This window comes from Aeromonas sp. S19(2024) (assembly GCF_041402625.1).
Taxonomy (GTDB): domain Bacteria; phylum Pseudomonadota; class Gammaproteobacteria; order Enterobacterales; family Aeromonadaceae; genus Aeromonas; species Aeromonas caviae.
The window spans coordinates 1-56,199 of sequence record NZ_JBGLQU010000010.1 but is presented as its reverse complement, the minus strand read 5'-3'; the positions used below and the strand labels follow the sequence as shown (position 1 = coordinate 56,199).

Genomic DNA, 56,199 nt, shown 5'->3' with positions numbered 1-56,199 from the left:
AGCAGCAGGGACTGGAGCGGGACCTCGGCGCCCTCGATGCCCTCATCGAGGAGATGCTGACCTATGCCAGGCTCGATCGCCCCGAACTGCCGCTGCAATGCAGCGATCTGGAGCTCGGCAGCTGGGCCGGCAGCCGCCTTGCCGACTGGCAGGCCCTGCGACCGGACAAGCGGCTCGACTTCGTGCGCCCGGCCATGGCTCTGCCCTGGCGCGGCGACACCCGATTGCTGGACCGGGCGCTGGAAAACCTCATCGGCAACGCCTTGCGCCATGCCACCAGCCAGGCAAGCCTCTGCATAGCGCGACAGGGGGACGACTATCTGCTGGAGGTGGCCGACGATGGCCCCGGCATCGATCCCGCGCTGGCCCCGCAAATCTTCGAGCCCTTCGTGCGCCTGGATCAGAGCCGGGACAGACGCACCGGCGGCGCCGGGCTGGGGTTGGCCATCGTGCGCAGCATCGCCCACCACCACGGCGGCGAGGTGCAACTGCTGCCAAGCAGCAGCGGTGCCCGTTTCTGCCTGACCCTGCCCGTACATTTGGATACAAACCGTCACCAGTCGCTCACTGAACCGCAGGTCGAACAGCCCTAGGATGAAGTCATGGAGAAACGCTCCATGTCATCAAACCGAACGAGGAACTGGAATATGAACAAGCTGATCCCCCTGACTCTGGCCGCTGTCTTCGCCCTGACCTCCGGCTTCACCATGGCCGCCACCCCGACCAAGGCCGCCGCTCCCCACGCCACCCAGACCAAGGTCGTGAAAAAGCATCACAAGGCTGCCCACGCCAAGGCGCCGGCCGTCAAGGTTGCCCCCAAGACCAAGTAAGCTGCCCGCTTCCGCCATGAAAAAGGGGCCCCCGACAGGGGCCCCTTCTGTTTTTTGCGTACTTGCCGTGACTCAACCCAGCATGTAATCCCCTGGCAGTTCGATGCGGGCCACCCCGGAGGCAACCGCCGCCAGCGCCACGGCACGGGCAACCCGCGGCAGCAGGCGGGCGTCCATGGGCTTGGGAATGACGTAATCCTTGCCGAAGGCGAGTTCACTCACGCCAGCGGCGGTCAGCACCTCGGCGGGCACCGGCTCCTTGGCCAGAGCCCGGATAGCCTCCACTGCCGCGATCTTCATGGCATCGTTGATGCGGCTGGCACGGGCGTCGAGGGCGCCGCGGAAGATGAAGGGGAAGCAGAGCACGTTGTTGATCTGGTTCGGGTAGTCCGAGCGGCCGGTACCCATGATGAGATCCCCGCGCACTGCGTGAGCCAGGGCAGGCTTGATCTCGGGGTCCGGATTGGAGCAGGCGAAGATCACCGGGTTGGGGGCCATCAGGGCCACCGCCTCGGCGGGCAGTACGTCCGGGCCGGAGACGCCGACGAAGACGTCAGCCCCCTCGATCACCTCCATCAGGGTGCGCAGGGGGGTGTCGTTGGCGAAACGCTGCTTGTACTGGTTGAGATCGGTGCGGCCGCTGTGGATCACACCCTGGCGGTCCAGCATGAAGATGTTGTGCGGCGCAGCCCCGCACTTGATCAGCAGATCCATGCAGGCGGTGGCGGCGGCGCCGGCGCCCATGCAGACGATGCGGCTGGTGCCAATCTCCTTGCCCTGCACTTCCAGCGCGTTGAGCAGCCCGGCTGCGGTGACGATGGCGGTACCGTGCTGGTCATCGTGGAACACCGGGATGTCGCAGCGGGCGATCAGCGCCTCTTCAATCTCGAAGCACTCGGGGGCCTTGATGTCTTCCAGGTTGATGCCGCCGAAGGTGTCGGCGATGGCGGCCACCGTATCGATGAACTGGGTGCTGGTCTCGTGCTTCACCTCGATGTCGATGGCGTCGATGCCGGCAAAGCGCTTGAACAGCAGGGCCTTGCCCTCCATCACCGGCTTGGAGGCCAGCGGGCCCAGATTGCCCAGCCCCAGAATGGCGGTGCCGTTGGAGATGACGGCCACCAGGTTGCCCTTGCCGGTGTAGCGGTAGGCATCGGCCGGATTGGCGGCGATCTCGCGTACCGGTTCGGCAACGCCCGGGCTGTAGGCCAGCGCCAGATCGCGAGCGGTCTCGGCGGGCTTGGTGAGGGCGATGGCGATTTTGCCCGGAACGGGTTGGGCGTGGTAGTCGAGTGCCTGTTGGCGGAGATCGTGCTGCTGATCGGACATGGGGGACCCCGATACGGAAATGAATGAGTGATGCGTTGGCTCGCCAGCGGGCGAGGGCTGAGGATCATAAAGAAATCCCCCGCCCTTTCACAGCATAAAATATCGCTGGATAGCAATGACACGCTAGTCAGTAGCATGTCATGCCACCCATAATTACCCAATTAGTTATAGATTCGATTTCAATCCATGACTGGAATGCCGGCTTTTGCCTCTGCCTGCCGGGCGATGGCCTCCGTCATCCCCTGGAAGATGAAGAGGTGAAACGGCAGCATGGCAAGCCAGTAGGCCAGCCCCCAGGCCCCCTGCGGATGCCAGTGGGCCGTCACCCGCAGCCGGGTCAGGCCGGACTCCAGGGGCTGGATGTTGAACTCCAGCCGACCGACGCCGGGGGCCTTCATGTTGAACAACAGATCCAGCCTGCGTCCTTCATCCACCCCGAGGATCTGCCAGGAGTCCAGCATGTCCCCCTTCACGAAGCGATCCGGGTTGGTGCGCCCCCGGGTCCGGGCCGGGCCGCCGATCAGATGATCCATCCATTCGCGCACCACCCACAGCTCGTTCATGTAGAAGTAGCGCTGCTCACCCCCCAGTTGCTGCAACACCTGCCACACCACCTCGGGGGCGGCGAGGCAATCCGCCTCCCCGCTGGCGGTGCGGTCGTAGAAGCCATATTCGGGATGGCGCCAGCGCAGACCAAGGGGCGTCTCCTCCCCGTGCTGCTCGGCACCGAGCCTCTGCTCCAGCGCCAGGCTCTCCGCCAGCGCCTCATCGAAGCTGAGTAGATGCTGGGGCAGCAGGGCGCGCAAGGGGCCGTCATCCGCCGGGATGTCGTGCTTGAGCCCCCCCACCAGCGCCTTGGCGATGGGCTGGGGAACCGAGGTGGCGAACTGCAGCCACCAGGCGGAGAGCCGGGGGCTCAAAAAGGGGATCGGAATGATGGGGCAGCGTTTGCCGATGTGGGCGGCGAACTTCTGGAGCTGCTGCTGGTAGCTGAGCAGCTCGGGGCCGGCCGCATTGAAGATCTGGCCATCCACCCCGTCGGCTTCCACCAGCCCGCCCAGATAGTGCAAGAGGTTGGAGAGGGCGATGGGGGGCGTGCGGGAACGCACCCACTTGGGCGTCACCATCATGGGCAGGTTGTACACCAGATCCCGCATCACCTCGAACGCCGCCGAGCCGGGGCCTATGATGATGCCGGCACGCAGCTCTACCGTGGGCACCCCTGCGCTGCGAAACAGCTCGCCACAGTAGCGCCGGGAGTTGAGGTGGCGACTGTTGCAGGGCTCGGGCTGGATGGCGCCGAGATAGACGATGCGGCGCACCCCGGCGGCACGGGCGGCGGCGGCGAAATTCTTCACTCCCTGCTGCTCCAGCCGGTGAAAACCGGCCCCCGCCCCCATGGCGTGTACCAGATAGAAGACGGTGTCGACCCCCGCCAGCGCAGGGGGCAGGGTGGCAGGCTTGAGGCTGTCGGCGAGGCGAAACGCCACCCCCTCCGGCAGACGGCAGGGACGACGGGCCCCGGCGATGACCCTGTACCCCAGACCCTGCAGATGAGGCACCAAGTAGGATCCTATGTACCCGGCAGCTCCCATCACCAGACATGTGCGCATCGGCTCTTCTCCCTTGGTTGAGCCAACACCATAGGGCAAAGCGGGGAATTACAGAATGGCGGCCAATAAAAAAGGCACCCGATGGGCGCCTTTTTCAGAATTCTTCAGAAGCAAGATTACTTCTTGGAGGTCAAACCACCGAAACGCTTGTTGAACTTGTCTACGCGGCCGCCGCTAGAAACTTCTTTCTGCTTGCCGGTGTAGAACGGGTGGCACTCGGAGCACACGTCCAGGTTCAGATCTTTACCGATGGTAGAGAAGGTGTTGATGACGTTACCGCAAGAGCACTTGGCGGTGATGGCTACGTAGTCAGGATGGATACCAGCTTTCATGGACAACCTCAATTATCAGGCCGTGTCGCCATCCGATCTCTTGTCGGACACCACACGATTGTTGAACACAGTTTCAAAGGCTGCGAATAATATAGGAAACGCCTGAGATCAGGCAAGTGGCTTCGCAGAAAAAATAGGCAACCCCTGGTGAATTCTTCCCAAACGCTGGATCTGGTTCGTGTGGCTGTGCCGGTGCCGTTACGCCGTCATTTCGACTATCTCTCTCCCCTGCCCTTGCCTGCCCCCGGTTGCCGGGTCGAGATCCCGTTCGGCCCGCAGACCCTGGTTGGTCTGGTGGTGGATCACCCGACCGAGAGCCAGGTCCCCCGCAACAAATTAAAACCCTTGAAGAGGGTGCTCGACAGCTCCCCCGTGCTGGGGCCCGACATTCTGGCGCTGATGGCCTGGAGCGCCGGTTACTACCAGCACCCGCTGGGGGAGGTACTGCCCCACGCCCTGCCTGTGCTGGTGCGCAAGGGGGAGCCCGCCGCCTATCGGGAGCTGGAGTTCTGGTTTGCCACCGATGCGGGCATGGCCATCGACCTCAACGAGCTCAAGCGGGCGGCCAAGCAGCAGCAGGCCCTCGCCTTGCTGCGCAAGGGGCCGCAGACCCCCTCCGCCCTCAAACAGGAGGAGATCCAGAGCGCAGCCCTCACCGCGCTGGAGAAGAAGGGACTGCTGGAGAAGCGCTCGCTGGAGCCGAGCCATGATGGCGACTGGGCCACCCGCTTCGAGCCGGGTGAGGGGCTGCGCCTCAACGGCGAGCAGGCGCTGGCGGTGGCCGCCGTCACCAGCCAGAGCAACAAGTTCGGTGCCTTCCTGCTGGACGGCATCACGGGCTCCGGCAAGACCGAGGTTTACCTCAGCATCCTCGAGCCCCTGCTCAAGGCGGGCAAGCAGGCGCTGGTGATGGTGCCGGAAATCGGCCTCACCCCCCAGACCATCAACCGCTTTCGCCGCCGCTTCAACGTGCCCGTGGTGGCGATGAACTCCGCCATGAACGACAGGGAGCGGCTCGATGCCTGGCTCGCCTGCCGCGACGGTGGTGCCGCCATTCTGATCGGCACCCGATCCGCGGTGTTCACGCCGTTCAAGGACCTCGGCATCATTATCATCGACGAGGAGCACGACGGCTCCTTCAAGCAACAGGACGGCTTTCGCTACCACGCGCGGGATCTGGCGGTGATGCGGGCCCATCGCGCCGGCATTCCCATCCTGCTTGGATCTGCCACCCCGTCGCTGGAGACATTGCACAACGCCCGCAGCGGCAAGTATCACCACCTCACGCTCACTCGCCGCGCTGGCAACGCCCAGACCGCTCGCCAGGTGATCCTGGATATCAAGAACGTGCGGCTGCAGGCGGGGCTCTCCCCCCAGCTGGAACAGCTGATGGCCGAGCACCTGGCGGCGGGCAACCAGGTAATGCTGTTTCTCAACCGCCGGGGCTATGCCCCGGCTCTTATCTGCCACCAGTGCGGCTGGAGTGCCGCCTGCGAGCGCTGTGACGCCTGGTACACCTGGCACCAGGCCGGGCGGCGGCTGCACTGCCACCACTGCGACAGCGTGCGCCCGCTGCCCCACCACTGTCCCGAGTGTGGCAGCAACGAGCTGATCGGCTCCGGGGTCGGCACCGAGCAGCTGGAGCAGCTGCTCGGCACCGTGTTCCCGCAATATCCGGTGGTGCGCATCGACCGGGACAACACCCGCCGCAAGGGGGAGCTGGAGACGCACCTCGGCGACATCAAGGCGGGCAAGTACAAGATCCTGATCGGCACCCAGATGCTGGCCAAGGGCCACCACTTCCCGGACGTGACGCTAGTGGGCCTGCTGGACGTGGATGGCGCCCTGTTCAGCGCCGATTTTCGCGCCGCCGAGAAGCTGGCCCAGCTCTACACCCAGGTGGCGGGCCGTGCCGGTCGCGCCAGCAAGCCCGGGTTGGTGGTGCTGCAGAGCCACCATCCCGAGCATGCCCTGCTGCAGGATCTGACCCAGAACGGTTACGGCCACTTCGCCGACACGGCGCTGAAAGAGCGCCGCCTGCTGGGGCTGCCACCGTTCAGCCATCAGGGGCTGTTCCGGGCCGAGGCCAACGGCCGCGACGAGGTACAGCTGTTCCTCAGTCGTCTCGCCGATACCCTGCGCAGCGCCCGCTATCCCCAGGTGCAGGTGCTGGGGCCCATCAGCGGCTTCATGGAGCGCAAGGCGGGCAAGTTTCGCATGCAGCTGCTGGTGCAGGGGCCCAGCCGGGCACCGCTGGCCCAGTTGCTCGACTGGGCAGTGAAGGAGCTGGAGGGGTGGCCCGAGGCCAAGCGGGTGCGCTGGAGTCTGGATATCGACCCCACGGAACTGAACTAGCGCGGCTCTGCCAGCACGGCCTCCGCCAACACCCTGGCCTGTTCCAGAGCCAGGGGCTGCTGATAGCTGTGGGCCATCACCACGGCCCCTTCCAGCAGCAGGCATAATCCGGTGGCCTGCACCTCGGTGCATTCGAGGGCCTCCCTGACCCAGTTAAGCAACGCCCGCTTGTGGGCCACCACCAGCTTGCGTACCGGGTGGCGAGGATCGGAGAACTCGGCGCTCGCGTTGATGAAGTTGCAGCCGTAGAAGTCGCTGCGGCCAAACCAGTCCGCAAAGCCATCGAGCAGCGCCAGCAACCTGGCCTCCCGCCCCGATACCCCATCCATCCTGGCATCGAGCAGGGCAAAGAACTCCGCATCCCGCGCCATCAGCACGGCTTCGATCAAGGCATCCTTGGTGGGGAAGTGGCGATAGAGGGTACGTTTGGTACTGCCCGCCTCGGCCCAGATGCGATCGATGCCGGTGGCGTGAAAGCCGTGACGATTGAACAGCCGATAGGCTGTCGTCATCAGCTGTTGCCGTTTTTCGCTCATGGTGACTTTCCTCTTGAAGTACACCGATCTGTCTACCTAATGTCGCAGGCTGGATCAAGTGATCCGGCACAGACAAGGAGACAGGAGATGGAAACAAGACGATGGCGAAGTGCCTGGCTGGCAGGGCTCGGTGCCTGCCTGGCCATAATGTTGCTCGGCTGGCTGGACATGAGCTGGCAGTCGACCCTGTTGATGGCACCGTTCGGGGCAAGCTGTGTGCTGCTCTTCTCCCTGCCGGACAGTCCGCTGGCCCGTCCGCAGAACGTGCTGGGAGGCCACCTGTTATCGGCCACCGTGGGGTTGGTGGTGCAATTGCTCCCGCTACCGATTGAACTCAAGCTGGCGCTGGGTGTGGGCCTGTCCATTGCACTCATGCAGGGACTGGGGCTGATCCACCCCCCTGCCGGAGCCAATCCACTGTTGATCCTGCTCACCACCCAGTCCTGGCCTTTCCTCTGGCAAACAGTGCTGCCCGGCGCCTTGCTGCTGATCATGGTGAGTCATTGCGCCAGGCGGCTGCAAACGTCACGACTCACACCCACATAAACAACGAGGGGGCCAAGGCCCCCTCGTTGTTTAATAGCAAGGCAAAGATGGCTTATTCGGCGACCTGGGAGACCCCGGTCAGGCGTACCTCGACCCGGCGATCCGGGGCCAGACAGGCGATCATCTGCGCCTTGGCGCCATCCGGGCAGCTGCCCCCGGTCACGGGCGAAGACTCTCCCCGCCCTTCGGCACGCACCTTGTCGGCAAACAATCCCTTGGCGATGAGATAATCCGCCACCGTGCGGGCACGCTGTTCGGAGAGGGACTGGTTGTAGGCCTCCGAGCCGATGCGGTCGGTATGACCGATCACCGTCGCCACCCCGTCTTTCGGATTGGCCGCCAGGATCTGGGCAAACAGGTTGTCGAGGGCCTGGCTGGCGGCCGGCTTCAGGGTCGCCTTGTTGAACTCGAACAGCACATCGGAATCCAGGCTGAACTGCTTCTCCACCAGCACGGGGGCCGGGGCGGGCGCAGGTTCGGGCGCAGGCGTTGGTGCCACCGGCTCGTCGCCGATCTGGCCGAAGCGATAGAGCATGCCGACCGACAGCAGGCCGTTGTCCATCTCGATGCCTGACTCGTCGAGGGAAGTCTTGCCCAGGGGTGTGGTGTACTGGTATTCGAGGCGGGCGGCCCAATCCTTGTCGATGGCGTATTCGACCCCCAGCGCCCCGACAAAGGCGGCACCATGATATTTGTTGCCCTCATGGGATTCGGAGAGGCTGCTGGTGCCATCGCTGGCCCTGACGTTGAGTGAGCTCTCGGTCCAGGCATAGGCCCCCCCGAGACGGCCGTAGATATCCAGTGCCGAGGTTGCAGGCAGGATGATCTTCATGGTGGCCTGCACCATCTGGGCCTTGGCCTCGCCATCGAGTGCGAAATCAACCCCGTTGCCCGAGTAGTGCTTGTCCACCTGATACTTGCCGAGCCAGTCATAGCCGAGCTCAACCGCCACGTTTCTGTTCACCTGATAACCGGCAAACAGCCCCAGACCGAGATCATCGCTGTTCTCGTTCACCTTGGTCGCATCGAACAGCTCTTCGACCTGAGCGTTGTAATCCACCCCGTAATAATTTGACCAGCCGGCCTTGCCGCCGACATACCAGGTGTTGTCCTGGGCGGCAGCCTGCACCGTCCCTGTTGCCATCAAAGCGCCGATCAGGACGGCGAGCATAGATCTGTTCATGGATGAGCCCCTGCAATGAATTGTTATGACGCGGCTGCGTCTCTCTTCCCTGACGGGGCCCTGAACCCATGCCCCGCATTCAGATTATCCCATCTGCAACCAGCCTCAAACGACCAGGGACTCAGGAGTGTGATATTGGCGACATTATCAGCCACCATGCCCCCAATCATGGGGGCCGGCGCGTTGCCCATAAAAAAACGAAGAGCCGGGCTCTTCGTTTTTCATCTGGCAAGGGGATGGCCCCCGCTCACTGACTGCCCTGGCTCGCCAGGAACAGCCGGTAGGCGGGGTCGTCGCTCACCTCTTTCCAGCCGTAGCCAATCTCGTGCAGGTAGTCGTGGAAAGCGGCCACGTCCTCGTCCGGCAGCTCGAAGGCGCAGAGCACCCGTCCGTAGTCGGCGCCGTGGTTGCGGTAGTGGAACAGGCTGATGTTCCAGCGACAGCCCAGGGTCTCGAGAAAGCGCATCAGGGCCCCCGGCTGCTCCGGGAACTTGAAGCTGTAGAGGCGTTCACCGAGGGGCCGGGCCGGGCGGCCGCCAATCATGTAACGCACGTGGTTCTTGGCCAGCTCGCTCTCGGTCATGTTGACCACCGGGTAGCCATTGCCGCCGAGCTGATCGATGATCTGGCCCAGCTCCTCGTCACCGCCGGTGAGGCGCACCGAAACGAACAGCGACGCCTGCTCGGCATCGGCGTAGCGGTAGTTGAACTCGGTCACCATGCGGGGCCCCAGCTGACGGCAGAAGTCGAGGAAGGCCCCCTTGCGCTCGGGGATGGTCACCGCCAGCATGCCCTCGCGCTTCTCACCGATCTCGCAGCGCTCGGAGACGTAGCGCAGGCTGTGGAAGTTGACGTTGGCGCCGGACAGAATGGCCGCCATCCGACCACCCTTGACCTGCTCGCGCTCGCTGTAGGCCTTGAGACCGGCCAGCGACAAGGCTCCGGACGGCTCGGCGATGGCGCGGCAGTCATCGAAGATGTCTTTCAGCGCGGCGCAAATCTGATCGTTGGAGACGGTCACCACCTCGTCCAGATACTGGTTGCACAGGCGGAAGGTCTCCTCACCGATGCGCTTGACCGCCACCCCGTCGGCAAACAGGGAGACTCGCTCCAGATTGACCGGCTCGCCGGCCGCCAGCGCCGCCTTGAGGCAGGCGGACCCCTCCGCCTCCACCCCGATCACCTTCACATCCGGCAGCAGCTGCTTGATGTAGACCGCCACCCCGGCGGCCAGGCCGCCGCCCCCCACCGGCACGAAGACGTGGGTGAGGTGGGTATCCTGCTCCAGCAGCTCCTTGCCGATGGTGCCCTGGCCGGCGATCACCTCAACGTCGTCGAACGGCGGGATCAGGGTGTAGCCCTCCAACTCGGCGAGTCGGCGGCTCTCGCCGTAGGCCTCATCAAAGCTGTTGCCAAACAGCATGACGTTGCCGCCCTGACGGCGCACCGCGTCGATCTTGATGTCCGGCGTGGTCTTGGGCATCACGATGATCGCCTTGATGCCGAGCTTGGCGGCCGACAGGGCGACCCCCTGGGCGTGGTTGCCGGCAGAGGCGGCGATGACGCCGCGCTCCTTCTGCTCCTGGGTCAGGGTGGCAATCTTGTGGTAGGCGCCGCGCAGCTTGAAGGAGTGAACCGGTTGCAGATCCTCCCGCTTCAGGCTGACGTGATTGCCGAGCCGCTCGGAGAGTTTCTTCAGGGTTTGCAAGGGGGTGACCCTCGCCGCCTCGTAGACGGGGGAGAGCAGTACCTTGCGTAGATAATCCGCCGCAGAGACCATGGTTTATACCCCCGTCTCGTGGCGAAGGGCGCGCAATGCGCCCATATCATGACAGTTCATTCTCTCACTCCCCCAGCAGGGTGCGATCGCGCACCGCGCCCTTGTCGGCGCTGGTGGCGAACATGGCGTAGGCGCGCAGGGCAAAGGAGACCTCGCGCTGACGATCGACCGGCTTCCAGCCACGGGCAGAGACGGCGGCGCGGCGAGTGGCCAGCACGCTGTCGGCCACCTCCAGCACCATGCTGCGGGCCGGGATGTCGATGTTGATGATGTCGCCATCCTCCACCAGACCGATAGTGCCACCAGAGGCCGCCTCCGGGGAGACATGGCCGATGGAGAGACCCGAGGTACCGCCGGAGAAGCGACCGTCGGTGATGAGGGCACACGCCTTGCCCAATCCCATGGATTTCAGATAGGTGGTGGGATAGAGCATCTCCTGCATGCCGGGGCCCCCTTTCGGGCCCTCGTAGCGGATCACCACCACTTCACCGGCTTTCACCGTGCCGTCCAGAATGCCGCTCACCGCGCTCTCCTGGCTCTCGAATACCCGGGCCGGGCCGCGGAAGGTGAGGTTCTCCTCATCCACCCCGGCGGTCTTGACGATGGCCCCGTTGAGGGCGAGGTTGCCAGCGAGGACCGCCAGGCCACCTTCCTGGCTGTATGCGTGATCGAAGGAGCGGATGCACCCCTCGGCGCGGTCCAGATCCAGCTCGGGCCAGCGGCAATCCTGACTGAACGCCTTGGTGGTACGGATGCCGGCAGGGCCTGCACGGTAGAAGTCGTGAACCCCCTTGTCATTGCTGCGGCTGACGTCATATTCGGCCAGCAGCTCCACCAAGGAGGTGCCCAGCACGTTGCGGGTATCCCCGTGCACCAGGCCCGCTTTTTCCAGCTGACCCAGGATGGCGACCACGCCGCCGGCGCGGTGCACGTCTTCCATGTGGTACTTCTGGGTGGAAGGCGCCACCTTGCACAGCTGGGGCACCTTGCGGGACATGCGGTCGATGTCGGCCATGGTGAAGTCGACACCCGCCTCCTGGGCTGCCGCCAGCAGGTGCAGCACGGTGTTGGTGGAGCCGCCCATGGCGATGTCGAGCGCCATGGCGTTCTCGAACGCCGCCTTGGTGGCGATGTTGCGCGGCAGTGCCGAGGCATCGTCCTGCTCATACCAGCGCTTGGCCAGAGTGACGATGCGCTGGCCCGCCAGCTTGAACAGCTGCTCGCGATCGGCGTGGGTTGCCAGCAGGGAGCCGTTGCCCGGCTGGGAGAGACCCAGTGCCTCGGTCAAGCAGTTCATGGAGTTGGCGGTGAACATGCCGGAGCAGGAGCCGCAGGTGGGGCAGGCGCTGCGCTCGATCTGATCGCTCTGTGCATCGGAGACCTTGGGGTCAGCGCCCTGGATCATGGCGTCCACCAGATCCAGCTTGATGATCTGGTCGGAGAGCTTGGTCTTGCCCGCTTCCATGGGGCCGCCGGAGACGAAGATCACCGGGATGTTGATGCGCAGGGCAGCCATCAGCATCCCCGGGGTGATCTTGTCGCAGTTGGAGATGCAGACCATGGCGTCGGCACAGTGGGCGTTGACCATGTACTCCACCGAGTCGGCGATGAGTTCGCGGGACGGCAGGGAATAGAGCATGCCACCGTGGCCCATGGCGATGCCGTCATCCACGGCGATGGTGTTGAACTCCTTCGCGACCCCGCCAGCCGCCTCGATTTCGCGGGCGACCAGCTGGCCCAGATCCTTGAGGTGGACGTGGCCCGGCACGAACTGGGTGAAAGAGTTGACCACGGCGATGATGGGCTTGCCGAAATCCTGATCGGTCATGCCGGTGGCACGCCAGAGGGCGCGGGCCCCGGCCATGTTACGTCCGTGGGTGGTGGTGGCGGATCTCAACTTCGGCATTGTCTCTACTCCCTGAATGCCCCTGGGGCGCATTGTCTTTCAACATGAATGTGTGATTCGCGGATCGGGAATCGATCCTGGTGAAGGCACCTCGGGGAGCCTTCACCGGAAGCGACTCGGGGAGGCGTGACGCCTCCCCGCTCTCATCAGTCGTTGACCGGCGTCAGCCAGCCCCACTTGTCTTCGGTCTTGCCGTTGAACAGGCCGAAGAAGGCGTTCTGCAACTGCTCAGTCACCGGGCCACGGCAACCGGCGCCCACCTTCATCCGATCCACCGAGCGCACCGGGGTCACCTCGGCCGCCGTGCCGGTCATGAAGATTTCGTCTGCGACGTACAGCGCCTCACGGGGCAGCGCCTGCTCGCGCACCTCGTAACCCAAGTCGCGCGCCAGCGTCATGATGGTGTCGCGGGTGATGCCGGGCAGGATGGCGGCAGTGGCGGGCGGGGTGAACAGCACGCCGTTCTTCACCAGAAACAGGTTCTCCCCCGCCCCTTCGCTCAGGTAGCCGTTCACGTCCAGCGCCAGCCCCTCGGCGAAGCCGTTGCGCTTGGCCTCGCGGCTGATGAGCTGGGAGGAGAGATAGTTGCCCCCCGCCTTGGCACCGGTCGGGATGGTGTTGGGAGCGAGCCGGTTCCAGGAGGTGACGCACACATCCACCCCGTTTTTCAGCCCCTCTTCTCCGAGGTAGGCGCCCCAGGGCAGGGCCGCGACCATGAGGTCGGCCTTGGCATCCAGCGGCGGATGCAGCCCCAGCCCCACGTTGCCGACAAAGGCCAGCGGGCGCAGGTAGCCGCTCTTCAGGCCGTTCTCGCGCACCACGGTGCGGCAGGCTTCATTCACTTCGGTCTCGCTGTAGGGGACGTCCATCCAGTAGATCTTGGCGGAGTCGAACAGGCGGCGGGTGTGCTCCTGCAGGCGGAAGATGCAGGTCCCCTTGGGAGTGTCATAGGCCCGCACCCCCTCGAACACCGAGGATCCGTAGTGCAGGGCATGGCTCATGACATGCACCTGGGCATCCTGCCAGGGGACCAGCTTGCCGTTGAACCAGATGTATTGGGGGTGGGCGGCGGATTGGGAAGGCTGTGACATTGGCTTGGCTCCTTAAGCTCTGATCCGGGGTTGCTGTTCCAGTGCATCGACCCGGGAGACATCCACCAGCTTCACCAGCTGGCTCCACAACTGCTGGATGGGACGTACCGATTCGACAGTAACCGTGATCCGCAGCTGTTGGCAATCCTGCTCCATGTTGAGGGCGCAGAGATTGAAACCGCGGTGACGGACCACCCGCAGCACCCGTTCCATCACTTCGGGTCTGGGTTGGGCATGGATTTCCAGGGTGCTGGTATTGAGCTGGTTCATGGGCGTTGCTCCATCATCTTGTGGTTGGCGACTCCTGGCGGAACCAGGGGCCAGACATTTTCTTCCTCTGAAATAGCCACATGCAGCAGATAGGCACTCTCGCTCGCCAGCAGGCGATCCAGTGCCGGGGCTATCTCTTCCTTGCATGTGACGGTCTCGCCTGGGATGCCGAAGGCGGCGGCCAGAGCGACGAAATCGGGGTTGTCGGACAGATTGGTCTCGCTGTAACGGCCGTCGAAGAACAGCTCCTGCCATTGGCGCACCATGCCGAGGCGCTGGTTGTCCAGCAGCACCATCTTCACCTTGAGCCGGGCACGGCGGATGGTGCCGAGCTCCTGCACGTTCATCATGAAGGAGCCGTCACCGCTCACCAGCACCACCTCGTCATCGGGGCGCGACATCTTGGCGCCGATGGCGGCGGGCAGGCCGAAGCCCATGGTGCCTAGGCCGGCACTGGACAGGTGGTTGCGCGGGCTGGTGAAACGCATGTGCTGGGCCACCCACATCTGGTGCTGACCCACGTCGCAGGCCACCACGCTGGTGTCAGGCAGCTGGCTTGAAAGCTCTTTGAGCAGGGCCGGGGCGTAGATGGCCTGACCCGGATGGTCGTAGCGAAAGGCGTATTCCCGAGCCATGGTGGCGCAGTGCTCGCGCCAGGGGTCGAGGGTCAGCGTCATCGCCAGGGCGGGCAGCACACGCTTGAGATCCGTGGTGATGCCCACATCGGCGGCGCGACGCTTGCCGAACTCGGCGGCGTCCACATCCAGATGGATCACCTTCGCCTCGGGGGCAAACTCTTCCAGCTTGCCGGTCACCCGATCATCGAAACGGGCGCCCACCACCACCAGCAGATCGCACTGCTGTACCGCCAGGTTGGCGGCCTTGGTACCGTGCATGCCGAGCATGCCCAGATAAACGGGGCTGTCGGGGTCGAGGGCACCTATCCCCTTGAGGGTGGTGACCGCCGGCATCCCCGTGGTGGCGGCAAAGTCGCGCAGCTGCTGCTCGGCATTGGCCATGCCCACCCCGCCGCCGACGTAGAGTACCGGACGCTCAGCACCGGCCAGCAGGGTACGGGCGACCGTCAGTTCGGCCGGATTCAGGGGTTCGGGTTCCTCCACTGCAAACAGCGGGCTTTGAGAGGGAACGGCGGCCAGTTGCACATCCTTGGGCAGGTCGATGAGCACGGGGCCCGGACGCCCTTCGGTGGCGATGGCGAAGGCTTCGGCAATGACCCGTCCCAGATCCGCCGGGTCCGTCACCATGAAGGAGTGCTTGGTGCAGGAAAGGGACATGCCGAGCACGTCCACTTCCTGAAAGGCATCGGTACCGACGGCGGCGCAGGGCACCTGGCCGCTGATGGCCACCAGCGGTACCGAATCGAGCAGTGCCTCCGCGAGGCCGGTGACCAGGTTGGTGGCGCCGGGGCCAGAGGTAGCGATGCAGACCCCCACCTGACCGGAAGCGCGGGCATAACCCACCGCAGCCATGGCGGCACCCTGCTCGTGGCGGCAGAGCTGATGGGCCAGGCCACCGTCATACAGGGCGTCATAGACCGGCATGATGGCCCCGCCCGGGTAACCAAACACCTGGGTCACACCCTGTTTTTTGAGAGCCTGTACCAAAAACTGCGCGCCGTTCATGTGGAAAATCCTGTCCTTTGGTCGAAAAAAAACCCCCGGGCCGTGAGGCTCGGGGGTCGCTTGTTTCGTTCTGTCCGGTGGTGGGTCTATCCCTTGTTCCGTGCAGCCAAACGAGCCCCGAGCGGTGAGATAATAATCACCACTAGGACCACAATAATGCTGACGAAACGGGAGGCCATGTTCATAGTTACAACCGGAAATCCTGTGAAATGGGAGCGGAGCTTGCCGCGAATGGCTATTAGAACTAGCACGGTGATTTTTATTGGGCAAGCACTTTTTACCTGACAAGACTCTGATTTTAACTGCTCTGAAACCTGACGACTGGAACAAAAAACTAATAAAAAACGGTTAACCAGCATATACATCAAACCAAGGACGGTATTTATGTCATTAGCTGTTGTTTATAGCCGTGCCAGCCTGGGGATAGCGGCGCCGCAAGTCACGGTGGAGGTGCACCTCTCCAACGGCCTGCCCGCCTTCAACATGGTGGGGTTGCCGGAAACCTCGGTGAAAGAGTCGCGGGATCGGGTGCGCAGCGCCCTGCTCAACGGCAATTTCGAATTTCCGGCCAAGCACATCACGGTCAACCTGGCCCCTGCGGATCTGCCCAAAGAGGGGGGCCGCTTCGACCTGGCCATCGCTATCGGCATTCTCGCCGCATCCAAGCAGATACCCGCAAAATACCTGCTCGATCACGAATTTTTAGGGGAATTGGCCCTGACGGGCGAGATCCGCCCCGTGCTTGGGGTGCTCCCCTCGGTGCTCGCCTGCCGCGACGCAGGGCGCACCCTGCTGGTCCCACGGGAGAACGGTCCGGAGGCTTCCCTCATACAGGATGCCGAGGTGCGCACCGCCCACCAGCTGCTGGCGGTCACCGCCTGGCTGGCGGGCCAGTACGAACTGCCGCTGCCGGAACCCCAGAGCGCGGAGACCCTGCCCGACGTGCCGGATCTGCAGGACGTGATCGGTCAGTCCCAGGCGAAGCGGGCGCTGGAGATCGCCGCCGCCGGCAGCCACAACCTGCTGTTCATCGGCCCCCCCGGCACCGGCAAGAGCATGTTGGCCAGCCGTCTGCCCGGCATTCTGCCGCCGCTCAGCGAACAGGAGGCGCAGCAGACCGCCGCCATCCACTCCATCGGCGGCCTCACCCCCCGCGCCGGCCACTGGCACCACAGGCCGTATCGCACGCCCCATCACAGCGCCTCGGCGGTGGCGCTGGTGGGCGGGGGTACCCATCCCAGGCCTGGCGAAATTTCCCTCGCCCACAACGGGGTACTGTTTCTGGATGAACTGCCGGAGTTCGAGCGCAAGGTGCTCGACTCCCTTCGCGAGCCGCTGGAAACCGGGCACATTACCATCAGTCGCGCCGCCCGCCAGGTGGATTTTCCCGCCCGCTTCCAGCTGGTGGGAGCCATGAATCCCAGCCCCTGCGGCCATTATGGCGACGGCCAGACCCGCTCCAGCCCGGATCAGATCCTGCGCTATCTGGGCAAGCTCTCCGGCCCCTTTCTCGATCGGTTCGATCTGACGGTAGAGGTCCCGCTCTTGCCCAGGGGGAGCCTGACCGGCAAGGCGGAGCGGGGGGAATCGAGCCAGCAGATACGCGAACGGGTGCTGGGGGCGCGAGAGCGCATGCTGAGTCGCAGCGGAAAACTCAACAACCTGCTGGATAGTCGTGAAATCGAAGATGTTTGCAGATTATCGCCACAGGATGCCGAGTTTCTGGAAGGTGCCATCCAGAAGCTGGGGCTCAGCATCCGGGCCTGGCACCGCATCCTGCGGGTATCGCGCACCATCGCCGATCTGGCGGGGCACGCCACCATCGAGAGAGCGCATCTGATCGAAGCCCTGGGCTATCGTGCCATGGACAGGCTGTTGTCGCGGCTGCGCGGGGGCCAGTGAGCGGGGGAACGGCAGCAGCCACCACCCGACCCGGAAAGGGCGCCACCATGGTCTAGTCGTGGGCCGGCTGATATTATGGCAACAGATCTGACCACTTGGTTGCCATCCACCGATACGAAGACGGATTCCACCATGCCCAACAAGCTGATAGAGCGACTGCGCGGCAGCCTCTCGACCCTGCTCTATTTCATCAACACCCTGTTCTGGTTTGTCCCCGTCCTGCTGCTTGGCCTCATCAAGCTGCTGCTGCCCTTCCAGGGGGGGCGACGTCTCTGCAACACCCTCCTGGACGGCTGTGCCACCCACTGGATAGGTTTTAACAATCTGATCCAGAAAACCATCATCAACACCCCTTTCGATGTGGTCGGAGTGGACAAAGGGCGCCGGAATGAGTGGTATATGGTGATTGCCAACCACCAATCCTGGGTCGACATACTGGTACTGCAGCGGATTTTTAATCAAAAAATCCCCTTCCTGAAGTTTTTCCTCAAGAAAGAACTGATTTGGGTACCTTTTCTCGGTCTGGCCTGGTGGGCGCTGGATTTCCCCTTCATGCGGCGTTATTCCCGAAAATTTCTGGAAAAGCACCCGCATCTGAGGGGAAAAGACATAGAAACCACGCGCAAGGCGTGTGCCCGTTTCCGCCATATGCCGGTGAGTGTGATGAACTTCGTGGAAGGGACCCGCTTCACCGTCGGCAAGCACGACAGGCAAGGGGCCCCCTATCGTCATCTGCTGCACCCGAGAGCAGGGGGCATCGCCTTCACCCTGGCGGCCATGGGGGAGCAACTGCACAAGCTGGTGGATGTGACCATCGCCTATCCCGGCGGCGTCCCCAGCTACTGGGACTTCATGTGCGGTCGGGTCAAGGAGATCAAGGTTCGGGTCCGCTTTCTGCCGATCGAACGCAATCTGGTGGGGGATTACTTCAATGACCCCGAGTTCCAACAAGAGTTTCAACAGTGGTTGAACGGGATCTGGCACGAGAAGGACCAGACCCTGGATAAGCTGCTGGCGGACAAGACGCAGTAAGACACTCATGCCAAACCTGCTCCCGGGCCCCCTGGTGCTGTTCATCAGCGCCGGCCTGACCATACTGTTTACCGCCCTGTGCGCCAGCCTGATCCTGCTGGTTTCTCTGGCCAAACTGCTGCTGCCCGTGCCGGCCTTTGGTCGCGCCTGCAGCCGGCTCAACAACCGCTTCATGGGCCTGTGGCTCGGTTGCAACGCCCTGGTGATCCGCCTCACTACCCGCATCGACTGGCAGATTGAGGACAACACCCGGCTGCGCAAGGATGGCTGGTATCTCATCATAAGCAACCACATGAGCTGGACCGATATCGTGGTGCTCGGCCACCTGTTTCGCAATCGGCTGCCGGTGCCCAAGTTCTTCATGAAGCACGAGCTCATTTACATCCCGCTGCTGGGGCTCGCCTGCTGGGGGCTGGACATGCCCTTTATGCGCCGCTATTCGAGAGAGTTTCTGTTAAGAAATCCGCATCTGCGGGGCAAGGACATCGAAACCACCCGCAACGCCTGCGAGAAGTTTCGCCACATCCCCACCACTGTCATCAATTTCGTGGAGGGGACCCGCTTCACCGATCAGAAGCGCGAGGCCACCCGCTCCCGCTATCGCCATCTCATGCCCCCCAAGGCGGCAGGGCTGGCCTTCACCCTGGCGGCCATGGGAGAGCAGTTCGACAGCCTGATCAACGTCACCATCAGCTACCCGGACAACCCCGACACCCCCTTCAAGGATTTCCTGATGGGGAAGATGAAGCGCATCCGGGTGCGGATCGAGGAGCTGCCGGTGGACGAGCAACTGGTGGGGGACTACTTCAACGACAAGCAGTTCAAACGCGGTTTCCAGGAGTGGCTGAATGCACGCTGGAAGGAAAAAGACGAGGTGCTGGCGCAGTGGCAGGCGGCCGATGCGGCGGCTCAGACCGATCCGCAGGCAGCCAAGGCGAGCGCCGAGGCCAGCTCGGGCAGCTGATCCTCGCTGAACACCGCGATGCCGTGGCGGCGCAGCAAAGCCGTGGTCTTGCCCTCTCCCGCCAGTGAAACCCCTTCGAAGCGGCCATTGTAGATGCGGCCGCTGCCGCAGGAGGGGCTCCCCTCCTTCAGAAGGGCGAAGCGAATGTCCTGCTGCTGACAGAGGGCCAGCGCAAGGGCGGCGCCCCGATCGAACTCCTCCGTCACATCCAGCCCGCTTTCGGTAACCACCCGCTCCCCCTGGCGCTCGGCAGGGGGGCGTGGCGTCGGCAGGCCACCCGCCACCTCGGGGCAGAAGGCCAGTGCCCGCCCCTCGGCTCCCAGCGCCTGCAGCCAGTCGCTGACAATCCCCTTGCTCTGGCCGTCGTAACGCACTGGCTGCCCCAGCAGACAGGCGCTAACTAAAACCTTCCCTCTCATACTTCTGCTCTATGAATTTTATTGAACCCAACCCATCCGGAATTTTTTGCTGTTTCAATAATGAAATCCATGTCTATCAAATCACCATCGGACAATAATTCTTCACTCATTTCTACAGAACAATAAAAGCACTGTTCATTGTCTGCCCACCCAACAGTCGCTAGTGTGTAGACTTGCATATCTTCATGCAAACGGAGCCCAACAAATGGAACGAAGGGCAAGCTAAGCTCTTTGGCGCCAGCACAAAAACAGGTTTTATCCACATCTCGCACAATTAGCGAAAGTTTCACTTTGTAATTCATAGCAACAACGATCTCTCTTTTACGCTTCTGCACCGTGCATCACCTGATCGAACATGACGCAACAGGGGGTCTCCAGCCGATAGAGGATGGCGGGACGTTGCTTGCCGGTGCGCTTGCGCCCTGTGTCCACCAGGATGTCGGCACGGTGGAGCCGCTTGCGAAAGGCGGCCGTGTTCATGGGGGTCTGCAGGACGATCTCGAACGCCCGTTGCACCTCGGAGAGGGTGAATTCTGCCCCCAGCAGATGCAGCGGCAGGGTGCTGTAACGGCTCTTGATGCGCAGCCGCTCCAGCCCCATGGCGACCAGCTTGCCGTGATCGAAGGCGAGTTGCAGGCCGGGCAGATCGTCCAGAGGATGCCAGCGACCGCGCACCGCCCCCCCATCGGGATCCGCCAGACAGAGATAGACGAGGGTGGTGGACCAGCCGCGGGGATCCCGCTCCAGGTTGCCGAGGGTACAGACCTGCTCGCTGTAGCAGTGCTCTAGCCCCCACTCTGCCAGCAGGCGATGGCGAGCCGCGTCCAGATCCCGATCCCGGGTCTCGTCGATGCGCAGGGCCGGCAACTGCCAGCAGTGGGCAAAGGGGGGGCGATCCCGGGTCTCGAGAAGCAGCTCGAGCCGCTCCTCGCGCAACCGCAGCACCACCATATCCAGACTCATTCTCGGCATCCTGGTCGACCTGCTCGCCTTCTAATAATGTTTGGTAGATAATATCACAAGAATATTATGTGAAGGAGCCATCCATGGGAATCATCGCCAGCCTGGATATTGATGCGCAGAAGGGATTCACCCCCCTCTGCCCGAACGAGCTGCCCGTCGCTGGCGGGGATACCATAGTAGCGGCGCTCAATGCCCAGGCTGCCCTCGCCACCCTGCGAACTGGCAGCAAGGATGCCCACCCCGCGAACGCCCCCTGGGTGGTGACCGAACCCGGCGCCATGTTGCAACCCCTTGCACTGGCGAATGCCGATCTCACCTGGCCGGCCCACTGCGTGCCCGGCACACCTGGGTTCGAGCTGCTCGACGGCCTGCCCGCCCCCATCGACTACGACTTCTTCGTCTGGAAGGGGGTCGAGCCGGACCTGCATCCCTATGGCGCCTGCTATCACGACCTGGCAGAGCGGCGCAGCACCGGGCTCATCGAGTTTCTGCAAGCCCGCGGCGTCACTACCGTGCTGGTCGGCGGTCTCGCCACCGACTACTGCGTCAAGACCAGCGTGCTGCAACTGCGTCGCGCCGGTTTCCGGGTCATCGTCCACCTCGACGCCTGCCGCGGCATCGCCCCCGAGACAATCGACCAGGCCCGCACCCGGATGATCGAGGCCGGCGCCGAGCTGGCCCAGACCTTGGCCGACATTCAACGCCTGCTGGATGCCTGACATGCCTTCCATTTTCCACTGCCCACCCGACACCGGCGCCCACCCGTCACAGATGCAGCCAGAGTGCGTTGCCCGCGCAGCACTCATCACAGGAGCCTGATATGCCTCCCATCCTCCACAGCCTGCTCGACACCGATGCCTACAAGCTGCACATGCAGCAGGCGGTGTTCCATCGCTATCCGGATGCCGACGTCGTCGCCGAGTTCCACAGCCGCAACGAAGAAGATCTGCTGCCCATGATGGGCCAGATCGAGGAACAACTGCGCCTCGCCGGCTCCCTGCGCCTGACCCGGTCCGAACTCGACTTCCTGGCCGAACGCCCCTTCTTCACGCCCGACTACCTGGACCACCTGCGCCGCAAGCCGCTGGACGCCTCCCTGCTCAAGGTGTTCGAGCAGAATGGCCGCATCAATGTGCGGGTCGAAGGCCCCTGGCAGGACGTGATCCTGTGGGAGATCCCGGTGCTCGCCATCATCAGCGAGATGCGTAACCGCTTCCGTTATCCCCAGTTCGGTGTCAGCCAGGCACTGGAGCGGCTCGATCAGAAGATCGACAAGCTGGAACGGGAACTGAGCCGGGAGGAGATGAGCGAGTTCAACCTCATCGACTTCGGCACCCGTCGCCGCTTCTCCCTCGCGGTACAAGACGCCGTGGTGGGTCGCCTCAAGGAGCGGCTGCCGGCGTTTCGCGGCACCAGCAACTACCTGCTGGCCCAGAAGTACCGGTTGCCCGCGGTGGGCACCCAGGCCCACGAGTGGTTCCAGGCCCACCAGCAGCTCGGCTTCCCGCTGGAGCTCAGCCAGCGCGCCGCCCTCACCAGCTGGCTGGACGAATTCACCAACCACCTCGGTATCGCGCTCACCGACTGCATCACCATGGATGCTTTCCTGCGTGACTTCGACTTCGAGCTGGCGAGCCGCTACCAGGGGCTGCGCCACGACTCCGGCGATCCCGTGGTATGGGGCGAGAAAGCCATCAGCCACTATCAGCGGCTCGGCATCGACCCTGCCGAGAAGACGTTGGTCTTCTCCGACGGCCTCAACCTCGACAAGGCCGTCGAGCTGCTGCGCCACTTCCGCGGCCGCATCAACACCAGCTTCGGCATCGGCACCAAGCTCACCTGCGATCTGCCCGGCGTCAGCCCGATGAACATCGTGTTCAAGCTGATGGAGTGCAACGGCGGCCCGGTCGCCAAGATATCCGACAGCCCGGGCAAGACCCTCTGCCGGGATGCGGACTTCATTCGCAACCTCAAGCAGGCCTTCCACGTCGGGGTCTGAGTCAGGCCCGCGAGACGCCAAACAAAAAGCCCGCCGGTTTGCACCGGCGGGCTTTTGTATCGACTCAGGAATGATCAGTCCTTCTTGGCCAGCAGGAATTTCACCAGCTGGTTGAACTGCTCCTGGGAAGTGATGGATTCAATCTTCACCATGTACTTGCCGTTGACCAGGAAGGCCGGCACACCGCGCACATTGTAGCTCTCGGTGTTGCGATCGAACTGGGAGACCATGCCGGAGACGGCGAAGCTGTCGACGGCACCGTCGAACTCCTCGGCCGGCACGCCATTGTCCACGAAGACCTGCTTCACGTCGGCGCGGCTCTGGGGGATCTGGCGCTGGGTGTGGATCTTGTCGAAGATGGCCGGGGTCAGCTTGCCTTCCACGTTCAGCAGATTGGCGACGGCGTAGGCACGCTGCATCTCGGGGCCCATTTCACGGCCCAGGAAGGCCACCGGGTTCTTCTTCATCGGCACGCCTTCCGGCAGGCTCTTCTTCAGATCCTCGGCAATCGGCTCGAACTTGGCGCAGTGCGGGCAGAAATAGGAGAAGAACTCCATCACTTCCGGCTGGGCGCTGCCGGTCTGGCTGACCACGTCATAGTTGACACCTTCCTTGAATTGCGGGGCGGCGTGAACCATGGGGATCATCAGCATGGCAGCGAGGAAAAATAGTACTTTTTTCATGACGTTTCCTGTTAAGGGATCACTGTGAGGCACGCCCGGCGAACCGAAGCAGTCCAAGCCTATTGCCTCACCCTCGTGCCGTCAATGGCAAAGGCAGACAGGCGGGACCGCCATCCCGCCTCCCACGGGCACCTTGCCGCTGTGGCAATGGTGCGGGCAACACCACCAGCGGACGCCCCGTGGTGTGGCGATCTGCCGGGTTCACGCCCCTACCACTGCGGCATCAGGCTGAGCGGCGGGGCCTTCAATGCCTCGAGCTGATCATGCAGGGTCGCAATCTGCTGGCGCCAGTAGTGTTCGGTGTTGAACCAGGAGAAGTGGCGGGGGAAGGCGGGATCTTCCCAGCGTCTTGCCAGCCAGGCCATGTAGTGGACGATGCGCATGGCACGCAGCGGCTCGATGAGCGCCAGCTCCCGCGGGTCGAACTCCATGAACTCCTCATACCCCGCCAGCAGGGTATCGAGCTGGATCTGCTGCTCATGACGCTCCCCGTTCAGCATCATCCAGAGATCCTGGATGGCGGGGCCGGTGCGGCAATCGTCGAGGTCGACAAACAGGGGGCCGTCACGCCACAGGATGTTGCCCGGGTGGCAGTCCCCATGCAGGGAGATGCGCGCCACATCCAGGGTCATGGCGTCGCATACGTGCCGGATCAGCTCGTCCAGCACCCCGAAGAAGGACTTGGCCAGCCCGCTCGGCAACCACTCGCCTGCCGCCAGCAACTGACGCGGCTCGTGCAGCATGCTCTCCACATCCAGCGGAACCCGGTGATGAAAGGCATGGCTGGCACCGACGCTGTGAATGCGACCGAGGTAACGCCCCACCCACTCCAGCTGGTCCAGGTTGTCCACCTCGAACTGACGCCCCCCGACGCTATGCCAGATGGCAAACGGGTAGCCCTGATGCTCCAGCAGGGTCTCGCCGGCAAAGGCAATGGGAGCGGCGACCGGGATCTCAGCTTCACAGAGGCGAGCGGCAAACGCGTGCTCTTCCAGGATCTGGGCCCGGCTCCAGCGACCGGGGCGGTAGAACTTCACCACGTAGCGACGGCGATCCTCATCCTGGAACTGATAGACGCGGTTCTCGTAACTGTTGAGCTCGATAAGGCCGGAGTCGATGCGCAAGCCGCTGAGATCGATGGCATCCATGATGAGATCGGGATTGAGGTCGGAATAGTTGAAACGCATGTCATCCACCATAGAAAAGGGGCGCTGTTGCGCCCCATTCTATCACCACTGTCTGCCGTTGCCGTGCATGGCGGTGCGCCTTGCCGTCACAACCTGCTGATAAACTTGCTCGGTTGGCGCAAGGTCCCCTTGCTGTCATCCGGCGCCGCGCCTTCCCGCTTGAGCACGAACTGGACGTCCAGAGTGGGGCGCTTCAGGTTGAAGGGATCCACCGCCAGACTCACCGGCAGGGTATAGATCTCGCCCGCCTTCAGGGTCACCTCGCGAGGACCGAACCACTGGTACTCCGGCAGCCCTTCCACGTCCAGCCGGTAGGTCTGGGAGTTCAGGGTCTTGTTGAGGATCTTCAGGGTATAGGTGTTCTCGATGAGCCCTTCACTGTTTTCCCGGAACAGCTGGTTGCGATCCCGCAGGATATCGAGCCCCATGGGCATGATGGACATGGCGTTATAGACGAAGACCCCCAGCATGACGACCATCACCAGGCCATAGCCAATCAGCTTGGGCCGCGCCACCTGGGTTTCACTGTGGGCCAGCTTGTGCTCGGTGGTGTAACTGATGAGCCCTTTCGGATACCCCATCCGCTCCATGGTCTGATCGCAGGCGTCGACACAGGCGCCGCAGTTGATGCACTCGTACTGCAGACCGTCACGGATGTCGATACCGGTCGGGCAGACCTGCACGCAGAGGTCGCAGTCGATGCAGTCCCCCAGCCCCAGGGCCTTGGGATCGGCCTTGCGACCACGGGCGCCGCGGGTCTCGCCACGCTGGCTGTCATAGCCGACGATGTAGGTTTCCTTGTCGAACATGGCGGACTGGAAGCGGGCATAGGGGCACATGTGGATACACATGATGGCGCGCATCCAGCCGGCGTTGCCATAGGTGCAGGCGGCGAAGAACAGCACCCAGAAGATGACCCAGCCTCCCGCCTGCAGGGTGAAGAAATCGGGCACCAGGTGGAAGACATCCTGGAAGTAGGCGACGAAGGTCAGCCCCGTGCCCAACGACAGCAGGATCCAGGCCAGGTGCTTGGCGCCCTTCCGGGCCAGCTTCTCGCCGCTCCAGGGCGCCGCATCCAGCTTGCGACGCTTGTTGGCGGCCCCTTCCAGCTTCTCCTCGAACCAGATGAACAGGAAGGTCCACACCGTCTGGGGACAGAGGTAGCCGCACCAGACCCGGCCCAGGAAGGTGGTCACGAAGAAGAGGGCGAAGGCCGCGATCATGAAGACCCAGGCCAGCAGGGTGAGATCCTGCGGCCAGATGGTGGCACCGAAGATGTGGAACTGCTGGTGCTCCAGATCGAACAGCACCGCCTGACGGCCGTCATAACGCAGCCAGGGCAGGAGGACAAAGAGCGCGACGAAGAACCAGCCCATGGCCTTGCGCACCCGCTGCCAGTAGCCGGTCTGGGAGCGGACATAGATGCGGTTGCCGGGGTTGAACCTGTCATCTCCCGCCTTGAAGGTGTTGGGATTGAAGGTCCCGGTGACGTCACCGGTCACATCCTTGATGTCGATCTTGTCCTTGTCGGCCATTGCAACACATCGCTCCACTCATATTGTTATGAAAGCGATTATATCTTAAACAACCTGCTAATTGTGTGGGTTAAATGTATCTATAGTTCGAGTCCCGTCGCAATTTCAGGCAACAAAAAAGGCCCATAGCCAGTTGACTATGCGCCTTTTCACAGATTCTCTTGAAACCTTTCTCTGATGGCGATGTGACGCCCGGATTACTTGATGCCGCGTGCCTTGAGCAGGGCCTCCTTGAAGTCGGGCACGTGATCCTTGGCCAGCCCCGGGATCATCGCCTGCTTGTCGGATTCCCGCATCTTGAGGTGGTAGATCAGCATGTCGTCGGTCAGTGCGGACAGGGGACCGTCAAATCCCGCCTCCTCGGCCAGTTTGGCAACAAACTGCACCAGGCTGAGATCCTGCTCCTTGATCCAGGCAGGCTGCAGCAGTTCCAGCAGCTCTTCGATACGATGACATTGCATAGACGACCTCTTTAATCTGTCTTGTGAAACTCAGGCAACCTTACCCATCAAGGCTACTTCGATACGATCCCGGCCATTATGCTTGGCCTGATAGAGCGCCGCATCCGCTTTCTGGATAAGCTCGGCAATGGAGTGATGCTGATCCGGCACCAGGGTCGCCACCCCGAAGCTGCAACTGACCCGCCCCGAGACCCGGGATTTGTGGTGGGGAATGCCGAGGGCTCGCAACGAGGTACGCACCTGCTCGGCGATCTGCATGGCCCCCTGCAAGGTGGTGCAGGGCAGCAGCAGGGCGAACTCCTCTCCGCCGTAACGGGCAGCGAGATCGTCTTCCCGCCGCAGCACTTCGGCCAGCAGGCTCGCCACCTGTTGCAGGCACTGGTCCCCCACCTGGTGACCATAGTGATCATTGAACTGCTTGAAGTAGTCCACATCCACCAGCACCAGAGACAAGGGAGCCCGGGCACGGTGGCAGCGGCGCCAGGCGCGCGCCAGGGAGTCGTCGAGATGGGCCCGATTGGCGATGCCGGTCAGACCGTCGAGGCGGGACGTGAGCTTGAGGTGCTCGGAGACCGCCTTCAGCTCGGCCACCAGATCCGCATTGGAAAAACTGTGGTAGAGAGAGGCCACCTGATCCCGCCGCAGGCGCCGCAGCAGGGTCGGCAGAAAGACGAACAGATACCCCGCCAGCATGCAGGAGACGATACGCTCCTGGGTGTTGCCGCCACTGAGCTCGAACAACATGGCAAACCCGAGGGGCAGCACGGCCCCATAGAGGGTACGACGGCTGCCGAACAGCATGATGGCGCTGCCGGTCAGGATCAGGCTGGAGAGCATCATCATGGCGGCACGATAGGTGTCGGGCAGCTTGTCCATGTAGAGCAGCACGCCCAGTGCCCAGACGATGGAGGTGATGGTCACCCCGACAAAGAGCTCGCGCTCGAGCACCGGCAGCGGAAGCTCCGCCAGCCTGGGCTGCCGCCAGCGCAGATGCCACCAGCGCCCCAGCAACAGCAGCAGGACCAGACCGAGCCAGCCCAGCGACTCGCTGGCCGGCAGGTAATCGTGGAACAGCAGGCTCCAGCTGATCGCCAGCAGCCCCAGGCAAGGCAGGCTGAAGGAGGCATGGGTATAGAGCTGGACCATGATGGCCCGCCGCACCTGATATTTCACACTCTGTGTCAACTGGGTACTCCCTGTACAAGAGCCGCACAGTTTAACACTCCCCTTTCCTGCTCAACAATCAATCGACCGCTATTAAGCTGCCACTCAGCGCGTCCTCTCCCGCACAGGCCCCGACAGACCCTTTTCTGCAGGGTCAAATGGCGCAACCCTCCCTCACCCTTTCTCCAGCTCGTCGAGGATGGGGCACTGGGGATTCGCATCTCCGTGACAGCAGCTCACCACCTCCTCGAGGGCGCTGAGCATGGCTTGCAAACCGGCGATGCGAGCACGCAGATCGACGATTTTCTCCTGGGCCAGCTTCTTCACCTGGGCACTGGTTCTGTGCTCGTCCCGATAGAGCGCCAGCAGCTCCTGACACTCCTCCAGATTGAAACCGGTCTCCCGCGCCCGCTTGACGAAGCGCAGCTCCCGCAGGGAGGCATCCGTATAACTGCGATACCCGTTGTCGCTGCGGACCGGCGACGAGATGAGGCCGATGCTCTCGTAGTAGCGGATGGTCTTGGCGGTCAGGCCGGTGGCCTTGGCGACCTTGCTGATGTTCATGAATGACTCCTTTGGGATTCAGATGCACGCAGGCTGCCCGCCCGGGGCTGCCAGCGCTTCAATAACAGGGAATTGCTCAAGACGGTGATGCTGCTCAGGGCCATGGCCGCCCCCGCCAGCTCGGGGCTGAGGTAACCCAGCGCCGCCAGCGGAATGCCGATGATGTTGAACACGAAGGCCCAGAACAGGTTCTGCTGGATGGTGCGCCAGGTGGCCGCCGAGATGTCGATGGCATCGGCCACCAGCCGCGGGTCAGATCGCATCAGGGTGATGGAGGCGGTCTCCATCGCCACGTCGGAGCCTGAGCCCATGGCGATACCCACATCTGCCGCCGCCAGCGCAGGAGCGTCGTTCACCCCGTCTCCCACCATGGCCACCAGCCCGGTAGTTTGTGCGCGCAGCGCCTCCACTTTCTCCACCTTGCCGGCTGGCAGCACGGAGTCAAAGGCCCCGTCCAGCCCCAGTTTGGCGGCGATATGGGCCACCGGCGCCGGCGCATCACCGCTCACCAGCCAGCTGGCGATGCCGCACTGACGCAGGGTGGCGATGGCCTCCGGGCTCTCGGGGCGCAGGGTATCGGCCAGCGCCGCAATGCCGGCCACCACGCCGTCGATGGTCACCCAGACCCGGGTCGCGCCGTCAGCAGGCGGTTTATCCTGCGCGGGCACCTCAATGCCGAGCTGGGCCAGCAAAGAGCCATTGCCGATGGCGACCCTATGACCGGCGACCTGACCGACAATACCGGCACCGACCCGCACCTCCACCGCCTCCGGCTGGGGCAGCGTAGTCTCCTTGCCGACCGCCTCGCGCATGGCCAGCGCCAGCGGGTGTTCGCTCGCCTGCTGTAGAGCGGCGGCGAGGCGCAACTGCTCGTCGTTGCCGCTCCAGCTGGCTAGCACCGGCTTGCCTTGAGTGAGGGTGCCAGTCTTGTCAAAGATGAGCGCCTTGATGGCGTGGGCCTTCTGCAGGGTATCCACGTCTTTTATCAGAATGCCGTGGCGCGCTGCCACCCCGGTGCCAGTGACAATGGCCGCAGGCGTTGCCAGCCCCAGCGCACAGGGACAGGCGATCACCAGCACCGCTACCGCCGCCAGCAGCGCCTGACCGAAGTCGTTGCTGATGGCGTACCACACCAGCAGGGTGAACAGGGCGATGGTCATCACCACCGGCACGAACACGGCGGAGACCTTGTCCACCAACTGTTGCAGCGGCGCCTTGCCCATCTGGGCGTTCTCCACCAATGCGATGATCTTGCTGAGGCTGGAGTCCTCCCCCACCGTGGTGGCTTCAATTTCCAGCACGCCGGAGCGGTTGATGGCGCCGCCCAGCACCTTGTCGCCCTCGCCGCGCGGCACCGGCAGGCTCTCGCCGGTGAGGATCGACTCGTCCAGCTCGCTGGTACCGCTCACGATTCTGCCATCCACCGGTACCCGTTCCCCCACCAGCACCCGCAGCCGATCGCCGCGCAGCACCTCGTCGATGGCGACGCTCTGCCAGCGCTCGCCGCGCCAGACGGTGGCGGTTTCCGGCCGCAGCGCCATCAACTCGCGAATGGCGGACTGGGTGCTGCGTCTGGCTCGCGCTTCCAGCAGTTTTCCGAGGGAAATCAGGGTAATGATGATGGCACTCGCCTCGAAGTAGAGTTGGCCACTGGCGGCCACCCCCAGATTAAGCAGCAGATAGAGGCTGTAGAAGTAGGCCGCACTGGTACCGGTCGCCACCAGCACATCCATGTTGGCGGAGCGGTTCTTGATGGCGAGCCAGGCGCCGCGATAGAAGCGGGCCCCAATCCAGAACTGCACCGGGGTGGCGAGCACCAGCTCCAGCCAGGCGGGCAGATGCCAGGGCAGCAGACCGGCCATGGCCAGCATCCCCACCAGCAGCGGCAGGGTAAGCAAAGCCGAGACGATGACCCGGGTTTGCGCCTGACGGGCGCTGGCGGCCTCCTGCGCTTCCCGCTCCAGCAACTGCTGGCGGCGGCCGCTGGCCGAGCCTTGCGCCAGTTGGGCGCCAAAGCCGAGGGCCTCGATCTGCTCGCGCAGGGCCGCGGGCGTCTGCATCCCGGGTACCAGCACGATACGAGCCTGCTCGATGGAGAAGTTGACGTCGGCGGAGATGACGCCGGGCAGCGCCGCCAGCATCTTGTTCAGGCGGGCCGAGCAACCGGCACAGGTCATGCCGGTGATTTGAAACAGGATGGTCTCACTGCCGTAGTCGTAACCCTGCGCCTTGATGCTCTCCAGCACCGCCGGCAAACGGTCAGAGCTGGCCAGCTCGATGGCGGCTTGCTCCAGTGCGAAGTTGACGGTGGCCGATACCCCATCGAGCTTGTTGAGAGCGGTCGTGATGCGGCCGGCGCAATTGGCGCAGCTCATGCCGCTGAGCGGCAACTGCAGATGAATGGGTGATTGAAGATGAGTGGTCATTTTGTTCCTCCCAGGAACCCGTCGGCGCCACAAAACGCCGACTGGCAAACCCTAACCTTTACTGTAAGGGTAAGCTCAAGCCACATGATCCACTTTTTGCAGATGAAAAAACGGCGCCCGTTTGCTGCCAGAGAACAAACGGGCGCCGCCTTCAACTATTGCGCGGTATGCGCGGCGACTCAGATACCGTACTGGGCGCGGTAAGCCTTCATGGCGGCCAGTTGCGCCGCCAGCTCCGGCTGTTCGGCCTGCTTCTCTTCCAGATACTGGATCAGATCGCTCATCTGGATGATGGCGATGATGTGGGCACCGTAGTCACGCTCCACTTCCTGAATCGCGGAGAGCTCGCCCTTGCCCTTCTCCTGACGGTCCAGCGCGATCAGCACGCCAGCCAGGGAGGCGCCGTTGGCCTGGATCAGATCCATGGATTCGCGGATGGCGGTGCCGGCAGTGATGACATCGTCCACCAGCATGATGCGCCCCTTGAGCGGGCTGCCCACCAGATTGCCACCCTCGCCGTGATCCTTGGCCTCCTTGCGGTTGAAGCACCAGGGCACGTCCACGTCGTGCTGCTCCACCAGCTGCACCGCGGTGGCGGAGGCGATGGGGATCCCCTTGTAGGCCGGGCCAAACAGCACGTCGAACTCGATGCCGGCATCCATCAGGGCGGCGGCATAGAAGCGGCCGAGACGGGCCAGATCGCGGCCACTGTTGAACAGGCCGGCGTTGAAGAAGTAGGGGCTTTTACGACCGGATTTCAGGGTAAATTCACCGAATTTGAGGACCTGTTTCTCCAGGGCGAACTCGATAAATTGACGCTGGTAGGCTTTCATTCTGGCTCCTTGCTTGGCTTGTCGTTGTCTTGTGTGGGGGTATAAAAAAACGCGGTCAATGCCGCGTTTGCAGGATCTGTTGACGCTTCGTCACAGCCGCGACGGAGTCGGTTTTTGCGCAGAACTAGGCATGAGATGCGAAGTTTGGTAATCCAAACGAGGCATCGAATAACGACGTTATGCACAAAAACAGACCCGTCCCTACGGGTTGCGTGGCAAAGGATGCCATGCGTTGTTGCAGGACTTGCCAAGGGAATAACCATTGGCGGCATCCTGCGCCTAGCCTGGCATCCTTTGACACTGCAACGCGACTTGTGCCGAAACATCAACAGGTCCTGGTATCAGGAAAGTGACTGCTTCTGCAGCGCAATGATGTCGGCGATGCCGCCCTTGGCGAGGGCCAGCATCTCCAGCAGCTCCTCGTGGGTGAAGGGTTCGGCCTCCGCGGTGCCCTGCACCTCGATGATGCGACCATCTTCGGTCATCACCACGTTCATGTCGGTCTCGGCGGCGGAGTCTTCGATGTACTCCAGATCGCAGATGGCCTCCCCTTCGAACATACCGACGGAGACGGCAGCGATCATCTGCTTGAGCGGGCTCTGTTTGATCAGCCCCTTCTCCACCATCCAGTTCAGCGCATCCACCAGCGCCACGCAGGCCCCGGTGATGGCGGCGGTACGGGTACCGCCGTCGGCTTGCAACACATCGCAGTCAACGGTAATGGTGTGCTCGCCCAGGGCACTCAAGTCTACCGCCGCGCGCAGGGAGCGGGCGATCAGACGGGAGATCTCCAGGGTGCGGCCGCTCTGCTTGCCGGAGGCCGCTTCGCGGTTCATCCGGGAGTGGGTGGAGCGCGGCAGCATGCCGTACTCGGCAGTGACCCACCCCTGCCCCTTGCCTTTGAGGAAGCGCGGCACGCTGGTGTCGACGCTGGCGGTGCAGAGCACGCGGGTGTAGCCGAATTCCACCAGCACGGACCCTTCAGCATGCTTGGTGAAGTGGCGGGTGATGGTTACCGGACGCACCTGGGCGGCGCTGCGATCGCTGGGACGGGACATGGGACTGACCTCTGGGCTGGCTGAATTGGCGCAGGAGTATAAGCGATCGCTACTCAAATATCAGCCGCTAAAACCACCTCGTCGGCTGACGGAGCAGGCCTGGCTGAGTATACTGGCCGCACACTTCATCAAGCCCGGAACAATCAATGATTCACAGCATGACCGCCTACGCCCGCAAGGAACTCAAGGGCGACTGGGGCACAGCCGTTTGGGAAATTCGTTCGGTCAACCAGCGCTATCTGGAGACCTACATTCGCCTGCCGGAACAACTGCGCAGCCTGGAGCCGGTTCTGCGTGAGCGCTTCCGGGCCAAGCTGCAGCGCGGCAAGGTGGAGTGCAACCTGCGCTTCGAGGCCGCCCAGGCCGCCGCCAGCCAGCTGCACATCAATGAAGAGCTGGCCAAACTCATCATCGAGAGCGCCAACTGGGTGATGAAAGAGGCGGGCCAGGGTCAGCTCAATCCGGTGGACGTGCTGCGCTGGCCGGGGGTCATGGCTGCCGCCGAGCAGGACATGGACGTGGTCGCCACCGAGCTGATGGCCGGCTTCGACCTGACCATGGAAGACTTCCTCGCCTCCCGCGCCAGCGAAGGGGCCAATCTCAAGGCGCTGATCGAACAGCGTCTGGCCGGCATTCAGGTAGAAGTGAAGAAGGTGCGGGAGCACCTGCCGCAGATCATCGAGTGGCAGCGCCAGAAGCTCACCGACCGCCTGGCCGAGGCCAAAGTGGAGCTGGATCCTGCCCGCATCGAGCAGGAGATCGTGCTGCTGGCCCAGAAGATCGACGTGGCCGAAGAGCTGGATCGCCTGGAGATGCACATCAGCGAAACCAACAAGATCATGAAGAAGGGTGGCGCCTGCGGCCGTCGCCTCGACTTCATGATGCAGGAGTTCAACCGCGAGTCGAACACGCTGGGCTCCAAGTCGATCAACGCCGAGGTGACCCAGTCCGCTGTCGAGTTGAAGGTCCTCATCGAGCAGATGCGCGAGCAGATCCAGAACATCGAGTGATCTCCCTCATAGATGCACCAGCCCCCGCCACGCGGGGGCTTTTTTATGCTCGTTTCCCGCAGCGCTCAGCCGCCTGACTGATGGTAACCCCTAGCAAAGGGAGCCCGACATGTGCCATCACGCAAAGAGGGTCTGCCATGCAGACCCTCTCCTTCTTTTTGATCCATCCCCCGCCCGTGCAGGCTAGACCGGTGACTTCAGCCTTCGGCTGCGCAGCAGCAGGGGGAGCTGGTAGAGCACCAGAGCACCCAGCACCAGGCCGGCGCCGGCCAGCTTGGCGGGGCCCAGCGGCTCGTCATAGAAGAGGGTGCTCAGGATAAGAGTCCAGACCGGTTCCAGCAGCATCAGCAGGGCGGCGTGGGCCGTGGTCATCCGGCTCAGGGCGTGGGTGAGCAGCCAGTAGCGCAATGTGGTGGCGATCAGGACGCTGGCCGCAAACCAGCCCCAGATGCCAGTGCCGATGCTGGCGGGCCACTGCTCGGTCAGCAGGGAGAGCAGGGTGCCGAGCAGTCCGGTCACCGCCAACTGGATGCAGGTGAGCCAGGTAGGAGGGATGGACTGGGCGAAGTGGCGGTGCACCGCGAGCTGGACTCCCAGAGTGGCGGCCGCCGCCAGAAACCAGAACAGGGAGAGCGACACGCCCCAGTGGGTGCTACTGGAGAGCAGCAGCAGGCCAGCCACGGCGACGGGCAGGGTGAGCCAGTAGTGGCGGCCGGGTCTGGCCTTGAAGGCGGCCCAGGCGGCGAGCGGCGCCATCAGGGTGGCCACGCTCATGATGAAGGCGCCACTGCCGAGGGCATCGCTCTGGCTGATGGCGGTAACCCAGAACAGCAGGCTGGCCCCGAGCAAGGTGCCGCACCCGGCGGCGCGCAGCAGTTGTGAGCCACTGGGGGGCGGCTCGCGCAACCAGGCGAGCGGCAACAGCAGCAGGGCGGCCAGCAGGAAGCGGCTGCCGATAAAGGCGGCGGTGGGCAGTTCGCGAATCGCCTCTTTCGAGAAGAGCCAGCCAGCGGCGGCCAGCAGGGTGACCAGTATCATCAACAGCAGGGGAGCGCGGTTCATCGGGGCATCACAGGGTCAGGGGCAAAGGGCAGAGCATAAAGGAAAGAGGCGCGGATTGTCTCCCGGGGTTTGACAGACATGCTGGCGGGGCGGCTACCACGCCGCCCCGCCTCAGTCGTCACCTTCCAGGCTGGCGAGGCAATGGGAGAGGGTGCGCGCCAGCGCCCCCTGATTGCGCAGCACCACGGCGCGGGCCTGCTCCCCCATCTCGCGGCGAGCAGGGGCATCGCCGAGCAGGGTACTCACCCGGTGGCCGAGCGCCTCGGCGTCCGCCACCACGGCCGCGCCACCCTGGGCCACCAGCTGGCGGGTGATGTCGCTGAAGTTGAAATAGACGGGGCCGGTCAGGCAGGGTTTGCCCAGCGCCGCCGGTTCCAGCAGGTTGTGACCGCCCACGGGCACCAGGCTGCCACCGACAAAGGCGAGATCCGCCGCCGCCAGCATCAGCGGCAGCTCGCCCATGGTGTCACCCAGGTAGATCTTGTCGCTCTCGCCGACCGCACTGCCCGCCGTGCGCCGCACGCAACCGTAGGGGGCGCACAGCTCGGCCACCCGATCGAAACGCTCGGGATGGCGCGGCACCAAGATCAGCAGGGCGGAGGGGTGGGCCTTGAGCACCCGATCAAAGGCAGCCAGCACCAGCTCGTCTTCCCCCTGGTGGGTACTGGCGGCGATCCAGACAGGTCGTGCCTCCCCCAGTTGCTGGCGCAGGGCACGGCCCCTGGCCTGCACCTCGTCGCCAAACTGGATGTCGAACTTGATGGAGCCGGTCACCGCCAGCCGGTTGCGCCCTATCCCCAGCCGATGGAAGCGATCCGCATCGTCCTGATGCTGGCACAGCAGGTGGGTCAGCGGGCGGCTCAGGGCATCGAATGCGCCCTGGAAGCGACCATAGCGCTGACAGGATCGCTCCGAGAGGCGGGCATTGAGGATGGTCACCGGCAGGTGGCGTGCCTCGCAGGCCGCCAGCCAGTTCGGCCACAGCTCTGTCTCCATCACCCAGAGGGCGCGGGGCTTGACGGTGCTCAGAAACGCCGAGACGGCCCAGGGGTAGTCGAGAGGCGCATAGCGATGCACCACCAGATCCCCAAGCTTGGCTGCCTGTTCGGCGCCGGTGCGGGTGGTGGTGGTGAGCAGGATGGGCAGCTCGGGGCGCTCGGCCTTGAGGGCGCGGATGAAGGGGGTGATGGCCAGGGTCTCCCCCACGCTCACCGCATGGATCCAGAGGGGAGCCTCCTGTCCGGTCGGCGGCAATCGTCCCAGATGCTCGGCCCAGCGCGCCCCGAAGCCGGGCTTGCCTTTTTTGGGCTTGTAGAGCGCCAGCAGCGCCAGGGGCAACCCCAGGTGGATCAGCAGGTTGTAGAGCAACCGGTAGATCATGCTAGCTATTACCTGGTTCAGCAGCAGAGGATTCCACCGGCTGCCGCACTATGGTCAGATCTGCCGTTTCACCACGCTCCAGCCGATTTCCCGCCTCGATGACCTGTTCCGGCATCAGCTCGATCAGGCACTTGAGGTGGCCGAACTTGCAGGTGCGCTTGAAGCAGGGGCGGCACTCGATGTCGGTGTGGACGATCTCGACCCTGTCCGCCAGCGGTGGGGTATAGAGGGGCGAGGTGGAGCCGTAGACGCCGATCAGCGGCCGGTTGAGGGCGGCCGCCACGTGCATCAGGCCCGAGTCGTTGGCGATGACCCGACCGGCCAGGGCCATCAGGTCGATCGCCTCGTGCAGGCTGGTCTTGCCCGCCAGCACGTGGCAGTTGGGGCGCGACAGGGGGTTGATCCGATCGCGGATGGTGTTGGCCACGTCCACGTCCTTGCCCGAGCCGAAGATCCACACCTGCCACCCCTCGTCGAGGTGCTTTTGCGCCACCACGGCGTAGTGCCCTTCCGGCCAACGTTTGGCCGGGCCGAACTCGGCCCCCGGACAGAGTACCAGCACAAGGCGGGCACGATTCAGGCCGAGCCGCTCCAGCGCCTTGCCCTGGTTGATGAGATCCACGTGCAGGGAGGGATGGGGAATAGCGGGAATGTCGTCCCGGCTCTTCATCTGCCCCTTGGGGTAGGCCAGAGCCACATAGCCTTCCACCATCAGCGGGAAGGCCTGCTTGTTGTTGCGCATGTCGTTGAGCAGACCGAAGCGGTGCTCCCCCTTCCAACCGGTGCGCACCGGGATCCTGGCAAACCAGGGGATGAGGGCCGACTTCATGGAGTTGGGCTGGATGATGGCCTGATCGTACTGCTCGGCGGCCAGCTGCCTGCCAAGGCGGCGGCGTGCCCCCAGCTTGAAGTCACCGTGGCCAAGCGGCATGGGGATGGCCTTGTCCACCTCGGGCATGCGCTCCAGCAGCGCAACGCACCAGGCCGGCGCCATCACATGGAGCTCGCTGCCCGGGTGGTTGCTCTTGAGCGCCTTGTAGAGGCTCTGGGACATCACCATGTCGCCGACCCAGGAGGGGCCGATCACCAATATCTTCATCGCGCGTCTTCTCTCGGGACTGGCCCGGCTGTTGATCATTACTGGGCAAGATTATGCCCCAAGAAAGGCCGAAGAAATAACAGAAGATACCCGTCTGCCCCCGCAAAACGCCTCCCTGGCAGGATCTGCTCCCCCGCGCATCCCTCCTGAGGCCCTCTTCGACCCGGACACGGCGTGCCCTGGGCCACCTACTGCCGGGTAGCAGAGATCCCCCTTCCCCCGCATTCAAAAGCGGGCCCACCGGGCCCTCGGGTCATGCCCCGCGCGGGGTTTTAGGCTAGAATGGGCGCCAATCCGAGCATGACCCGCCCGCCGGGCACCAACAAGAGTCCCTTGCCTGTGAAAAAACCGACCCTGGCGGCCGTCCTGATCGTCAAGAACGAAGCCGACAACCTCCGCGCCTGCCTCGCCTCCCTCGAAGGCCTGGCGGATGAAATCGTCATTCTCGACTCCGGCAGTCAGGATGACACCCCGGCCATCGCCGCCGAATTTGGCGCCCGCTTCTTCGTCAACACCACCTGGCCCGGTTTCGGCCGTCAGCGCCGCCTCGCCCAGTCCCATGTCCAGTCGGAGTGGGTGCTGTGGCTGGACGCGGACGAGCGGCTCACCCCGGAACTCAGGGAAGCCATCCAGGGGGTCATGGCCAACCCGGCCAGCGACACCATCTACTCCATCCCGCGCCTCTCCTGGGTGTTCGGTCGCTTCATCCGCCACAGCGGCTGGTACCCGGATCGGGTGCTGCGCCTCTACCCCAAGGCGCTGACCGGCTACAACGAGGCGCTGGTACACGAGAAGGTGGAGGTGCGCGCCAACATGAAGATCGTCAACCTGCAGGGCGACCTCCTCCACTACACCTACCGGGATCTGGAACACTACCTGGTCAAATCCGCCGGCTATGCCCGCGCATGGGCCGATCAGCGCACCGCCCGCGGCAAGAAGGGATCCCTCGGTCAGGGGCTGGTCCACGCCGTCGGCTGCTTCCTCAAGATGTACCTGCTCAAGGCCGGTTTCCTCGACGGCAAGCAGGGCCTGCTGCTGGCCATCCTCTCCGCCCACTCCACCTTCGTAAAATACGCCGATCTCTGGGTTCGCCAGCAGCCCCAGCAGCCGAAATAGGGCATCGCCCCACAGATCTCATTCATGACTCACCCCTTGTTCCAGCGGGACAAGGGGCAAACCCCATGGCCAGGGATCGGGCGCAGCCCTCGCGGGGCCGCTCACGGCGCAAACCCGGGCGCCACGGACGAAAACTGGCCGCGATAAGCCGAATGCATGGATATTGGTAACATGACCCGACTCCGGCTTATACCGACAGGTTTCCCCTGCCCGGGGCCCGGGCAGGCCCGTCAAGGGGGCTGTCGGGGACCACGTCCGGTAGGCTGGCCTGCCAGCAAGCGCATCCCCTTACAAGACAGGGCCCCGCGGGGCCCTGTCTGTATGTTCTGTGCGCGCTCTCAGCGCTCGGCGCGCCAGAAGGGCGGCGCCCAGCGGGCGATCTCTGCCGCCATGGCCTTGGGATCGAGCTGGCTCATGTCCTCCGGGTGGTCGCTGTCTTCCGGCGGGCTGAAGGGCAGATGGCGCCCCTCGCCGTTGAGCGGCCGCCAGCGCAGCGGCGTTGCCGAACGGTGTGCCGGGAAGAAGCCGACGGTCGGCACGTCCATGGCCGCGGCGATGTGCAGGGGCCCCGTGCTGCCCGCCACGAACAGGGCGGCGTTGGCCATCACCTGGCAGAACTTCGGCAGCCCCTCGTCGGAGCGATAGATCCAGCCGTTGCCCCCATGGGCCAGCAGTTCCGCCGCCAACTGCTCCGCCTTCCCCTCCTCCCCCGGGCCTGCCGTCAGCACGCACTGCAACTCGGGACAGGCCTGGTTGAGCTTGATGATGAGGCGCGAGTACTGCTCGATGGAGAGGTTGTTGGCCGAGCCACCGCTGCCCGCATGCACCATCAGCCAGGGGCGGCTGGCGTCGAGCCTGAGACGGGCGGCGACCTGCTCGCGCACCTGCAGCAGGCTCTCGGGGTCGAAGTCGAGGTAGGGACCCTGTGGCTCTACCACGGTCTGATGCTGATCGGCGAGGAAGCGGCGCACCAGATCCAGGTTGTATTCGTACTCCGGCTTCTGGGAGCGGGAGCGGCGCTGCACCAGGCGCTGGTTGTAGAGCACCTGGGCCAGCTTGGTAGCTGGTGCCAGCCGGTAGGGAATGTGCGCCTTCCACACCAGCTTGGCATTGCGGGTGTTGGAGAAGAGGCAGATGGAGGCATCGAAGGCAGCCGCCTTGATGCGCGCCAGCAGGGCGCGTTGCTGCTCCTTGTCGGCCCGGGCACCCGGATCCAGGATGATCTCGTCGATCCAGGGGCAGAGGCGGGCCAGGGGCGCCGTGTAGGCGGGAACCAGGGCAGTCACATGACACTCCATGGAGCGCTTGAGCATGGCAAAGCTCGGCCACGCCAGCATGAAGTCACCAATCTTGTCATTGCGGACTACCAGAATACGTTTCATAAAAAATCCCTATGCTCCCTGTCACCAGCGAAGGAGGCTTGATGCGCGATGCGGGTATTCTTGCCTGATGCAGGGCGATTCTCAAGCGAAGACGCCACGGGGCCCCGATTTGTGCGAACCCGGCCGCCGATCAGCGCCAGAAATCCGCGCCATCCCGGTCGCGACAAACCGGCAACAGCCCCTATAATGCGACCAGTTTTCCGGTTTCAGGAATCAGCAGCATGACCAACAAGGTAATCTATCCCGGCACCTTCGATCCCATCACCAACGGCCATACCGATCTCATTGGCCGCGCCGCCAGACTGTTCGACGAGGTGGTGGTCGGGGTCGCCAACAGCCCGAGCAAACGGCCGCTGTTCGATCTCGAGGAGCGCGTTCAGCTGGCCCGGCAGGTGACGGCTCACCTGCCCAACGTCAAGGTGGTGGGCTTCTCCGGCCTGCTGGTGGATTTTGCCAGGGAGCAGCAGGCCAACGTGCTGATCCGCGGCCTGCGCGCCGTCTCCGACTTCGAATACGAGTTCCAGCTCGCCAACATGAACCGTCGCCTGATGCCCACCCTGGAGAGCGTCTTCCTCACCCCGGCGGAGGAGAACTCCTTCATCTCCTCCACCCTGGTGAAGGAGGTGGCGCTGCACGGAGGTGACATCCACCAGTTCGTCGACCCCCTGGTGGCCCAGGCCATCGCCGCCAAGCAGCAGCGCTAATCCCTCCCCTGATGGGCAGAAACGAACAAGGGCTACCCGCGGGTAGCCCTTGTTGCATCAACGCACTGCACGCCTAGCTGTGGGCAAACTGCTGGCGGATCGCCCGCTCCAGCCCGTCCAGCCACTCGTAGCGACGCCGGTACATGGCCCGCTTCTTGGCGGCCACCTCCTCCAGCGGCTTGCGCACCACGGGTTGCAGCCGCACGAAGTTGGCGTCCTGATCGAGGGCGCCAAACTCCTGCCACAGCTCGTCGTAGTCCGCCTGCAGGCAGGCTTTCTTCTTCTTGCTGTACCGTCTTGCCTGGAAGATGTGGGCCTTCATGCGTACCGCACAGACCCGGTGGGCCCCCATGGCCCCGGCCAGCGCCATCACCAGCATCACCACCAGCGACTTGGGTCTCAGACCCTGACCCGCCCGGGTCAATGCCCGCACCTGCTCCTGGGGCTGCTCGACACAGGGCTCCGGCCCCTGCACCGACCCGATCACCAGGGCCAGCTCCTGTTCGCTGCCCGCCAGGGAGAAGGCACAGCTGTAGAGTCGCTCCCCCCGCGCGTTGACGATGGAGAGGGCCAGCTCCGCCTCCCTGCGGAAGGTGCCGTCGTGACGCAGCACGATGCGCCAGCCGCCATCGGGATAATGGCCCAGCACTATCCCCTCCCCCAGATAGAGCGGGTCGATGAGCTCGGGGTACAGGCCCAGCAGCAGGCGGTAGTGATCCTCCACCATCTTGACCCGCTGGTTCACCGTCGAGCAGGCGAAGCGATAGGGGCGCATCGGCTTGTCGAGCAGCTCGGGGTGGCGGGCGGGAAGCGCCCGCAGGGGGGCGCTCTGGAACAGCTCGAACACCCGGTTCAACTGCGCACGGTAGAGCAGACTGCGCAGCAAAAACTTGCCGCGGTTGAAAGTCTTGCGGGCGCTGTCTTCGGGATAGAGGAAGCGGGCCATATCGTGGGCACAATAGTGCCCCTGCCGGGATAAATGTTCCCAGTCTATTGATTTAGCTGTCATTTTATTACCTCGCAGCCTGAACTGGCGAGATAGTAGTCATGGGCTGACGCAGCTTCAACAGACCGGAAATACTCTCTTACAACTTGGCCGATCCCGGCTCAAAAATCCCACTTTCAGCGTTGGCAGTGGGAGCAGAACACCGTGGTTCGCTGGCCCATCTTCACCTCGGTGAGCAGGGTGTGGCAGTGGAAGCAGGGCAGGCCGCCACGGCCGTAAACCTGCAGCTGCTGCACGAAATAGCCCGGCTTGCCGTCGGCGCTGGTGAAATCCTTGAGGGTGGTGCCCCCCTGGCGAATGGCTTCGGCCAGCACCCGCTTGATCTCGCTCACCAGGGTGCCCAGCCGCTCGGCGCTGATGTTGCCCGCCGCCCGCCTGGGATGAATGCCGGCGGCATAGAGCGCCTCGTTGGCGTAGATGTTGCCCACCCCGACCACCACGTGGTTGTCCATCAGGAACTGCTTGATGGCGGTGCTGCGCCCCTTCGCCCGCTCCCGCAGGTAATCGGCATGGAAGGCATCAGTGAGGGGTTCCGGCCCCAGCTTGGCGAGCAGGGCATGGGCCTCGGCCGGTTCGCGGGTCCACAGCAGGGCGCCAAAACGGCGCGGATCGTTGAGCCGCAGCAGCTTGCCGTTGGCCAGCTCGATATCCACGTGATCGTGCTTCTCGGCCGGGGTGCCGATGTCCAGCACCCGCAGGCTGCCGGACATCCCGAGATGCAGGATGGCGGTGCCGAAGTCGGTCTCCAGCAACAGGTATTTGGCGCGGCGGCTGACGCGGTGGATGACGAGATCCACCAGCTCCTGGATCTCGCCGGGCACGGGCCAGCGCAGGCGGCCGTCCCGCACCACCACGCGGGTCACCTTGATGCCGGTAAGCCAGGGGGAGATGCCCTGGCGGCTGACTTCGACTTCCGGTAATTCAGGCATGGGCGATCTCTCGTTCAGGGAATGGGGCGCATCAGGTCACGGTATTGCGCCTGGCTCAAGCTGAGCCAGGTCGAGGAGGGCAGCAGGGCGGCAAACTTGCCGTCGTCCTGATAGAGCCCGACTTCCACCGGATCGCTCTGTCCGGCGATCCAGATCTTGAGGGTCACCGGGGTGCCGCGCACGGGCTCGCCGGGGGGCAGCAGCCAGCCTTGCCACGCCTCGATGCGGGCCGCCAGCTGGGTGCTGCCAAGCCCCAGATCCGGCGCGCTGCGCCAGCCCTGGCCGATACGCTCTATCTGCCAGCTCGGCCCCTGCCAGGTCAGCACCACGGCACTCTCCGGCAACAGCGGACGCGCGCGTTTGGCACTGTTCTCCTGCTGGGCCTGCTCCAGCCGGTGCAACAGGGTAATGACGATCAACACGACCACGATGATCACGTTGTTCCAGCCTTTGCGGCTCAGTTTGAACATGGCTAGCCTCCCTTCGAATCGGCAGTGTACTGAATTCCAGCCATAAAAAAACCCGGCACGAGGCCGGGTTTTTGCAGCGAAACCAAGTAATTACTTGATTTTGCCTTCTTTGTAGATCACATGCTGACGAACCACGGGATCAAATTTCTTGATCTCCATTTTTTCGGGCATGGTGCGCTTGTTCTTGGTAGTGGTATAGAAGTGACCAGTACCGGCGCTGGAGTTCAGGCGAATCTTATCGCGAATACCTTTAGCCATGATCTAATTCCTTATACCTTAACGCCGCTGGCACGCAGTTCAGCCAGAACCACTTCAACGCCGCGCTTGTCGATGATACGCATGCCTTTTGCGGATACGCGCAGGCTCACGAAGCGTTTTTCACTCTCAACCCAGAAACGGTGAGTGTGCAGGTTCGGCAGGAAACGACGCTTGGTAGCGTTGTTAGCGTGCGAACGGTTGTTACCAACTGCCGGGCGCTTGCCGGTTACTTGGCATACTCTAGACATGTCAGTCTCTCCAAATCTTACTTCATTGCTCGAGCAAATATCTGCCCCGCTGGCCTTCGATTGCGGGGCAAACAGAAGGCGGCATTTTATACAGCATCCGTGATCAAAGATCAACTAATACAGTGCCAGAGCCCAGTCACAACCAACCACGCTCTGCGAAAGAAACCGTGATGCCATCACCGATCACCAGGTGATCAAGCACTCTGATATCGACCAGGGCCAGGGCGGCCAGGATCCGATCCGTGATCTGGCGGTCCGCCCGACTGGGCTCGGCCACGCCGGACGGGTGATTATGCGCCAGAATCACGGCGGCTGCATTATGTTTGAGCGCGATCTGCACGATTTCTCTGGGCCAGACGCTCGCCGAGTCGAGGGTGCCGTAAAAAAGTTCGACAAACCGGATGACCCTGTGCTGGTTGTCGAGCAGCAGCAGGGCGAACACCTCCCTCCCCCGATCCCGCAACTGGGCTTGCAGAAAGTCCCGGGTAAGCCCGGGCGAGGTGAGCGCCTCTCCCCGTTGCAACTGTTCGGCCAGATGGCGCCGCCCCATCTCCAGCACCGCCTGCAACTGGGCATACTTGGCAGGTCCCAGCCCGTGAGCGCCACAAAAATCCTGCTGCTCGGCTCCCAGCAGTGCCCGCAGGGAACCAAACTGCTGCAACAACTGGCGGGAGAGATCCACCGCACTCAACCCGCTGACCCCGGTGCGCAGGAAGATGGCCAGCAGTTCGGCATCGGAGAGCGTCGCCGCCCCTCGGCGCAGCAGCTTTTCCCTCGGGCGCTCCTCTTCCGGCCACTCCTTGATGCTCATTTGTCTCTCCCTCATGGCTATTGAGAGAAAACATAGCAAAGAATCCCGCGAGCCCGACCACAACTCCCCCATGTCAGCCTCTGTCGCCACCCATTGCCTGTGCTATCTTAGCCGACCAGTCAGAGTGAGCCGGAAGAGAAGCAGCAGATGAGATTGGCCGATAAACGCATCCTGTTGGGTGTCAGTGGCGGGATCGCCGCCTACAAGAGTGCCGAACTGGTACGTCGCCTGAAAGATCAGGGGGCCGAGGTGCGAGTGGTGATGACCCGCTCCGCCAAGGAGTTCATCACCCCGCTGACCCTGCAAGCCGTCTCAGGCCACCCGGTGGCCGACAGTCTGCTGGACCCGGCTGCCGAGGCGGGCATGGGCCACATCGAACTGGCCAAGTGGGCCGATCTGGTGCTGATCGCCCCCGCCAGCGCCAACCTGATGGCCCGCATGGCCGCCGGCATGGCGGACGAGCTGCTCACCACCCTCTGCCTTGCCACCCCGGCGACTATCGCCCTGGCGCCAGCCATGAACCAGCAGATGTACCGCAACGCCGCCACCCAGGCCAACCTCCAGACCCTCACCGAACGCGGCATTCAGCTGTGGGGGCCGGATTCCGGCAGCCAGGCCTGCGGCGATGTGGGCCCGGGCCGGATGCTGGATCCCCTGGAACTGGTGGAACGCTGCTGCCAGCAGCTCGCCGCCGAGCCACTCTTGGCAGGCGTCAGGCTGCTGCTCACAGCCGGGCCGACCCGCGAGGCGCTGGATCCGGTGCGCTATATCAGCAACCACAGCTCCGGCAAGATGGGCTACGCCATCGCCCGCGCCGCGCGCGAAGCGGGCGCGGAGGTGACCCTGGTGAGCGGCCCGGTGGCACTGGCCACCCCGGCCGGCGTTACCCGCATCGATGTGGAGAGTGCCCTGCAGATGCACGAAGCGGTGATGAGCCAGGTCGGTGAGTGCGACCTCTTTATCGGCTGCGCTGCCGTCGCCGACTACCGTCCCGCCCAGGTGGCCGAGCAAAAGATCAAGAAGACCGGCGACAACGACCAAATGCAGCTGACCCTGGTCAAAAACCCCGACATCATCGCCGATGTGGGGGCGTTGTCAGACAAACCCTTCACCGTCGGATTTGCCGCCGAAACCGTGGATGTGGAACAATACGCCCTCGACAAACTTCGACGTAAGCGGCTGGACATGATCGCAGCCAACGATGTGTCCCGTGCAGGCCAGGGTTTCAATGCCGATGACAACGCCCTGACCGTCTTCTGGCAAGGGGGTCAAGCCGCCCTGCCCCTGGCCGATAAGCTGACGCTCGCCCGTCATCTTGTCGCCCTGATTGCACGCCATTATCGACCCTGAGCCCATTGAACATGCCGGGAGCCCCAGGCTCCTGCAGTACCACCCGATCGCCAGGCGATCCAATTGAAAAAGATTCATGACGACACAAATTGAACTGAAAATCCTGGATGCCCGCATCGGCACCGACTTCCCGCTGCCCGCCTACGCCACACCGGGCTCCGCTGGCATGGACTTGCGCGCCCTGCTGGATGCCCCGCTGACCCTGGCCCCGGGCGACACCACTCTGGTGCCGACCGGGCTGGCCATTCACATCCAGGATCCGGGTCTGTGCGCCACCATCCTGCCCCGCTCCGGCCTCGGCCATAAGCACGGCATCGTGCTGGGCAACCTGGTCGGCCTCATCGACTCCGACTACCAGGGTCAGTTGATGGTCTCGGTCTGGAACCGTGGCAGCGACAGCTTCACCATGCAGCCTGGCGAGCGCATCGCCCAGCTGGTGATCCTGCCGGTGGTACAGGCCAGCTTCCAGCTGGTCGACGAATTCAATCAGAGTGAACGGGGTGAAGGCGGGTTTGGTTCTTCTGGTCGCCAATAACAAGACCACACGGCCCCCTGGGGCACGTGCCAAATAATAGAATCAAGCCATTGTTTTTTTAGGGGAATCCATGGCAAGCAGTAACCAGAAACAGAGTCGGCGCGATCAGATCCTGCAGGCACTCGCCCACATGCTGGAAACCAGCCCGGGCCAGCGCATCACCACGGCACGCCTCGCGGCCGAGGTGGGCGTGTCCGAGGCAGCCCTCTACCGGCATTTTCCCAGCAAGGCGAGGATGTTCGAGGGGCTGATCGACTTTATCGAGGATTCCCTGCTGTCACGGGTCAACCTGATCATGGCCGAAGAGAAGGACACCATGGCCCGCTGCCATCACATACTGCAGCTGCTGCTGGTGTTCGCCGAGCGCAACCCCGGCATCACCCGCATTCTCAATGGCGATGCCCTGCTGGGCGAACACGATCGGCTGCGGGATCGCATCAGCATCCTGTTCGACAAGCTGGAGACCCAGATAAAGCAGGTACTGCGCGAGAAACGGCTGCGGGAAGGCCAGGGCTTCCAGCTCGACGAGACCATGCTGGCCAACCTGCTGCTGGCCTATACCGAGGGCCGCATCAGCCAGTTCGTCCGCTCGGAGTTCAAAATCAAGCCCACTGCAGGCTTTGAAGATCAGTGGCAGTTTATCCGCAGCCAGCTGCTGCAAAGCTGAGCCAGCAGACCGCATCAACCAATGCACGTCTGCTCCGAGCTCACAATCAACCCCACCGCCGGGTTTGAAGATCAGTGGCAGTTCATCCGCAGCCAGCAGCTGCAAAGCTGAGCCAGCAGACCGCATCAACCAATGCACGTCCGCTCCGAGTTCAACATCAAGCCCACTGCCGGCTTTGAAGATCAGTGGCAGTTTATCCGCAGCCAGCTGCTGCAAAGCTGAGCCAGCAGACCGCATCAACCAATGCACGTCCGCTCCGAGTTCACAATCAAGCCCACCGCCGGGTTTGAAGATCAGTGGCAGTTTATCCGCAGCCAGCTGCTGCAAAGCTGAGTGCGCACATGCCCAGCGTCCCTGCGCCAGCAGGGTTGTGACAAAGCGGGAGGCCTTGGCCTCCCTTGCTTTTTGTGGCACAAAAGAAGAGACAAGCACCAGATGCGACCCAGCTTGTCGCGCTCAAGTGTTAGATTCATCTGCCATAAATCTTCACACCAACAGGACATCCTATGGAACCCGAGATCATTACCGAAGCACAGACCTGGCTGACCAACAACCAGGGACTGATCATCGAGTATGCGGTCAACATCGCCGCCGCCCTGATCACCCTGCTGGTCGGTTACATTGCCGCCAACCTTCTCAGCGGTGGCGTGGTCAAGGTGATGCAGACCCGCAAGCTGGACACCACCGTCACCCACTTCGTCGGCAGCATCCTCAAATACACCATCCTGGTGTTCGTGGTGATCGCCGCTCTGGGCCGGGTCGGGGTGCAGACCGCCTCCTTCGTAGCCATCATCGGTGCCGCCGGTCTGGCCATCGGTCTGGCGCTGCAGGGCTCTCTCTCCAACTTTGCCGCCGGTTTCCTGCTCATCATCTTCCGCCCCATCAAGGCAGGGGAATTCATCGAGGTGGCAGGCACCAATGGCGTTGTGCAATCGGTGCAGCTCTTCACCACCACCCTCACCTCGGGTGACAACAAGATGGTGGTAGTGCCGAACTCCGCCATCCTCAACGGCACCATCGTCAACTACTCGCGCATGGATACCCGCCGCGTCGACATGACCTTCGGCATCGGCTACGGCTCCGACCTGCGCAAGGCCAAACAGATCCTGGAGCGGCTGGTGAGCGAAGAGCCCCGCATCCTGAAGGAGCAGGCCGCCACCATTGCCGTTGCCGCGCTGGCCGACTCCTCGGTCAATATCGTGGTGCGTCCCTGGGTCAAGACCGGTGATTACTGGGGTGTCTGGTTCGACTTCCACGAGAAGGTGAAGCTCACCTTCGACGCCGAGGGCATCGAGATTCCCTTCCCCCAGCGTGTGGTCCACATGCAAAAGACGGCGGATTGATCCTCGGTGTGCGTTCTCCAGTGCCAGCCTTCGGGCTGGCACTGTCGTTTCTGCCTTCTGTGACATGAAAAAACCGGCCACAGGCCGGTCTTGCGCACCAGGTCGCACCGCGTTCTCACCCCAGCCGGCGTGCAACCCGGTTGAGCAGGGGCTGCATCAGCACATAGCCCCCCAGCACGGCTCCGATCACCGCCAGCACGCGGATCTCCAGCGTCGGCGCCGCATTGGCCAGCGTCAGGGTCAGCAAACCGATGAGGCCGGTGGCGATCAGGCTCAGGGCAAACAGGGATAACAGGGCTTTCATCTCGATCTCCTCATTCCACACCATTGATTCCATACCTTGGCCATCCCTGGGAGATCTCGTCCATTCGGCTAATATGGTAGCCAGCGTCTGTTGCCCGCCATTTGCGCCTGCTCAAAAAATCGTCCGATGAGCGTCTGTTGAATACCCTTTTATCTGTCACGCCAGCTTTCCAGAGCCACGGTCGTGCTCCCCTTGAAATGAAAGCCTTTTCAACCCTAACAAGCATGCGCGAACGCAAGATCCCGGGGTACTGGGTGACTCATAATCGCACTGTTTTGGTTGTACACTCCCTCGTTGCAGACAATTGGTAATGCTCTGTTACACGGGGCGTACGGAGTGCCCGGTATAATGCTCGCATAATAAGGTTTGGCGGGAGCCTTGCCTGCAAGGTTCAAACACAACTTGGAAGACTGATAATCCTATGAAAAATATCAATCCAACCCGGACCCAGGCCTGGCAGGCACTGGAAGCCCATTTTGCAGCCAACAAGGAGATGCGTCTCAAGGATCTGTTCGCACAGGATCCCAAGCGTTTTGACAAGTTCTCCCTCACCTTCGGTGGCGACATCCTGGTCGACTACTCCAAGAACCTGATCACCGAAGAGACCCTCAAGCTGCTGGTGAACCTGGCTGGCGAGACCGATCTGCGCAGCGCCATCGACGCCATGTTCAACGGCGACAAGATCAACATGACCGAAGGGCGCGCCGTACTGCACACCGCCCTGCGCAACCGCTCCGACCGTCCCATCGAGGTTGACGGCAAGGACGTGATGCCGGAAGTGAACGCCGTACTGGCCAAGATGAAGGGCTTCTGCGAGAAGGTCATCGGTGGCGAGTGGAAGGGCTATACCGGCAAGGCCATCCAGCACGTGGTCAACATCGGCATTGGTGGCTCCGATCTGGGCCCCGTCATGATCACCGAGGCCCTGCGCCCCTACAAGAATCACCTGGAGATGCACTTCGTCTCCAACGTTGACGGCACCCACATCGCCGAGACGCTCAAGAAGATCGATCCGGAAACCACCCTGTTCCTGGTGGCCTCAAAGACCTTCACCACCCAAGAGACCATGACCAACGCCCTGACCGCCCGCGACTGGTTCCTCGGTCATGCCGGTGACAAGGCCCACGTTGCCAAGCACTTCGCCGCCCTCTCGACCAACGGCAAGGCCGTGGCCGAGTTCGGCATCGACACCGACAACATGTTCGAGTTCTGGGACTGGGTCGGCGGCCGCTACTCCTCCTGGTCCGCCATCGGCATGCCCATCGCCCTCTCCCTCGGCTTCGAGCACTTCGAGGCCCTGCTGCAAGGCGCCTTCGAGATGGACATGCACTTCGCCACTGCCGCCTATGAACAGAACGTGCCCGTACTGCTGGCCCTGATCGGCCTGTGGTACAACAACTTCCATGGTGCCGAGTCCGAAGCTATCCTACCGTACGATCAGTACATGCATCGCTTCCCTGCCTACTTCCAGCAAGGCAACATGGAGTCCAACGGCAAGTACGTGGACCGCGACGGCAATCCGGTGGACTACCAGACCGGCCCCATCATCTGGGGTGAGCCGGGTACCAACGGCCAGCACGCCTTCTACCAGCTGATCCATCAGGGCACCAAGCTGATCCCCTGCGACTTCCTGGCGCCGGCCATCAGCCATAACCCCATCGGTGACCACCATCCGAAGCTCCTGGCCAACTTCTTCGCCCAGACCGAGGCCCTTGCCTTCGGCAAGAGCAAGGAAGCGGTGGAGGCCGAGTTCCTGGCCGCCGGCAAGACGCTGGAGCAGGTCAAGGATCTGGTGCCGTTCAAGGTGTTCGAAGGCAACCGCCCGACCAACTCCATCCTGTTCAAGCAGCTGACCCCGAAAACCCTCGGCTCCCTGATCGCCATGTACGAGCACAAGATCTTCGTACAGGGCGCAATCTGGAACATCTTCTCCTTCGACCAGTGGGGTGTGGAGCTGGGCAAACAGCTGGCCAACAAGATCCTGCCGGAGCTGGGCACCGATGAGGCCGTCACCAGCCACGACGGCTCCACCAACGGCCTGATCAACACCTGGAAAGCCTGGAAGGCCTGATTCTCCCGCCCTCCAGAATGCAAAAGCCCCGCTCGATGAGCGGGGCTTTTTTATTGCTATCAATCGGTCTGTTTGCATCATCCGGACGACAGGCCGGGTGTCTAAGCCAGCCAGTAACGGGGATCGTCATCCCCGCCCCTTCCGATGCCGCTCAGCGAAGGCTTAACCGCCGACGGCAATACGCTTCATGTCCTTCATGTAACCACGCAGGGTCTGGCCGATCTTCTCGATCGGGTGGTTGCGGGTCGCTTCGTTGGCAGCCAGCAAGGCCAGGTTGTCCACCGCCTTGCTCTCGGCACGGGCACTGCCCAGGTCCCCTGCTTGCAGGGTCGGCATGAAGTGCTCGCGCAGCAGCGGCACGGCGGCGTTGGCGAACAGGTAGTTGCCGTACTCCGCGGTGTCGGAGATGACCACGTTCATCTCGTACAGACGCTTGCGGGCGACGGTGTTGGCGATCAGCGGCAGCTCGTGCAAAGACTCGTAGTAGGCAGACTCTTCATAGATACCGGAGGCCACCATGGTTTCGAACGCCAGCTCGACACCCGCCTTGACCATGGCCACCATAACCACGCCATTGTCGAAGTACTCCTGCTCGGCGATCTTGCCGGCATAGGCAGGAGCATTCTCGAAGGCGGACTTGCCGGTCTCTTCGCGCCAACCGAACAGCTTGGCATCGTCTTCGGCCCAGTCAGCCATCATGCCGCGGGAGAACTCGCCGGCGATTATGTCATCCATGTGCTTCTCGAACAGCGGACGCATCAGGGTGCGCAGTTGCTCGGAGAGCTCGAAGGCACGCAGCTTGGCCGGGTTGGAGAGACGGTCCATCATCAGGCTGATGCCACCCTGCTTCAGGGCCTCGGTGATGGTCTCCCAGCCGAACTGGATCAGCTTGCCGGCATAAGCCGGGTCGGTGCCCTCGGCAACCAGCTTGTCGTAGCAGAGCAGGGAACCGGCCTGCAGCATGCCGCACAGAATGGTCTGCTCGCCCATCAGGTCGGATTTCACTTCCGCGACGAAGGAAGATTCCAGCACGCCGGCACGGTCGCCACCGGTAGCAGAGGCCCACGCCTTGGCAATGGCCATGCCCTCACCCTGGGGATCGTTCTCCGGGTGGACGGCGATCAGTGTCGGTACTCCGAAACCACGCTTGTACTCTTCACGCACTTCGGTGCCCGGGCATTTGGGTGCAACCATCACGACGGTGATGTCGGAACGGATCTGCTGCCCCTCTTCCACCACGTTGAAGCCGTGGGAGTAGCCCAGCGCGGCGCCCTGCTTCATCAGCGGCATCACGGTTTTGACGACGTCGGAGTGCTGCTTGTCCGGGGTCAGGTTCAGCACCAGATCGGCGGTCGGGATCAGCTCTTCATAGGTGCCGACCGCGAAGCCGTTGTCGGTGGCCTTCTGCCAGGAGGCGCGCTTCTCAGTGATGGCGGCCTTGCGCAGGGCGTAGGAGATATCCAGCCCGGAGTCGCGCATGTTCAGGCCCTGGTTCAGACCCTGGGCACCACAGCCCACAATCACCACCTTCTTGCCCTTCAGCACGTTGCAGCCGTCCGCGAACTCTTCGCGCTGCATGAAACGACACTTGCCCAGCTGGGCCAACTGCTGACGCAGGTTCAAGGTGTTGAAATAGTTAGCCATGGTGATTGCTCCGTTCGATTGATTCCATGCCGGATAGCGGCGTTGTCGAAACCACTATAGCGCGGGACACTTATTGCCTGAACTGATATATTCGAAACAGTACGTTGCAGGAATTGAAATGTGATTTCCCGCAATCTCCCGCCGCCGAGCCATCGTGCTACAGGGCGCCTGACAACGCCGCAGGAATAAAAAGATGGACCTTCGCAATCTCGAACTGTTTCTCCACCTCGCCGACTCCCTCCACTTCGGCAAAAGCGCCGATGCCATGGCGGTCAGCCCCTCCACCCTGAGCCGCGCCATCCAGCGACTGGAGCAGGAGACCGGCTGCGTGCTGTTCGAGCGGGACAACCGCTCGGTGCGGCTCACCCCTGCTGGTGAGAAGCTGCGGGAGTTTGGCGGTGCCTTGCTGCAGGAGTGGCGCCAACTCAAACAGGAGCTCAAGCGCAGCGACGAGCCGCTGCAAGGGCGGCTGCGGGTGTTCTGCTCGGTCACTGCCAGCTACTTTCTGCTGCCCGAGGTACTGGAACGCTTTCGTCGCCGTTATCCCCAGCTGGAGATCAAGCTGGAGACCGGCGACCCTGCACTGGCAGTGGACAAGATCCTGGCTGACGAAGCCGATCTCGCCATCGCAGCGAGGCCGGATGCGCTCTCGTCCAAGCTGGAATTCGCCAGCCTGCAACAAGTCCCTCTGGTGTTCATCGCCCCCCGCAATGCCCCCCAGCAGGGTCAGTGGTTCCCCCAGGGCGAACCTGACTGGGAGCGCCTGCCGCTGATCCTCTCCGAACAGGGGCTGGCCCGAAAGCGCTGTGATCAATGGTTTCGCAACAAGGGGATAGCTCCCAACATCTATGCAGAAGTGGCGGGCAACGAGGGCATCGTCGCCATGGTGGCCCTCGGCTTCGGTGTGGGTGTCGTGCCTGCCGCCGTCATCGATCACAGCCCCATGGGGGACAAGGTGCGTGTGGTCGAGCCCAAACCGGCGCTCAAAGCGTTCGACGTCGGCATCGCCGTGCTCAAGAAGCGGCTGGAAGAGCCGCTGATCCGCGCCTTCTGGGACACCGCACGCGGCCAGGGAGGCCTTCGCTGATCCGGCAGGCGTCGGAGCCACAGTGAGTGTCAAATGTATCAGTATGAAAGTGGGGGAGAAGAGGGGACACTGGCCGGCACCATCCAGCCACCATCAAGGAATAGAGCGTGAGCCAGCATCTTGTCGAAATCCGCAGTGCCATCCTGTTCGCAGAATATCTGCAAAGCCTCGGGGTCCAGCGCCATGAACTCGATCGGGAGCAGGAGATCTATCTCCAGGACAGGCACCTCGCCACGGTGCAATGCATTCAGGGGGAGCTGCGCTTTTATCTGCGCGCCAGCGCACTGGCCAGATCGTGATCCGCAATCGGTCACAGAACCCGCACGCAAAGCGTATTAGACTGGCACCATCCGTCCCCCTTGCCCCGGGGGCCACCACGAGGAGTGCCCATGAAACAAAGCGGCCTGGATCGGCTCTTCAAACCTCACTCGATCGCCGTCATCGGCGCCTCCAGTGATCCGCAGAAGGCAGGCCATGTGGTCATCCGGCACCTACTGGCGGGTCAGTTCCAGGGCCCTATACTACCCGTAGCCCCCCGCAGCCAGGCCATCGCTGGCGTGCTCGCCTATCCGGACATAGAGAGCCTTCCCCTCTCCCCCGATCTCGCCATCGTCTGTACCCGGCGCGAACGGGTACTGCCGCTCATCGAGGAGCTCGGCAAGAAAGGAACCGGAGCCGCCATCATACTGGCCGCCCAGTTCTCCACTGACGAGCGCCTGCGGCTCAAGCATCTGTGCCAGCAATACGGCATCCGGCTGCTCGGCCCCAACAGCATGGGCATGCTGCTCCCCGGGCAGGGTATCAACGCCAGCTTTTCCCCCATTGCAGCGACTCCGGGACAGGTGGCGTTTCTCTCCCAGTCTGCAGCGGTCAGCACCACCATCCTGGATTGGGCCAAGCAGCGCGAAATCGGCTTCTCGGCCTTCATCTCCCTGGGCGATCATTGCGACATCGACTTTGGCCAACTGCTGGATCAGCTCTCCCGGGACGGGACGACCCGCGCCATCCTGATCTACATGGACAAGCTGCACGATGCCAGGCACTTTCTCTCCGCCGCCCGTGCCGCCTCGCGCAACAAACCCATCCTGATCCTCAAGAGCGGTCGGCACGACCCGGCCAACGGTCTCGACAATGTCTATGATGCCGCCATCCGCCGGGCTGGCATGCTGCGCGTCCGGGATACCCACGAACTGTTTGCCACTGTCGAGACCCTGAGCCACTCCCTGACCCTCAAGGGGGAGCGGCTCGCCATCCTCTCCAACGGGCGCGGCCTCGCCAACATGGCCGCAGACGTACTGCTGTCTCGGGGAGGCAAGCTGGCGATGCCACCCCTCGACATCGGCAGCGATGCAGATATCGAGGCCTACAAGAGTGCACTCGAGACGCTGCTCCAAGGGGACAGTGCCGATGCCATCCTGCTGATCCATGCACCGTCCCTCACCGCCCGAGGTGTCACCCTCGCCAGCAGCCTGATCGACTTCATCAAGCAGCATCCCAGGGCCAGACGATTCAACATACTGACCAACTGGGCAGGCGAATACTCCGCCCAAGAGGGGAGACGCCTGTTCAACGAGGCGGGCATCCCGACCTATCGCACCCCGGAAAGCGCTGTCACGGCCTTCATGCACATGGTGGAATATCGCCGCAACCAGAAACAGTTGATGGAAACACCGGCCTCCCTGCAGGGCGACAGGCTCGATGTCGAGCGCTGCCAGCAGCTCCTTGGGCAAGCGCTGGACCGCCAGCAGAGGGTGCTGGACACCCACCTGGCCCATCCCATCTTGCAGGCAGCCGGGCTATCCACCCTCGCGACCTGGATCGTTTCCGATGCCATCGAGGCCGCACTGACTGCAGAACAGATTGGCTACCCCGTAGCGGTGAAGCTGCGATCTCCCGACATCGCCCACAAATCCGATGTACACGGTGTCATGCTGAACCTGCGCACCTCGGCGGAAGTCGCCCAGGCGGCGGATGCCATTCTGGACAGGGTACGTCAGCACGATCCTGGCGCCCGCATAGAAGGGCTTCTGGTACAACGCATGGCACGCCGCAGCGGGGGTCTGGAGCTACGGATCCGCTTGCAGCAGGATCCTGTCTTCGGCCCCGTCATCCTGCTCGGGGAATCCGGCGCCGAGCCCCGCGACATGGTCGCGGCCCTTCCTCCCCTCAACCAGGCTCTGGCTCGCTACCAGATCATTGGTGCCCTCAAGGATGGCAAGATCCGCGAGCAGGCCAGTCCGGTACGGCTCGATATCGACGCCCTCGGCCAGGTGCTGTGCCAGCTCTCCGAGCTGCTGCTGGCCTTCCCCGAGATACAAGAACTGGATCTGCACCCGCTGCAGGCCTGTGGCGAAGAGATGGTGATCCTGGATGCCCGGCTCGCCTTGGCAGAGCGAGGGCAACAAGTGCTGCCACTGGCCATTCGCCCCTATCCCACCGAGCTGGAAGAGGGTGCCTGGCTGAAAGATCAGAGTCATGTGCTGCTGCGCCCCATCCGCCCCGAAGACGAGCCGGCCCACAAGCAGTTCGTGCGACAGGTGTCTGATGAAGACAGGTACAAACGCTTTTTCGCCGATGTGGGGGAGCTGGGGCATGAGGAGCTGGCCCGCATGACCCAGATCGATTATGACCGGGAAATGGCCTTCGTCGCCGTGGGTCAGGACGGCCCTTTCAGCCAGCAGATCCTGGGAGTGGTGCGAGCCATTGCCAGCCCGGATCAATCGGATGCGGAGTTTGCCATCCTGGTCCGCTCAGACTTGAAAGGGCTCGGACTCGGCAAGTTGATGATGGAAAAGATCGTGCGCTATGCCAGAGAGCGTGGCATAGGCCAGCTCTCTGGCATGACCATGCCCAGCAATCGCGGCATGATCAATCTGGCCAAACGGCTCGGTTTCAAGATCGATATTCAGCTGGAAGATGGGATAGTCAACATGGAGCTGCCCTGTGCTGATCAGGTTGTATAACGATACAATCGTGGTGGTAAATCAACCAGATATGGATGGATAACGTGAATTTCAGGCAATAAAAAACCCCGCTCGAGTGAGCGGGGTTTCTTGTATTGGGTGCCTGGCAGTGTCCTACTCTCGCATGGCGAATGCCACACTACCATCGGCGCTACA

Annotated in this window: 54 protein-coding genes and 1 pseudogene (1 of these 55 only partly in view); 21 read left to right on the top strand and 34 right to left on the bottom strand. The window is 63.1% G+C overall.

Features of this window, described 5'->3' with window-relative positions:
- Together rstB and ACB037_RS17150 are read left to right on the top strand one after the other, a co-directional pair.
- Positions 1–593 carry the 3' end of a two-component system sensor histidine kinase RstB gene (gene rstB / locus ACB037_RS17155; RefSeq protein ID WP_069784934.1) on the top strand. It extends 733 nt beyond the left edge of the window, so 593 of the gene's 1,326 nt are visible here — the last part of the coding sequence; its start codon lies off the left edge, out of view; it ends in the stop codon at positions 591–593.
- A 54-nt stretch (positions 594–647) separates the two neighbouring features.
- Complete coding sequence (locus tag ACB037_RS17150) at positions 648–830, top strand: hypothetical protein (protein WP_010676075.1); 183 nt, start codon at positions 648–650, stop codon at positions 828–830.
- A 72-nt stretch (positions 831–902) separates the two neighbouring features.
- Here ACB037_RS17150 and ACB037_RS17145 read toward each other — a convergent pair whose 3' ends face one another.
- From ACB037_RS17145 to rpmE, 3 genes are all read right to left on the bottom strand, one after another.
- Positions 903–2,159 (bottom strand): malic enzyme-like NAD(P)-binding protein, encoded by a 1,257-nt coding sequence (locus tag ACB037_RS17145; protein WP_371175649.1) that lies wholly within the window; start codon positions 2,157–2,159, stop codon positions 903–905.
- A 179-nt stretch (positions 2,160–2,338) separates the two neighbouring features.
- Positions 2,339–3,772 (bottom strand): DUF2867 domain-containing protein, encoded by a 1,434-nt coding sequence (locus tag ACB037_RS17140; RefSeq protein ID WP_010676077.1) that lies wholly within the window; start codon positions 3,770–3,772, stop codon positions 2,339–2,341.
- A 116-nt stretch (positions 3,773–3,888) separates the two neighbouring features.
- A complete protein-coding gene (gene rpmE, locus ACB037_RS17135) occupies positions 3,889–4,104 on the bottom strand; it encodes a 50S ribosomal protein L31 (RefSeq protein ID WP_010676078.1) in 216 nt (71 codons plus the stop codon).
- A 147-nt stretch (positions 4,105–4,251) separates the two neighbouring features.
- Here rpmE and priA point away from each other — a divergent pair, with 147 nt between their 5' ends.
- Entirely contained in the window at positions 4,252–6,459 is a 2,208-nt protein-coding gene (gene priA, locus ACB037_RS17130; RefSeq protein WP_371175648.1) for a primosomal protein N', read from the top strand.
- On the opposite strand, the gene ACB037_RS17125 is transcribed toward priA, so the two are convergent.
- Positions 6,456–6,995 (bottom strand): TetR/AcrR family transcriptional regulator, encoded by a 540-nt coding sequence (locus ACB037_RS17125; protein WP_043153422.1) that lies wholly within the window; start codon positions 6,993–6,995, stop codon positions 6,456–6,458. The two genes, priA and ACB037_RS17125, sit on opposite strands and share 4 nt — an antisense overlap.
- Positions 6,996–7,145: 150 nt before the next feature.
- Between ACB037_RS17125 and ACB037_RS17120 the strand changes: the two genes are divergently transcribed.
- On the top strand, positions 7,146–7,541 hold the full coding sequence (locus ACB037_RS17120; RefSeq protein ID WP_371175664.1) for an HPP family protein: 396 nt from the start codon (positions 7,146–7,148) through the stop codon (positions 7,539–7,541).
- A gap of 52 nt (positions 7,542–7,593) precedes the next feature.
- On the opposite strand, the gene ompA is transcribed toward ACB037_RS17120, so the two are convergent.
- The 6 genes from ompA to ilvG all read right to left on the bottom strand — a co-directional run bounded on the left by ompA (position 7,594) and on the right by ilvG (position 15,414).
- Positions 7,594–8,724 (bottom strand): porin OmpA, encoded by a 1,131-nt coding sequence (gene ompA / locus ACB037_RS17115; protein ID WP_048209598.1) that lies wholly within the window; start codon positions 8,722–8,724, stop codon positions 7,594–7,596.
- A gap of 247 nt (positions 8,725–8,971) precedes the next feature.
- Entirely contained in the window at positions 8,972–10,504 is a 1,533-nt protein-coding gene (gene ilvA, locus ACB037_RS17110; RefSeq protein WP_182976226.1) for a threonine ammonia-lyase, biosynthetic, read from the bottom strand.
- 64 nt (positions 10,505–10,568) lie between these two features.
- Entirely contained in the window at positions 10,569–12,410 is a 1,842-nt protein-coding gene (gene ilvD, locus ACB037_RS17105; protein WP_049636077.1) for a dihydroxy-acid dehydratase, read from the bottom strand.
- A 146-nt stretch (positions 12,411–12,556) separates the two neighbouring features.
- Positions 12,557–13,501 carry a branched-chain amino acid transaminase gene (locus ACB037_RS17100; protein ID WP_052815778.1) on the bottom strand — a complete coding sequence of 315 codons (945 nt, stop codon included), beginning with the start codon at positions 13,499–13,501 and terminating at the stop codon, positions 12,557–12,559.
- Between the two features lie 12 nt (positions 13,502–13,513).
- Positions 13,514–13,771, bottom strand: a complete 258-nt coding sequence (ilvM, locus tag ACB037_RS17095) for an acetolactate synthase 2 small subunit (RefSeq protein WP_010676086.1) — start codon at positions 13,769–13,771, stop codon at positions 13,514–13,516.
- A complete protein-coding gene (gene ilvG, locus ACB037_RS17090; RefSeq protein WP_371175647.1) occupies positions 13,768–15,414 on the bottom strand; it encodes an acetolactate synthase 2 catalytic subunit in 1,647 nt (548 codons plus the stop codon). Before ilvG ends, ilvM begins: the two co-directional genes overlap by 4 nt.
- 384 nt (positions 15,415–15,798) lie before the next feature.
- Between ilvG and ACB037_RS17085 the strand changes: the two genes are divergently transcribed.
- The 3 genes from ACB037_RS17085 to ACB037_RS17075 all read left to right on the top strand — a co-directional run bounded on the left by ACB037_RS17085 (position 15,799) and on the right by ACB037_RS17075 (position 19,312).
- The gene (locus tag ACB037_RS17085; RefSeq protein ID WP_052815775.1) at positions 15,799–17,316 is read left to right on the top strand and encodes a YifB family Mg chelatase-like AAA ATPase; all 1,518 of its coding nucleotides are present in this window, start codon (positions 15,799–15,801) and stop codon (positions 17,314–17,316) included.
- A 132-nt stretch (positions 17,317–17,448) separates the two neighbouring features.
- Complete coding sequence (locus ACB037_RS17080; RefSeq protein WP_371175646.1) at positions 17,449–18,348, top strand: acyltransferase; 900 nt, start codon at positions 17,449–17,451, stop codon at positions 18,346–18,348.
- 7 nt (positions 18,349–18,355) lie between these two features.
- Positions 18,356–19,312: an acyltransferase gene (locus ACB037_RS17075; RefSeq protein WP_371175645.1), complete on the top strand. Its 957-nt coding sequence runs from the start codon at positions 18,356–18,358 to the stop codon at positions 19,310–19,312.
- On the opposite strand, the gene ACB037_RS17070 is transcribed toward ACB037_RS17075, so the two are convergent.
- Genes ACB037_RS17070 through ACB037_RS17060 form a run of 3 tightly spaced genes read right to left on the bottom strand, consistent with a single transcriptional unit; the run spans position 19,258 to position 20,703 of the window.
- Positions 19,258–19,731 (bottom strand): DUF523 domain-containing protein, encoded by a 474-nt coding sequence (locus ACB037_RS17070; RefSeq protein WP_371175644.1) that lies wholly within the window; start codon positions 19,729–19,731, stop codon positions 19,258–19,260. The genes ACB037_RS17075 and ACB037_RS17070 overlap by 55 nt on opposite strands.
- Positions 19,728–20,066, bottom strand: coding sequence for a hypothetical protein (locus ACB037_RS17065; protein ID WP_371175643.1), 339 nt, complete (start codon positions 20,064–20,066; stop codon positions 19,728–19,730). Before ACB037_RS17065 ends, ACB037_RS17070 begins: the two co-directional genes overlap by 4 nt.
- Entirely contained in the window at positions 20,053–20,703 is a 651-nt protein-coding gene (locus ACB037_RS17060; RefSeq protein ID WP_029314880.1) for a DNA mismatch repair protein MutT, read from the bottom strand. The genes ACB037_RS17065 and ACB037_RS17060 overlap by 14 nt, the downstream gene beginning before the upstream one ends.
- Before the next feature lie 74 nt (positions 20,704–20,777).
- Between ACB037_RS17060 and ACB037_RS17055 the strand changes: the two genes are divergently transcribed.
- Both ACB037_RS17055 and pncB read left to right on the top strand, forming a co-directional pair.
- The gene (locus ACB037_RS17055; RefSeq protein ID WP_069652407.1) at positions 20,778–21,413 is read left to right on the top strand and encodes a nicotinamidase; all 636 of its coding nucleotides are present in this window, start codon (positions 20,778–20,780) and stop codon (positions 21,411–21,413) included.
- A 101-nt stretch (positions 21,414–21,514) separates the two neighbouring features.
- A complete protein-coding gene (pncB, locus tag ACB037_RS17050) occupies positions 21,515–22,693 on the top strand; it encodes a nicotinate phosphoribosyltransferase (protein ID WP_049636083.1) in 1,179 nt (392 codons plus the stop codon).
- Positions 22,694–22,767: 74 nt separating this feature from the next.
- On the opposite strand, the gene ACB037_RS17045 is transcribed toward pncB, so the two are convergent.
- The 9 genes from ACB037_RS17045 to rph all read right to left on the bottom strand — a co-directional run bounded on the left by ACB037_RS17045 (position 22,768) and on the right by rph (position 32,604).
- Positions 22,768–23,376, bottom strand: a complete 609-nt coding sequence (locus ACB037_RS17045; RefSeq protein ID WP_010676095.1) for a thiol:disulfide interchange protein DsbA/DsbL — start codon at positions 23,374–23,376, stop codon at positions 22,768–22,770.
- A 209-nt stretch (positions 23,377–23,585) separates the two neighbouring features.
- Entirely contained in the window at positions 23,586–24,575 is a 990-nt protein-coding gene (locus ACB037_RS17040; RefSeq protein ID WP_279962114.1) for a serine/threonine protein kinase, read from the bottom strand.
- A gap of 74 nt (positions 24,576–24,649) precedes the next feature.
- Positions 24,650–26,098, bottom strand: coding sequence for a cytochrome c oxidase accessory protein CcoG (ccoG, locus tag ACB037_RS17035; protein ID WP_371175642.1), 1,449 nt, complete (start codon positions 26,096–26,098; stop codon positions 24,650–24,652).
- A gap of 197 nt (positions 26,099–26,295) precedes the next feature.
- Positions 26,296–26,559, bottom strand: coding sequence for a YihD family protein (locus ACB037_RS17030; protein WP_010676098.1), 264 nt, complete (start codon positions 26,557–26,559; stop codon positions 26,296–26,298).
- 30 nt (positions 26,560–26,589) lie between these two features.
- On the bottom strand, positions 26,590–27,744 hold the full coding sequence (locus ACB037_RS17025) for a diguanylate cyclase (protein WP_039039690.1): 1,155 nt from the start codon (positions 27,742–27,744) through the stop codon (positions 26,590–26,592).
- Between the two features lie 153 nt (positions 27,745–27,897).
- Positions 27,898–28,287 carry a Cu(I)-responsive transcriptional regulator gene (gene cueR / locus ACB037_RS17020; RefSeq protein ID WP_270830367.1) on the bottom strand — a complete coding sequence of 130 codons (390 nt, stop codon included), beginning with the start codon at positions 28,285–28,287 and terminating at the stop codon, positions 27,898–27,900.
- Positions 28,284–30,713: a heavy metal translocating P-type ATPase gene (locus tag ACB037_RS17015; protein ID WP_371175641.1), complete on the bottom strand. Its 2,430-nt coding sequence runs from the start codon at positions 30,711–30,713 to the stop codon at positions 28,284–28,286. The genes cueR and ACB037_RS17015 overlap by 4 nt, the downstream gene beginning before the upstream one ends.
- Before the next feature lie 179 nt (positions 30,714–30,892).
- A complete protein-coding gene (gene pyrE, locus ACB037_RS17010; protein ID WP_010676102.1) occupies positions 30,893–31,546 on the bottom strand; it encodes an orotate phosphoribosyltransferase in 654 nt (217 codons plus the stop codon).
- 341 nt (positions 31,547–31,887) lie between these two features.
- A complete protein-coding gene (rph, locus tag ACB037_RS17005; RefSeq protein ID WP_185367342.1) occupies positions 31,888–32,604 on the bottom strand; it encodes a ribonuclease PH in 717 nt (238 codons plus the stop codon).
- 146 nt (positions 32,605–32,750) lie between these two features.
- On the opposite strand from rph, the gene ACB037_RS17000 reads away from it, so the two are divergent.
- A complete protein-coding gene (locus ACB037_RS17000) occupies positions 32,751–33,614 on the top strand; it encodes a YicC/YloC family endoribonuclease (RefSeq protein WP_010676104.1) in 864 nt (287 codons plus the stop codon).
- Between the two features lie 183 nt (positions 33,615–33,797).
- On the opposite strand, the gene ACB037_RS16995 is transcribed toward ACB037_RS17000, so the two are convergent.
- From ACB037_RS16995 to waaF, 3 genes are all read right to left on the bottom strand, one after another.
- Entirely contained in the window at positions 33,798–34,676 is an 879-nt protein-coding gene (locus ACB037_RS16995) for a DMT family transporter (RefSeq protein ID WP_049636086.1), read from the bottom strand.
- Between the two features lie 111 nt (positions 34,677–34,787).
- Positions 34,788–36,056 carry a lipid IV(A) 3-deoxy-D-manno-octulosonic acid transferase gene (gene waaA / locus ACB037_RS16990; protein ID WP_124244393.1) on the bottom strand — a complete coding sequence of 423 codons (1,269 nt, stop codon included), beginning with the start codon at positions 36,054–36,056 and terminating at the stop codon, positions 34,788–34,790.
- A gap of 1 nt (position 36,057) precedes the next feature.
- Positions 36,058–37,155 carry a lipopolysaccharide heptosyltransferase II gene (gene waaF, locus ACB037_RS16985; RefSeq protein WP_371175640.1) on the bottom strand — a complete coding sequence of 366 codons (1,098 nt, stop codon included), beginning with the start codon at positions 37,153–37,155 and terminating at the stop codon, positions 36,058–36,060.
- A gap of 339 nt (positions 37,156–37,494) precedes the next feature.
- On the opposite strand from waaF, the gene ACB037_RS16980 reads away from it, so the two are divergent.
- The gene (locus ACB037_RS16980) at positions 37,495–38,271 is read left to right on the top strand and encodes a glycosyltransferase family 2 protein (RefSeq protein WP_010676108.1); all 777 of its coding nucleotides are present in this window, start codon (positions 37,495–37,497) and stop codon (positions 38,269–38,271) included.
- 338 nt (positions 38,272–38,609) lie between these two features.
- On the opposite strand, the gene ACB037_RS16975 is transcribed toward ACB037_RS16980, so the two are convergent.
- Complete coding sequence (locus ACB037_RS16975; protein ID WP_041214218.1) at positions 38,610–39,653, bottom strand: glycosyltransferase family 9 protein; 1,044 nt, start codon at positions 39,651–39,653, stop codon at positions 38,610–38,612.
- A 221-nt stretch (positions 39,654–39,874) separates the two neighbouring features.
- Here ACB037_RS16975 and coaD point away from each other — a divergent pair, with 221 nt between their 5' ends.
- A complete protein-coding gene (gene coaD / locus ACB037_RS16970) occupies positions 39,875–40,357 on the top strand; it encodes a pantetheine-phosphate adenylyltransferase (protein WP_043153322.1) in 483 nt (160 codons plus the stop codon).
- Positions 40,358–40,430: 73 nt separating this feature from the next.
- On the opposite strand, the gene ACB037_RS16965 is transcribed toward coaD, so the two are convergent.
- The 6 genes from ACB037_RS16965 to radC form a co-directional block, all read right to left on the bottom strand.
- The gene (locus tag ACB037_RS16965) at positions 40,431–41,303 is read right to left on the bottom strand and encodes a VirK/YbjX family protein (RefSeq protein ID WP_124245150.1); all 873 of its coding nucleotides are present in this window, start codon (positions 41,301–41,303) and stop codon (positions 40,431–40,433) included.
- Between the two features lie 176 nt (positions 41,304–41,479).
- On the bottom strand, positions 41,480–42,292 hold the full coding sequence (mutM, locus tag ACB037_RS16960) for a bifunctional DNA-formamidopyrimidine glycosylase/DNA-(apurinic or apyrimidinic site) lyase (protein ID WP_124245149.1): 813 nt from the start codon (positions 42,290–42,292) through the stop codon (positions 41,480–41,482).
- Positions 42,293–42,306: 14 nt separating this feature from the next.
- Positions 42,307–42,762: a hypothetical protein gene (locus ACB037_RS16955; protein ID WP_041212007.1), complete on the bottom strand. Its 456-nt coding sequence runs from the start codon at positions 42,760–42,762 to the stop codon at positions 42,307–42,309.
- Between the two features lie 90 nt (positions 42,763–42,852).
- Positions 42,853–43,020 (bottom strand): 50S ribosomal protein L33, encoded by a 168-nt coding sequence (gene rpmG, locus ACB037_RS16950; RefSeq protein WP_371175639.1) that lies wholly within the window; start codon positions 43,018–43,020, stop codon positions 42,853–42,855.
- Between the two features lie 11 nt (positions 43,021–43,031).
- Positions 43,032–43,268 (bottom strand): 50S ribosomal protein L28, encoded by a 237-nt coding sequence (gene rpmB / locus ACB037_RS16945; protein WP_005307492.1) that lies wholly within the window; start codon positions 43,266–43,268, stop codon positions 43,032–43,034.
- Positions 43,269–43,404: 136 nt separating this feature from the next.
- Positions 43,405–44,079 carry a DNA repair protein RadC gene (gene radC, locus ACB037_RS16940; RefSeq protein WP_039040991.1) on the bottom strand — a complete coding sequence of 225 codons (675 nt, stop codon included), beginning with the start codon at positions 44,077–44,079 and terminating at the stop codon, positions 43,405–43,407.
- Positions 44,080–44,226: 147 nt separating this feature from the next.
- Between radC and coaBC the strand changes: the two genes are divergently transcribed.
- From coaBC to ACB037_RS16915, 5 genes and pseudogenes are all read left to right on the top strand, one after another.
- Positions 44,227–45,429, top strand: coding sequence for a bifunctional phosphopantothenoylcysteine decarboxylase/phosphopantothenate--cysteine ligase CoaBC (coaBC, locus tag ACB037_RS16935; RefSeq protein ID WP_223919795.1), 1,203 nt, complete (start codon positions 44,227–44,229; stop codon positions 45,427–45,429).
- Positions 45,430–45,505: 76 nt separating this feature from the next.
- The gene (gene dut / locus ACB037_RS16930) at positions 45,506–45,964 is read left to right on the top strand and encodes a dUTP diphosphatase (protein WP_201936154.1); all 459 of its coding nucleotides are present in this window, start codon (positions 45,506–45,508) and stop codon (positions 45,962–45,964) included.
- Positions 45,965–46,034: 70 nt separating this feature from the next.
- Positions 46,035–46,631, top strand: coding sequence for a nucleoid occlusion factor SlmA (slmA, locus tag ACB037_RS16925; RefSeq protein WP_010676117.1), 597 nt, complete (start codon positions 46,035–46,037; stop codon positions 46,629–46,631).
- A gap of 138 nt (positions 46,632–46,769) precedes the next feature.
- Positions 46,770–46,853: pseudogene (locus ACB037_RS16920) on the top strand (nucleoid occlusion factor SlmA); the annotation flags it as partial.
- Between the two features lie 284 nt (positions 46,854–47,137).
- Positions 47,138–47,974 (top strand): mechanosensitive ion channel domain-containing protein, encoded by an 837-nt coding sequence (locus ACB037_RS16915; protein WP_042864726.1) that lies wholly within the window; start codon positions 47,138–47,140, stop codon positions 47,972–47,974.
- Positions 47,975–48,089: 115 nt separating this feature from the next.
- On the opposite strand, the gene ACB037_RS16910 is transcribed toward ACB037_RS16915, so the two are convergent.
- Positions 48,090–48,278 carry a hypothetical protein gene (locus ACB037_RS16910; RefSeq protein WP_029314882.1) on the bottom strand — a complete coding sequence of 63 codons (189 nt, stop codon included), beginning with the start codon at positions 48,276–48,278 and terminating at the stop codon, positions 48,090–48,092.
- 421 nt (positions 48,279–48,699) lie between these two features.
- Here ACB037_RS16910 and pgi point away from each other — a divergent pair, with 421 nt between their 5' ends.
- Positions 48,700–50,349, top strand: a complete 1,650-nt coding sequence (gene pgi / locus ACB037_RS16905) for a glucose-6-phosphate isomerase (RefSeq protein WP_039040994.1) — start codon at positions 48,700–48,702, stop codon at positions 50,347–50,349.
- Between the two features lie 162 nt (positions 50,350–50,511).
- Here pgi and ilvC read toward each other — a convergent pair whose 3' ends face one another.
- Entirely contained in the window at positions 50,512–51,993 is a 1,482-nt protein-coding gene (ilvC, locus tag ACB037_RS16900) for a ketol-acid reductoisomerase (RefSeq protein ID WP_045522761.1), read from the bottom strand.
- Between the two features lie 193 nt (positions 51,994–52,186).
- Between ilvC and ilvY the strand changes: the two genes are divergently transcribed.
- From ilvY to ACB037_RS16885, 3 genes are all read left to right on the top strand, one after another.
- Positions 52,187–53,080, top strand: coding sequence for an HTH-type transcriptional activator IlvY (ilvY, locus tag ACB037_RS16895; protein WP_139736544.1), 894 nt, complete (start codon positions 52,187–52,189; stop codon positions 53,078–53,080).
- A 107-nt stretch (positions 53,081–53,187) separates the two neighbouring features.
- A complete protein-coding gene (locus ACB037_RS16890) occupies positions 53,188–53,379 on the top strand; it encodes a hypothetical protein (protein ID WP_010676124.1) in 192 nt (63 codons plus the stop codon).
- A gap of 90 nt (positions 53,380–53,469) precedes the next feature.
- Positions 53,470–56,043, top strand: a complete 2,574-nt coding sequence (locus ACB037_RS16885) for a bifunctional acetate--CoA ligase family protein/GNAT family N-acetyltransferase (RefSeq protein WP_336591742.1) — start codon at positions 53,470–53,472, stop codon at positions 56,041–56,043.
- The last annotated feature ends 156 nt before the right edge of the window (positions 56,044–56,199 follow it).

Coding starts and splice junctions, on each gene's coding strand:
- ilvY (WP_139736544.1), top strand. CDS start 52,187: ATGGACCTTCGCAATCTCGAACTGTTTCTCCACCTCGCCGACTCCCTC.
- rpmB (WP_005307492.1), bottom strand. CDS start 43,268: ATGTCTAGAGTATGCCAAGTAACCGGCAAGCGCCCGGCAGTTGGTAAC.
- slmA (WP_010676117.1), top strand. CDS start 46,035: ATGGCAAGCAGTAACCAGAAACAGAGTCGGCGCGATCAGATCCTGCAG.
- radC (WP_039040991.1), bottom strand. CDS start 44,079: ATGAGCATCAAGGAGTGGCCGGAAGAGGAGCGCCCGAGGGAAAAGCTG.
- waaA (WP_124244393.1), bottom strand. CDS start 36,056: ATGATCTACCGGTTGCTCTACAACCTGCTGATCCACCTGGGGTTGCCC.
- ilvG (WP_371175647.1), bottom strand. CDS start 15,414: ATGAACGGCGCGCAGTTTTTGGTACAGGCTCTCAAAAAACAGGGTGTG.
- ompA (WP_048209598.1), bottom strand. CDS start 8,724: ATGAACAGATCTATGCTCGCCGTCCTGATCGGCGCTTTGATGGCAACA.
- ACB037_RS17085 (WP_052815775.1), top strand. CDS start 15,799: ATGTCATTAGCTGTTGTTTATAGCCGTGCCAGCCTGGGGATAGCGGCG.
- dut (WP_201936154.1), top strand. CDS start 45,506: ATGACGACACAAATTGAACTGAAAATCCTGGATGCCCGCATCGGCACC.
- ilvC (WP_045522761.1), bottom strand. CDS start 51,993: ATGGCTAACTATTTCAACACCTTGAACCTGCGTCAGCAGTTGGCCCAG.
- ACB037_RS17040 (WP_279962114.1), bottom strand. CDS start 24,575: ATGGTGGATGACATGCGTTTCAACTATTCCGACCTCAATCCCGATCTC.
- ilvD (WP_049636077.1), bottom strand. CDS start 12,410: ATGCCGAAGTTGAGATCCGCCACCACCACCCACGGACGTAACATGGCC.
- rpmE (WP_010676078.1), bottom strand. CDS start 4,104: ATGAAAGCTGGTATCCATCCTGACTACGTAGCCATCACCGCCAAGTGC.
- coaD (WP_043153322.1), top strand. CDS start 39,875: ATGACCAACAAGGTAATCTATCCCGGCACCTTCGATCCCATCACCAAC.
- ACB037_RS17030 (WP_010676098.1), bottom strand. CDS start 26,559: ATGCAATGTCATCGTATCGAAGAGCTGCTGGAACTGCTGCAGCCTGCC.
- ACB037_RS17145 (WP_371175649.1), bottom strand. CDS start 2,159: ATGTCCGATCAGCAGCACGATCTCCGCCAACAGGCACTCGACTACCAC.
- ACB037_RS16915 (WP_042864726.1), top strand. CDS start 47,138: ATGGAACCCGAGATCATTACCGAAGCACAGACCTGGCTGACCAACAAC.
- ACB037_RS17125 (WP_043153422.1), bottom strand. CDS start 6,995: ATGAGCGAAAAACGGCAACAGCTGATGACGACAGCCTATCGGCTGTTC.
- mutM (WP_124245149.1), bottom strand. CDS start 42,292: ATGCCTGAATTACCGGAAGTCGAAGTCAGCCGCCAGGGCATCTCCCCC.
- ACB037_RS16885 (WP_336591742.1), top strand. CDS start 53,470: ATGAAACAAAGCGGCCTGGATCGGCTCTTCAAACCTCACTCGATCGCC.
- ACB037_RS16975 (WP_041214218.1), bottom strand. CDS start 39,653: ATGAAACGTATTCTGGTAGTCCGCAATGACAAGATTGGTGACTTCATG.
- ACB037_RS17080 (WP_371175646.1), top strand. CDS start 17,449: ATGCCCAACAAGCTGATAGAGCGACTGCGCGGCAGCCTCTCGACCCTG.
- ACB037_RS16955 (WP_041212007.1), bottom strand. CDS start 42,762: ATGTTCAAACTGAGCCGCAAAGGCTGGAACAACGTGATCATCGTGGTC.
- ACB037_RS17045 (WP_010676095.1), bottom strand. CDS start 23,376: ATGAAAAAAGTACTATTTTTCCTCGCTGCCATGCTGATGATCCCCATG.
- waaF (WP_371175640.1), bottom strand. CDS start 37,155: ATGAAGATATTGGTGATCGGCCCCTCCTGGGTCGGCGACATGGTGATG.
- pncB (WP_049636083.1), top strand. CDS start 21,515: ATGCCTCCCATCCTCCACAGCCTGCTCGACACCGATGCCTACAAGCTG.
- ACB037_RS17070 (WP_371175644.1), bottom strand. CDS start 19,731: ATGAGAGGGAAGGTTTTAGTTAGCGCCTGTCTGCTGGGGCAGCCAGTG.
- rph (WP_185367342.1), bottom strand. CDS start 32,604: ATGTCCCGTCCCAGCGATCGCAGCGCCGCCCAGGTGCGTCCGGTAACC.
- ACB037_RS17140 (WP_010676077.1), bottom strand. CDS start 3,772: ATGCGCACATGTCTGGTGATGGGAGCTGCCGGGTACATAGGATCCTAC.
- ACB037_RS17075 (WP_371175645.1), top strand. CDS start 18,356: ATGCCAAACCTGCTCCCGGGCCCCCTGGTGCTGTTCATCAGCGCCGGC.
- ilvM (WP_010676086.1), bottom strand. CDS start 13,771: ATGAACCAGCTCAATACCAGCACCCTGGAAATCCATGCCCAACCCAGA.
- coaBC (WP_223919795.1), top strand. CDS start 44,227: ATGAGATTGGCCGATAAACGCATCCTGTTGGGTGTCAGTGGCGGGATC.
- pyrE (WP_010676102.1), bottom strand. CDS start 31,546: ATGAAAGCCTACCAGCGTCAATTTATCGAGTTCGCCCTGGAGAAACAG.
- ACB037_RS17000 (WP_010676104.1), top strand. CDS start 32,751: ATGATTCACAGCATGACCGCCTACGCCCGCAAGGAACTCAAGGGCGAC.
- ACB037_RS16910 (WP_029314882.1), bottom strand. CDS start 48,278: ATGAAAGCCCTGTTATCCCTGTTTGCCCTGAGCCTGATCGCCACCGGC.
- ACB037_RS17150 (WP_010676075.1), top strand. CDS start 648: ATGAACAAGCTGATCCCCCTGACTCTGGCCGCTGTCTTCGCCCTGACC.
- cueR (WP_270830367.1), bottom strand. CDS start 28,287: ATGAACATCAGCAAGGTCGCCAAGGCCACCGGCCTGACCGCCAAGACC.
- ccoG (WP_371175642.1), bottom strand. CDS start 26,098: ATGGCCGACAAGGACAAGATCGACATCAAGGATGTGACCGGTGACGTC.
- pgi (WP_039040994.1), top strand. CDS start 48,700: ATGAAAAATATCAATCCAACCCGGACCCAGGCCTGGCAGGCACTGGAA.
- ACB037_RS17100 (WP_052815778.1), bottom strand. CDS start 13,501: ATGTCACAGCCTTCCCAATCCGCCGCCCACCCCCAATACATCTGGTTC.
- ACB037_RS16995 (WP_049636086.1), bottom strand. CDS start 34,676: ATGAACCGCGCTCCCCTGCTGTTGATGATACTGGTCACCCTGCTGGCC.
- ACB037_RS17015 (WP_371175641.1), bottom strand. CDS start 30,713: ATGACCACTCATCTTCAATCACCCATTCATCTGCAGTTGCCGCTCAGC.
- ACB037_RS16965 (WP_124245150.1), bottom strand. CDS start 41,303: ATGGCCCGCTTCCTCTATCCCGAAGACAGCGCCCGCAAGACTTTCAAC.
- ACB037_RS17060 (WP_029314880.1), bottom strand. CDS start 20,703: ATGCCGAGAATGAGTCTGGATATGGTGGTGCTGCGGTTGCGCGAGGAG.
- ACB037_RS17055 (WP_069652407.1), top strand. CDS start 20,778: ATGGGAATCATCGCCAGCCTGGATATTGATGCGCAGAAGGGATTCACC.
- ilvA (WP_182976226.1), bottom strand. CDS start 10,504: ATGGTCTCTGCGGCGGATTATCTACGCAAGGTACTGCTCTCCCCCGTC.
- rpmG (WP_371175639.1), bottom strand. CDS start 43,020: ATGGCTAAAGGTATTCGCGATAAGATTCGCCTGAACTCCAGCGCCGGT.